General features: G+C 54.9%; 51 protein-coding genes (2 of these 51 cut by a window edge). 20 read left to right on the top strand and 31 right to left on the bottom strand.

Going from position 1 to position 57,671, the window contains the following annotated elements; genetic code table 11:
• The 6 genes from potH to nfsA all read right to left on the bottom strand — a co-directional run.
• On the bottom strand, nt 1–649 hold the 5' portion of the coding sequence (gene potH / locus SOM82_RS06955; RefSeq protein ID WP_320460000.1) for a putrescine ABC transporter permease PotH. It extends 305 nt beyond the left edge of the window; only the first 649 of its 954 coding nucleotides appear in the window; it begins with the start codon at nt 647–649; the stop codon falls past the left edge of the window.
• A 9-nt stretch (nt 650–658) separates the two neighbouring features.
• Nucleotides 659–1,792, bottom strand: a complete 1,134-nt coding sequence (gene potG, locus SOM82_RS06950; protein WP_320459999.1) for a putrescine ABC transporter ATP-binding subunit PotG — start codon at nt 1,790–1,792, stop codon at nt 659–661.
• 98 nt (nt 1,793–1,890) lie between these two features.
• On the bottom strand, nt 1,891–3,003 hold the full coding sequence (gene potF, locus SOM82_RS06945; protein WP_320459998.1) for a spermidine/putrescine ABC transporter substrate-binding protein PotF: 1,113 nt from the start codon (nt 3,001–3,003) through the stop codon (nt 1,891–1,893).
• Nucleotides 3,004–3,361: 358 nt separating this feature from the next.
• On the bottom strand, nt 3,362–3,838 hold the full coding sequence (locus SOM82_RS06940; RefSeq protein ID WP_154127779.1) for a YbjN domain-containing protein: 477 nt from the start codon (nt 3,836–3,838) through the stop codon (nt 3,362–3,364).
• Between the two features lie 55 nt (nt 3,839–3,893).
• Nucleotides 3,894–4,796, bottom strand: coding sequence for a 30S ribosomal protein S6--L-glutamate ligase (gene rimK / locus SOM82_RS06935; RefSeq protein WP_320459997.1), 903 nt, complete (start codon nt 4,794–4,796; stop codon nt 3,894–3,896).
• A 70-nt stretch (nt 4,797–4,866) separates the two neighbouring features.
• Nucleotides 4,867–5,589, bottom strand: a complete 723-nt coding sequence (gene nfsA, locus SOM82_RS06930) for an oxygen-insensitive NADPH nitroreductase (RefSeq protein ID WP_154127778.1) — start codon at nt 5,587–5,589, stop codon at nt 4,867–4,869.
• Between the two features lie 242 nt (nt 5,590–5,831).
• On the opposite strand from nfsA, the gene SOM82_RS06925 reads away from it, so the two are divergent.
• Nucleotides 5,832–6,101, top strand: a complete 270-nt coding sequence (locus tag SOM82_RS06925; protein ID WP_095281388.1) for a GrxA family glutaredoxin — start codon at nt 5,832–5,834, stop codon at nt 6,099–6,101.
• A 29-nt stretch (nt 6,102–6,130) separates the two neighbouring features.
• Here the strand turns inward: SOM82_RS06925 and SOM82_RS06920 are convergent, their stop codons facing one another.
• Nucleotides 6,131–6,502: an inner membrane protein YbjM gene (locus SOM82_RS06920; RefSeq protein ID WP_320459996.1), complete on the bottom strand. Its 372-nt coding sequence runs from the start codon at nt 6,500–6,502 to the stop codon at nt 6,131–6,133.
• Between the two features lie 277 nt (nt 6,503–6,779).
• Here SOM82_RS06920 and SOM82_RS06915 point away from each other — a divergent pair, with 277 nt between their 5' ends.
• Nucleotides 6,780–8,465 (top strand): aspartate:alanine antiporter, encoded by a 1,686-nt coding sequence (locus SOM82_RS06915; protein WP_320459995.1) that lies wholly within the window; start codon nt 6,780–6,782, stop codon nt 8,463–8,465.
• A gap of 231 nt (nt 8,466–8,696) precedes the next feature.
• On the opposite strand, the gene SOM82_RS06910 is transcribed toward SOM82_RS06915, so the two are convergent.
• Nucleotides 8,697–8,951 (bottom strand): hypothetical protein, encoded by a 255-nt coding sequence (locus SOM82_RS06910; protein WP_320459994.1) that lies wholly within the window; start codon nt 8,949–8,951, stop codon nt 8,697–8,699.
• Entirely contained in the window at nt 8,951–9,502 is a 552-nt protein-coding gene (locus tag SOM82_RS06905; RefSeq protein WP_320459993.1) for a TetR/AcrR family transcriptional regulator, read from the bottom strand. Before SOM82_RS06905 ends, SOM82_RS06910 begins: the two co-directional genes overlap by 1 nt.
• A gap of 81 nt (nt 9,503–9,583) precedes the next feature.
• Between SOM82_RS06905 and SOM82_RS06900 the strand changes: the two genes are divergently transcribed.
• Together SOM82_RS06900 and SOM82_RS06895 are read left to right on the top strand one after the other, a co-directional pair.
• Nucleotides 9,584–10,798 (top strand): MFS transporter, encoded by a 1,215-nt coding sequence (locus SOM82_RS06900; protein ID WP_320459992.1) that lies wholly within the window; start codon nt 9,584–9,586, stop codon nt 10,796–10,798.
• Complete coding sequence (locus SOM82_RS06895) at nt 10,788–11,600, top strand: Cof-type HAD-IIB family hydrolase (protein ID WP_320459991.1); 813 nt, start codon at nt 10,788–10,790, stop codon at nt 11,598–11,600. Before SOM82_RS06900 ends, SOM82_RS06895 begins: the two co-directional genes overlap by 11 nt.
• A gap of 42 nt (nt 11,601–11,642) precedes the next feature.
• On the opposite strand, the gene SOM82_RS06890 is transcribed toward SOM82_RS06895, so the two are convergent.
• The gene (locus SOM82_RS06890) at nt 11,643–12,875 is read right to left on the bottom strand and encodes an MFS transporter (protein ID WP_154127740.1); all 1,233 of its coding nucleotides are present in this window, start codon (nt 12,873–12,875) and stop codon (nt 11,643–11,645) included.
• A 167-nt stretch (nt 12,876–13,042) separates the two neighbouring features.
• Here SOM82_RS06890 and SOM82_RS06885 point away from each other — a divergent pair, with 167 nt between their 5' ends.
• From SOM82_RS06885 to deoR, 3 genes are all read left to right on the top strand, one after another.
• Entirely contained in the window at nt 13,043–13,771 is a 729-nt protein-coding gene (locus tag SOM82_RS06885; RefSeq protein WP_320459990.1) for a phosphatase PAP2 family protein, read from the top strand.
• A 7-nt stretch (nt 13,772–13,778) separates the two neighbouring features.
• Nucleotides 13,779–14,387, top strand: a complete 609-nt coding sequence (gene ybjG, locus SOM82_RS06880) for an undecaprenyl-diphosphate phosphatase (RefSeq protein WP_154127738.1) — start codon at nt 13,779–13,781, stop codon at nt 14,385–14,387.
• A gap of 67 nt (nt 14,388–14,454) precedes the next feature.
• Complete coding sequence (gene deoR, locus SOM82_RS06875; RefSeq protein WP_320459989.1) at nt 14,455–15,213, top strand: DNA-binding transcriptional repressor DeoR; 759 nt, start codon at nt 14,455–14,457, stop codon at nt 15,211–15,213.
• A 101-nt stretch (nt 15,214–15,314) separates the two neighbouring features.
• Here deoR and dacC read toward each other — a convergent pair whose 3' ends face one another.
• Nucleotides 15,315–16,517, bottom strand: coding sequence for a serine-type D-Ala-D-Ala carboxypeptidase (gene dacC, locus SOM82_RS06870; RefSeq protein ID WP_320459988.1), 1,203 nt, complete (start codon nt 16,515–16,517; stop codon nt 15,315–15,317).
• 256 nt (nt 16,518–16,773) lie between these two features.
• On the opposite strand from dacC, the gene SOM82_RS06865 reads away from it, so the two are divergent.
• On the top strand, nt 16,774–17,400 hold the full coding sequence (locus tag SOM82_RS06865; RefSeq protein WP_154127735.1) for a glutathione S-transferase family protein: 627 nt from the start codon (nt 16,774–16,776) through the stop codon (nt 17,398–17,400).
• Here SOM82_RS06865 and SOM82_RS06860 read toward each other — a convergent pair whose 3' ends face one another.
• Nucleotides 17,401–18,519, bottom strand: coding sequence for a PQQ-dependent sugar dehydrogenase (locus SOM82_RS06860; RefSeq protein ID WP_154127734.1), 1,119 nt, complete (start codon nt 18,517–18,519; stop codon nt 17,401–17,403).
• Nucleotides 18,520–18,627: 108 nt separating this feature from the next.
• Nucleotides 18,628–19,011 (bottom strand): biofilm formation regulator BssR, encoded by a 384-nt coding sequence (bssR, locus tag SOM82_RS06855; RefSeq protein ID WP_154127733.1) that lies wholly within the window; start codon nt 19,009–19,011, stop codon nt 18,628–18,630.
• Nucleotides 19,012–19,227: 216 nt separating this feature from the next.
• Here bssR and rimO point away from each other — a divergent pair, with 216 nt between their 5' ends.
• Nucleotides 19,228–20,553 carry a 30S ribosomal protein S12 methylthiotransferase RimO gene (rimO, locus tag SOM82_RS06850; protein WP_154127732.1) on the top strand — a complete coding sequence of 442 codons (1,326 nt, stop codon included), beginning with the start codon at nt 19,228–19,230 and terminating at the stop codon, nt 20,551–20,553.
• Between the two features lie 47 nt (nt 20,554–20,600).
• Here the strand turns inward: rimO and gsiD are convergent, their stop codons facing one another.
• From gsiD to iaaA, 5 genes are read right to left on the bottom strand one after another with little or no spacing between them, the layout of a single operon-like run.
• On the bottom strand, nt 20,601–21,512 hold the full coding sequence (gene gsiD, locus SOM82_RS06845) for a glutathione ABC transporter permease GsiD (RefSeq protein WP_154127731.1): 912 nt from the start codon (nt 21,510–21,512) through the stop codon (nt 20,601–20,603).
• Nucleotide 21,513: 1 nt separating this feature from the next.
• Complete coding sequence (gsiC, locus tag SOM82_RS06840) at nt 21,514–22,434, bottom strand: glutathione ABC transporter permease GsiC (protein WP_154127730.1); 921 nt, start codon at nt 22,432–22,434, stop codon at nt 21,514–21,516.
• A 48-nt stretch (nt 22,435–22,482) separates the two neighbouring features.
• Nucleotides 22,483–24,021, bottom strand: a complete 1,539-nt coding sequence (gene gsiB / locus SOM82_RS06835; protein ID WP_154127729.1) for a glutathione ABC transporter substrate-binding protein GsiB — start codon at nt 24,019–24,021, stop codon at nt 22,483–22,485.
• 33 nt (nt 24,022–24,054) lie between these two features.
• On the bottom strand, nt 24,055–25,926 hold the full coding sequence (gsiA, locus tag SOM82_RS06830; RefSeq protein WP_320459987.1) for a glutathione ABC transporter ATP-binding protein GsiA: 1,872 nt from the start codon (nt 25,924–25,926) through the stop codon (nt 24,055–24,057).
• 11 nt (nt 25,927–25,937) lie between these two features.
• A complete protein-coding gene (gene iaaA / locus SOM82_RS06825; RefSeq protein WP_320460073.1) occupies nt 25,938–26,876 on the bottom strand; it encodes a beta-aspartyl-peptidase in 939 nt (312 codons plus the stop codon).
• A gap of 229 nt (nt 26,877–27,105) precedes the next feature.
• Here iaaA and moeA point away from each other — a divergent pair, with 229 nt between their 5' ends.
• Nucleotides 27,106–28,338, top strand: a complete 1,233-nt coding sequence (gene moeA, locus SOM82_RS06820; protein WP_320459986.1) for a molybdopterin molybdotransferase MoeA — start codon at nt 27,106–27,108, stop codon at nt 28,336–28,338.
• 1 nt (nt 28,339) lies between these two features.
• Nucleotides 28,340–29,092 (top strand): molybdopterin-synthase adenylyltransferase MoeB, encoded by a 753-nt coding sequence (gene moeB / locus SOM82_RS06815; RefSeq protein WP_320459985.1) that lies wholly within the window; start codon nt 28,340–28,342, stop codon nt 29,090–29,092.
• 183 nt (nt 29,093–29,275) lie between these two features.
• Here moeB and fsa read toward each other — a convergent pair whose 3' ends face one another.
• Nucleotides 29,276–29,938, bottom strand: a complete 663-nt coding sequence (fsa, locus tag SOM82_RS06810; protein WP_320459984.1) for a fructose-6-phosphate aldolase — start codon at nt 29,936–29,938, stop codon at nt 29,276–29,278.
• A 126-nt stretch (nt 29,939–30,064) separates the two neighbouring features.
• Here fsa and SOM82_RS06805 point away from each other — a divergent pair, with 126 nt between their 5' ends.
• The 4 genes from SOM82_RS06805 to SOM82_RS06790 all read left to right on the top strand — a co-directional run bounded on the left by SOM82_RS06805 (nt 30,065) and on the right by SOM82_RS06790 (nt 35,790).
• Nucleotides 30,065–30,964 (top strand): glycyl-radical enzyme activating protein, encoded by a 900-nt coding sequence (locus SOM82_RS06805; protein ID WP_320459983.1) that lies wholly within the window; start codon nt 30,065–30,067, stop codon nt 30,962–30,964.
• Between the two features lie 4 nt (nt 30,965–30,968).
• Nucleotides 30,969–33,401 carry a formate C-acetyltransferase/glycerol dehydratase family glycyl radical enzyme gene (locus SOM82_RS06800; RefSeq protein ID WP_320459982.1) on the top strand — a complete coding sequence of 811 codons (2,433 nt, stop codon included), beginning with the start codon at nt 30,969–30,971 and terminating at the stop codon, nt 33,399–33,401.
• Between the two features lie 165 nt (nt 33,402–33,566).
• On the top strand, nt 33,567–34,382 hold the full coding sequence (locus SOM82_RS06795; RefSeq protein WP_320459981.1) for a Cof-type HAD-IIB family hydrolase: 816 nt from the start codon (nt 33,567–33,569) through the stop codon (nt 34,380–34,382).
• Between the two features lie 151 nt (nt 34,383–34,533).
• Entirely contained in the window at nt 34,534–35,790 is a 1,257-nt protein-coding gene (locus SOM82_RS06790; protein WP_320459980.1) for a DUF1479 domain-containing protein, read from the top strand.
• Here SOM82_RS06790 and SOM82_RS06785 read toward each other — a convergent pair.
• Nucleotides 35,787–36,860, bottom strand: coding sequence for a LacI family DNA-binding transcriptional regulator (locus SOM82_RS06785; RefSeq protein WP_320459979.1), 1,074 nt, complete (start codon nt 36,858–36,860; stop codon nt 35,787–35,789). The two genes, SOM82_RS06790 and SOM82_RS06785, sit on opposite strands and share 4 nt — an antisense overlap.
• 289 nt (nt 36,861–37,149) lie before the next feature.
• Between SOM82_RS06785 and SOM82_RS06780 the strand changes: the two genes are divergently transcribed.
• Together SOM82_RS06780 and SOM82_RS06775 are read left to right on the top strand one after the other, a co-directional pair.
• Nucleotides 37,150–38,451 carry an MFS transporter gene (locus SOM82_RS06780; RefSeq protein WP_320459978.1) on the top strand — a complete coding sequence of 434 codons (1,302 nt, stop codon included), beginning with the start codon at nt 37,150–37,152 and terminating at the stop codon, nt 38,449–38,451.
• Nucleotides 38,452–38,468: 17 nt separating this feature from the next.
• Nucleotides 38,469–40,832 (top strand): glycoside hydrolase family 31 protein, encoded by a 2,364-nt coding sequence (locus SOM82_RS06775; RefSeq protein ID WP_320459977.1) that lies wholly within the window; start codon nt 38,469–38,471, stop codon nt 40,830–40,832.
• 402 nt (nt 40,833–41,234) lie between these two features.
• Here SOM82_RS06775 and SOM82_RS06770 read toward each other — a convergent pair whose 3' ends face one another.
• A complete protein-coding gene (locus tag SOM82_RS06770) occupies nt 41,235–42,830 on the bottom strand; it encodes an ABC-F family ATPase (protein WP_320459976.1) in 1,596 nt (531 codons plus the stop codon).
• A gap of 223 nt (nt 42,831–43,053) precedes the next feature.
• On the opposite strand from SOM82_RS06770, the gene ldtB reads away from it, so the two are divergent.
• On the top strand, nt 43,054–43,974 hold the full coding sequence (gene ldtB / locus SOM82_RS06765; RefSeq protein ID WP_320459975.1) for a L,D-transpeptidase: 921 nt from the start codon (nt 43,054–43,056) through the stop codon (nt 43,972–43,974).
• Between the two features lie 47 nt (nt 43,975–44,021).
• Here the strand turns inward: ldtB and SOM82_RS06760 are convergent, their stop codons facing one another.
• From SOM82_RS06760 to mntR, 10 genes are all read right to left on the bottom strand, one after another.
• Nucleotides 44,022–44,738, bottom strand: coding sequence for a GntR family transcriptional regulator (locus SOM82_RS06760; RefSeq protein ID WP_154127716.1), 717 nt, complete (start codon nt 44,736–44,738; stop codon nt 44,022–44,024).
• A 16-nt stretch (nt 44,739–44,754) separates the two neighbouring features.
• Nucleotides 44,755–46,077: a PTS sugar transporter subunit IIC gene (locus tag SOM82_RS06755; RefSeq protein WP_154127715.1), complete on the bottom strand. Its 1,323-nt coding sequence runs from the start codon at nt 46,075–46,077 to the stop codon at nt 44,755–44,757.
• Nucleotides 46,078–46,128: 51 nt separating this feature from the next.
• The gene (locus tag SOM82_RS06750) at nt 46,129–47,505 is read right to left on the bottom strand and encodes a glycoside hydrolase family 1 protein (protein ID WP_320459974.1); all 1,377 of its coding nucleotides are present in this window, start codon (nt 47,503–47,505) and stop codon (nt 46,129–46,131) included.
• Between the two features lie 360 nt (nt 47,506–47,865).
• Nucleotides 47,866–48,528, bottom strand: a complete 663-nt coding sequence (locus tag SOM82_RS06745; protein ID WP_320459973.1) for a hypothetical protein — start codon at nt 48,526–48,528, stop codon at nt 47,866–47,868.
• A gap of 978 nt (nt 48,529–49,506) precedes the next feature.
• Complete coding sequence (locus SOM82_RS06740; protein ID WP_320459972.1) at nt 49,507–50,547, bottom strand: aldo/keto reductase; 1,041 nt, start codon at nt 50,545–50,547, stop codon at nt 49,507–49,509.
• A 108-nt stretch (nt 50,548–50,655) separates the two neighbouring features.
• The gene (locus SOM82_RS06735) at nt 50,656–52,179 is read right to left on the bottom strand and encodes an efflux transporter outer membrane subunit (RefSeq protein WP_320459971.1); all 1,524 of its coding nucleotides are present in this window, start codon (nt 52,177–52,179) and stop codon (nt 50,656–50,658) included.
• Nucleotides 52,179–53,750 (bottom strand): DHA2 family efflux MFS transporter permease subunit, encoded by a 1,572-nt coding sequence (locus SOM82_RS06730; RefSeq protein ID WP_154126779.1) that lies wholly within the window; start codon nt 53,748–53,750, stop codon nt 52,179–52,181. Before SOM82_RS06730 ends, SOM82_RS06735 begins: the two co-directional genes overlap by 1 nt.
• Complete coding sequence (locus SOM82_RS06725; RefSeq protein WP_320459970.1) at nt 53,747–54,850, bottom strand: HlyD family secretion protein; 1,104 nt, start codon at nt 54,848–54,850, stop codon at nt 53,747–53,749. The genes SOM82_RS06730 and SOM82_RS06725 overlap by 4 nt, the downstream gene beginning before the upstream one ends.
• 102 nt (nt 54,851–54,952) lie before the next feature.
• Nucleotides 54,953–56,062 (bottom strand): anion transporter, encoded by a 1,110-nt coding sequence (locus SOM82_RS06720; RefSeq protein ID WP_320459969.1) that lies wholly within the window; start codon nt 56,060–56,062, stop codon nt 54,953–54,955.
• Nucleotides 56,059–56,532 carry a manganese-binding transcriptional regulator MntR gene (gene mntR / locus SOM82_RS06715; RefSeq protein WP_154126776.1) on the bottom strand — a complete coding sequence of 158 codons (474 nt, stop codon included), beginning with the start codon at nt 56,530–56,532 and terminating at the stop codon, nt 56,059–56,061. The genes SOM82_RS06720 and mntR overlap by 4 nt, the downstream gene beginning before the upstream one ends.
• A gap of 183 nt (nt 56,533–56,715) precedes the next feature.
• Between mntR and mntS the strand changes: the two genes are divergently transcribed.
• Together mntS and SOM82_RS06705 are read left to right on the top strand one after the other, a co-directional pair.
• Nucleotides 56,716–56,844, top strand: a complete 129-nt coding sequence (gene mntS, locus SOM82_RS06710) for a manganase accumulation protein MntS (RefSeq protein ID WP_154126775.1) — start codon at nt 56,716–56,718, stop codon at nt 56,842–56,844.
• A 279-nt stretch (nt 56,845–57,123) separates the two neighbouring features.
• A protein-coding gene (locus SOM82_RS06705) for a phosphoethanolamine transferase (protein WP_320459967.1) crosses the window boundary here: on the top strand, nt 57,124–57,671 show its 5' portion. The gene runs 1,036 nt beyond the window's last position; the window shows 548 of its 1,584 coding nt (coding positions 1–548); its start codon is at nt 57,124–57,126; its stop codon lies off the right edge, out of view.

The following is a 57,671-nucleotide window of genomic DNA, read 5'->3' as shown; positions in this document are numbered from 1 at the left end:
CTTCCACCAGCGAGTAATCAATGCGCGTCAGCGCGGTATAAATGGGCAGAACCATAAACGGCAGATAGGCATACACAATCCCGATATACACCGCCAGATTGGTGTGCAGGATGGTCAGCGGCTGGTCGATAACCCCCAGCCACATCAAAAAGTTATTCAGCACCCCGTTGTTTTTCAGGATCCCCATCCACGCATAGACGCGGATCAGGAACGAGGTCCAGGACGGTAAAATCACCAGCAGCAGCAAAATATTGCGCGTGGACGGTTTACTATGCGCCACGGCCCATGCGAGCGGATACCCCATCGCCAGACAACAGAGAGTTGAGATAGCTGCTACCTGCAACGACTGCAAATAGGCTTCGAAATAGAGTGGATCGTCGGTTAACTGCAGATAATTGCCGAGATTCAGCACTATCGACAGTTGGCCATCTGCCCACTCCATCAGATTGGTATAAGGCGGAATGGCGCGCGCCATTTCGGCGAGGCTGATTTTGAAAACGATCAAAAACGGCAGCAGGAACAGCAGGATCAGCCACACATAAGGCAAGGCAATCACCAGCTTGCGACCATGCGCCAGCTGCATTCGCGCCAGCCACTGCGCAAATCCGCCCGTTTTGGGCTCTCGTACCGGTGGTTCAAGTGTACTCATGGCCCCTCCCTATACCGTCAGCACGACGCAGCTGTCCGCATCCCAGCACAGGCGCACTTCGTCGCCCCAGGTCGGCAGTCCTTTACGGTAGCGGTGTTCATTCTGCAACTGGGCGCTAATCATCTGCCCGCTTTTGAGTCGAACGTGATAAATGGAGAGATCGCCCAGGTAGGCAATATGCACCACTTCTCCGACAGCAAAGTTATAACCATCGGCTGGCGGCTCCTCACAGAGCATGATTTTTTCCGGACGCAGCGCCACATAGACGGGCACGTTATCCATCACCGACGCATCGGGATCGACCTTCAACGGATGCACCAGCCCCGGCGATTCAATCACCAGGCCATCCTCTTGACGATCTTTCAGCAGCCCTTCGAACACGTTAACGGAGCCGATAAACTCGGCGCTGTAACGCGTGGTCGGATGCTCGTAGATCTCCTCCGGCTCGCCGATTTGCACGAACTTTCCGCGGTTCATGATCGCAATACGGCCGGCCATCGTCATGGCTTCTTCCTGATCGTGCGTCACCATCACACAGGTGGCGCCCACGCGCTCCAGGATATCCACCACTTCAAGCTGCATGCGGTCGCGCAGTTTTTTATCCAGCGCCCCCATTGGCTCGTCGAGTAACAGCAGTTTCGGGCGTTTAGCGAGGCTTCGCGCCAGTGCCACACGCTGACGCTGACCGCCAGAGAGCTGATGCGGTTTGCGCTTCGCGAACTCCTGCATGTGCACCAGACTCAGCATTTCGGCCACGCGGGCGTTGATTTCCGCTTTCGGCAATTTGTCCTGTTTCAGGCCAAACGCAATGTTCTGCTCCACCGTCATATGCGGGAACAGGGCATAGGACTGAAACATCATATTGATCGGACGTTCATAGGGCGGAACGCGCGACAGGTCGACACCATCGAGCATAATTTGCCCGGAGGTCGGTTGTTCAAAACCCGCAAGCATGCGCAGCAGCGTGGATTTACCGCAGCCCGATGCGCCAAGCAGGGCAAAAATTTCGCCTTTATAAATCGTCAGGCTGACATCGTCCACGGCGTGCTGGCCGTCGAAAGATTTGGTCAGGTTACGGACTTCAAGAAGCGGGGTAAGCGCTTTACGGGTTTTCGCCTGCGGGCGGGGGATCGTTTCGTTCACGGGGTGCTCTCCGGCATAAATCAAAACTGGTGCAGGCGCACCGTAACAGTGCGCCTGTTCCCGGGCCGAGCGATGCCGCCCGGGACGACAAAATGCGATTATTTACCGCTTTTCACCTTCGTCCATGCGCGGGTACGCACGCGGTCGATTTTCGGATCCTGCACTTTCAGCGTGAACATTTTGGCGCGCACGTCTGCCGGTGGATAAATTCCCGGATTGTCGCGTACTTCCGCGCTCACCAGCGGCGTCGCTTCTTTGTTGGCGTTGGCGTAGAAGACGTGATCGGAGATATGAGCAATAACGTCCGGACGCAGCAGATAGTTCAGGAACTGATAGGCTTCATCCTTATTTTTGGCATCCGCAGGCATTGCAAAGACGTCGAAGAACGCCATCGCGCCCTCTTTCGGAATGGAGTAAGAGATATTCACCCCATTCTTCGCCTCTTTGGCGCGGTTCGCCGCTTGCCACACGTCACCCGCCCAGCCAATCGCCACGCAAATATCGCCGTTGGCCAGATCGTTGATGTACTGCGAGGAGTGGAAGTAACGAATGTTCGGACGCAGCTTCAGCAGCAGATCGGTCGCCGGGCCGGTGTAATCATCCGCTTTGGTGCTGTTCGGATCTTTACCCAAGTAGTTCAGCACGGTGGCGAAGATTTCCTCCGGGGCATCGAGGAAGGAGACGCCGCAGCTTTTCAGTTTTTCGAGGTTTTCGGGTTTCAGTACCAAATCCCAGCTGTTCACCGGCGCATCAGTGCCGAGCGCTTTCTTCACTTTATCGACGTTATAGCCAATACCCGTGGTCGCCCACATATACGGCATGGCGAATTTATTTTCCGGATCGTGTTTGGCGATCAGTTTCAGCAGTTCGGGATCGAGGTTTTTCCAGTTAGGGAGTTTGCTTTTATCCAGCGGCTGAAAAACGCCTGCGGTTAACTGGCGCTCAAGGAAACTGGCAGACGGAACCACCAGGTCAAAGCCGGTACTCCCCGCCATCAGCTTGCCTTCCAGCACTTCGTTAGAGTCAAAGACATCGTAAACCACTTTAATCCCGGTCTCTTTTTCAAAATTCGCGACCGTATCCGGCGCAATATAATCAGACCAGTTATAGATATGCAGCGTTTTTTGTTCCGCAGCGAGCGTGCCGGCAGAGACAGCCATCAGAGCACCCGCAACCAGACCCGATAACCATTTTTTATTTAAGGCGATCATATCGTTATTCCTTATGAAAGCTCGTTAACTGTTGTTAACAAACGAACTAAAACCATGCAATTGGTGGTATGCAAGAATCATGCATATTTTGTCGCTCTGCCTGCCGCAAAAGAAAAAATCTTCTGGCAGTTTTTGCTCGCTTTTTTAAGCTCCGCAAGAATAACTGTAGCCCGTGCCCCAGGCTATAGCCCAGATTAAAAAACGCCTTTTATCAATTTTTTATGCAGGATCTGTCTATGTGATAAGCCGAAACGGCGCGAGAGGAGGTGAATAATTCTTTAAAGAAAGGTTAATGACAGCAGAAAAAGTGGTGTAATGCAGCCGCCATGGCAGCGACTGCGTTAAGGGCGGGGGAGTCTTAGTGGAGAAACGTATCGCGTGAATCGTTATTCTCCATCTCCTCGTCGGTGGTAAAGAGCAGATGATGTGAGCTGGCTTCCAGCATCACCATGGAGATCTGCTCTTCGCTCATGCGCATAAACCAGGAAAACTGTTTAAATGACAGCCCGGCTCCGGCGAATAAAGACTGGCAAACCACCAGTTTTGGCAGATTATCATCCTGTATGTCGAGAAATGCTTTCACCGTCAAAGAACTGGCATTGATCGCCGACAAATCGGAGGCCAGCGCCAGCAACGCCGAGGGTTTCACCTCCGCCAGCGCGGAGAAGAGGATAACGTCGTTGATCAGATCGATTTTGGCATCGAACACGCCGTCGAAGTTTTGCATGTGTGGCAGGTGCAACGCCTGGCAAGAATCACACTCAAAATAGGTGATACCTGCATCGTCGAGCCAATGACGTAACGTATCCAGCGTGGGAACGACCTGTAAATCCATAGCAGTGCAGCCTCTTAAGAAAAAACTTCATCTAGGGTACGCAAAAAATATGCCGCTAACCACCCGTTTTAAGGCAGAAGCCTGGCGTGGCATGGCGTTCAATCCACGAAATCATTTTACCTGCGATATCCACACCCGTGGTTTTCTCAATGCCTTCGAGACCGGGTGACGAATTCACTTCCATCACCAGCGGCCCGCGCCTGGCGCGCAGAATATCGACGCCCGCAATATCCAGCCCAAGCGTCTGCGCGGCTTTAATGGCAATTTCCCGTTCACGCTCGGTGATATTCGCCACCCGTGCCACGCCGCCGCGATGCAAATTAGAACGGAAATCCCCCTCTTTGGCCTGGCGTTCAATGGCCGCAACCACTTCGTCACCCACCACCAGACAGCGAATATCCCGCCCTTTTGCCTCTTCGATATATTCCTGCACCAGAATATGCGCATTCAAACCGCGAAAGGCGTCGATGACACTCTCCGCGGCCTGGCGGGTTTCGGCCAGCACCACACCAATCCCTTGCGTACCCTCAACCAGTTTCACCACCAGTGGCGCGCCGCCCACCATGTCGATGAGATCGCTGGTGTCATCAGGAGAGTGTGCAATGCCCGTAATGGGCAGATCGATCCCCTGACGGGCCAGCAATTGCAGAGAGCGCAACTTATCGCGGGCGCGCGTAATCGCAACGGATTCATTCAGGGGGTAACTGCCGAGCATTTCAAACTGACGTAAGGCGGCAGTGCCGTAGAAGGTAATTTGCGAACCAATGCGGGGGATCACTGCGTCAAAATGCGGCAGATGGCGGCCTTTATAATGAATAGAGGACGCCGCCGGGCTGATGTTCATATAGCAGGACAGCGGATCGAGGATCTCAACCAGATGGCCACGCTTGTTGGCGGCTTCAAGCAGACGTTTACACGAATAGAGCGTTCCATCCCGGGACAAAATGGCAATTTTCACCCTGCACCTCTCTAAAGACTCGATAAAAGCCTGCGTATCATACACGCAGGCTGGCGCAGGATGAATGGGCTTATCGCACAGCCCAGCCCTGTTTATGCAAATAGTCGAGAATAAACGGGCGATTTTCTTTGATGATGGTGCGGCGGATATGATCGCTCCAGGTATCGCGACGATTATTGCTGGCGCGCGACAGATAGTAGTTCGCCATCTCTTCGTCGTATTGCGCCAGAATCTCTTTATCCATCGGTTGATAGCGATTTTCGTGCATCACTAACGCGGCTGGCAGACGCGGTTTGCTGTCCGGGTTGTCCGCCGGCCAGCCGAGGCACAGGCCAAACAGCGGGAGAACATGTTTTGGTAACTGCAGAAGCTCGGTCACTGCGTCAATACTGTTGCGAATACCGCCGATATAGACACCGCCTAACCCTAATGACTCTGCTGCTGTCAGCGCGTTTTGTGCCATCAGCGCGGTATCAACCACGCCCAACAGCAGTTGCTCCGCCAGACCAAGCTGCGCATCCGGGCAAATCTGCAGGTGACGGTTGAAATCAGCACAAAACACCCAAAACTCAGCCGCCTGAGCCACATGCTTTTGGCCGCCCGTCAGCGTGACCAGTTGCTCACGCAGTGCCGGATCGGTGATACGAATGATCGAACTGCATTGCAAAAAGCTGGAGCTGGAGGTTGCCTGGGCACTCGCCACAATGGCCTCCCGCTCTGCATCCGTAATCGGCCGATCGGTAAACTGGCGAACAGAACGGTGGGAACGTATTACATCAATCGTCGGCGTCATCTCGTCTCTCTTCATTTCTCTTTTTACGGTCAGGCAGCCAGTATAGGCAAAGATACGCGGCCTGTAATTGGCGAAACATAGCCTGATATTATGAATGCTTCGTCCAGCGAGTGAGAAGTGAGCGATGTACCGTATGATGGGTAAAGTTATTAAAGCGACAGGTAAAACCTGCTTTTCATGAGGACAGGTTATCGTGCACTATAGCCGTATTCGCCGACAGGCTTAGGTTTAAGGAGAGAGAAATGTTTGCAGTAATTTTTGGACGCCCGGGTTGCCCATACTGCGTACGCGCTAAAGAACTGGCAGAAAAACTGACTGCCGAGCGTGACGACTTTAACTTCCGCTATGTGGATATTCACGCCGAAGGCATCAGCAAAGCGGACCTGGAAAAAACCGTGGGTAAACCGGTTGAAACCGTACCGCAGATTTTCCTCGATCAGACGCACATCGGCGGCTTTACCGATTTTGAAGCCTATGCGAAAGAAAACCTGGGTCTGTTTGCTGCCCAGTGATGCTTTAGCGCCCTCTTCGGAGGGCGTTTTTATTTGTGACGTCGCCGGTGAATCAGACTGCGCACGAACATAAAGCATAACGCGCCCAGCGCGCACCAGAAGATCCCGCTCAGTAGCCATGCCAGCTCTTGCCAGAACGAACGCGACGGCACAAAGACCAACCGCATGACCAGCAAACATAACGGTGCTGCCAGCATCGCGCCAATCAACGGTTTGATCACTTCTCCCCCGCGCGAGATAAAACTCGCCACAATGCCGGGTAAGATAAAAAAGAGCAGCCCCAGTTCAGGATGACCAGATGCGCGAAATGCGCCTTTTACCTTGAAAGCCAGCACAAGGCAGACCACCGTAAATAATAAGAAACAGCAGATCATGCCTGCCCAGTTTCGTTTGATGTTCAAAAAATCCTCCTGACTTCATCTCTATCGAATACACAATCGCCAAAGGGCGCCCAGTCAGATAAAGCAATGTGGCATTCCATGCCAAAGCACATACGTTGTGACGCGATCTTTACTGGCTCTCGATATCCAATGCGATTAGACTATCGGCCAGTTATTGTTCCGTGGGATATATTTTGCGTGTGTAGAAGGGGCAATCGCCTTTCGCACACAGGATAAAACAGTAGCCTAAATACCCCATCCTTTCAACAGCTTAACGGTAAACAAGAAGTTAGCCTCCGTGAATATAAACGTCGCAGATTTGTTAAACGGGAATTACATCCTGTTATTATTTGTTGTACTGGCACTGGGTCTGTGTCTGGGTAAATTACGCCTGGGTTCAGTTCAACTTGGTAATTCCATTGGCGTTTTAGTCGTCTCATTATTATTAGGTCAACAACATTTCAGCATTAACACGGATGCGCTCAACTTAGGTTTTATGCTGTTTATTTTTTGTGTTGGCGTGGAAGCAGGTCCAAACTTTTTTTCAATTTTCTTTCGCGACGGCAAAAATTATCTGATGCTGGCGCTGGTGATGGTCGGTAGCGCGCTGGTGATTGCTCTCGGCTTGGGCAAACTCTTTGGCTGGGATATCGGCTTAACGGCGGGGATGCTTGCGGGCTCGATGACCTCAACCCCTGTTCTGGTGGGTGCAGGCGATACCTTGCGACACTCGGGGATGGCCGGGAACCAGCTTTCTCTGGCACTCGATCACCTCAGCCTGGGCTACGCCCTCACCTATTTAATTGGGCTGGTCAGTCTGATCGTTGCCGCCCGATACTTGCCAAAATTGCAGCACCAGGATTTACAGACCAGCGCGCAGCAAATTGCCCGCGAGCGCGGTCTGGATACGGACATTAAACGCAAAGTCTATTTACCCGTGATCCGCGCCTATCGCGTCGGCCCTGAGCTGGTGGCCTGGGCCGACGGTAAAAACCTGCGCGAGTTAGGTATCTATCGTCAGACCGGTTGCTATATCGAACGTATCCGTCGTAACGGGATTCTGGCAAACCCGGACGGCGATGCGGTGCTGCAGATGGGTGACGATATTGCTCTGGTTGGCTACCCGGACGCCCATGCCCGCCTCGACCCCAGCTTCCGTAACGGTAAAGAAGTTTTCGACCGTGATTTGCTCGACATGCGTATCGTCACCGAAGAGATCGTGGTGAAAAACCACAATGCCGTCGGTCGTCGTCTGGCGCAGCTTAAACTCACCGATCATGGCTGTTTCCTGAACCGCGTGATCCGCAGCCAGATTGAAATGCCTATTGATGACAATGTGGTATTAAACAAAGGCGATGTGCTCCAGGTGAGCGGCGATGCGCGACGCGTAAAAACAGTGGCAGACCGCATTGGATTTATCTCCATCCACAGCCAGGTGACGGACCTGCTGGCTTTCTGCGCCTTTTTCATTGTCGGCCTGATGATTGGGATGATCACGTTCCAGTTCAGTAACTTTAGTTTCGGAGTCGGAAACGCCGCCGGACTGCTGTTCGCCGGTATCATGCTCGGCTTCCTGCGGGCGAACCACCCGACGTTTGGCTACATCCCGCAGGGGGCGTTGAATATGGTCAAAGAGTTCGGCCTGATGGTATTTATGGCGGGCGTGGGGTTAAGCGCGGGCAGCGGCATTGGACACAGTCTTGGCGCGGTTGGCTGGCAGATGCTGGTTGCCGGTTTAATTGTCAGCCTGTTACCTGTGGTGATCTGCTTCCTGTTTGGCGCGTACGTGCTGCGGATGAACCGCGCGATGCTTTTCGGTGCGATGATGGGCGCGCGCACCTGCGCACCTGCAATGGAAATCATCAGCGATACCGCACGCAGTAATATTCCGGCATTAGGCTACGCGGGGACTTACGCTATCGCTAACGTTCTGCTCACCCTGGCCGGTACGCTTATCATCATCATTTGGCCGGCGCTCGGATAACTCTGAAGATTGCGCATCCCTGAAATATTTTTCCGATGCGCAGAACTTTTCTTAGATGAGGCAGTCATAACTATTGCCACTGCTTTTCTTTGATGTCCCCCATTTTGTGGAGCCCATCAACCCCGCCATTTTGGTTCAAGGTTGATGGGTTTTTTGTTGCCTGAAATTTTGTCACCTTCATCATCAATCACTTAAACCATCCGTTTCGATGCGTGACGACAGAGTCGCGCCCTATGCCGTTTCAATCGCGTACAACAGTTCCACCAAAGCCACTGCGCCGACATCATCCCATCGCAAATAACTCGTCAAAGAACTTGTTCCTGAATCTCTTCCTAAAACCCGCAGGCAAATAGCCTGATGATCAACAGATGCGGAAACCCAAACACTCCCACCCTGCTGGCAAAAGTAGGTCGAGCCTTTCAGGCCATCCCGCTGAATACGTTTCTTCCAGGTATCTACCTGCTGTGTGGTTATTCTTAAACTCATCACTCCTCCTCCAGACCCGCGATGCGTTTTACCATTGCGCCAATTTCTTCCCGCGACAGGGGTGACCTGTCGGTCACAAAATGCAGCGTCATCCCCTCTATAAAGGCGTCCAGCGCGCGGGCGGTCACTGGATTAAACCACTGTTCAAGCGTTTTTTGACTGGTTTGCATCCAGTCCTGCATGACGATTCTCAGCGACGGTTTACGGTTCATCAGGGCGTACAGCTGATACATCAGCTCCATATTATGCGGCGTCGTGACTTCTGAGCTATGAATAAGCGTAGCGATCGCTTCGCAGGCCATTTCAGGGCCGTTGACCTTCGCAAAATAATCGCGATATTGCCGGGACATCTCCCGCGTAAATCCGGCAAAGGCCTCTTCGAGTAACGAGTCCATACCGTCAAAATAATAGGTCATCGATCCCAGGGGAACCCCCGCACAGTGGGCTATTTTACGGTGCGTGACCGCATGGATCCCGTGCTCGGCAATCGTGTCCAGCGTGGCCTGTAATATCCTTTCCCGACGCTGCGGATCGTTCGGTCGTCTGCTCATCAATACCTCTTCCGGTTTGTGTACAAATGTACACAAACTTGCTAGTGTTGTCGCTATTGTTGTACTTCTGGTGCTGCCTTAATGACGCAAATTTCTCCCCGTAAGGCCCTGCAACGACGCTTGTGGGCGTTGTTTATGTTCTTTTTTATCCCCGGACTGCTTATGGCCTCCTGGGCCACCCGCACGCCCGCTATTCGCGATATTTTGTCGGTTTCTACCGCCGAAATGGGCATTGTCCTGTTTGGTCTGTCGATTGGCTCGATGAGCGGTATTCTGTGTTCGGCGTGGCTGGTTAAGCGCTTTGGCACACGAAAAGTGATCCGCACCACCATGTGCTGCGCTATTTTCGGCATGATGATCCTGAGCGCGGCGCTATGGTTTGCCTCTCCGATTATCTTCGCACTGGGGCTGATGGTATTTGGCGGTAGCTTTGGCTCGGCAGAAGTGGCCATCAACGTGGAAGGCGCAGCCGTTGAGCGCGAAATGAACAAAACCGTGCTGCCGATGATGCATGGCTTTTATAGCCTCGGTACGCTGGCGGGCGCGGGCGTCGGCATGGCGCTGACGGCGTTGGGCACCGCCGCCAATCTGCATATTTTACTGGCGGCGCTAATCTGCATAATCCCGGTTTTGACCGGGATCACCGCCATCCCGGATGGGACCGGCAAGAACAGCGCGGACGAACAAAAATCGACAGAAAAAGGTTTGCCGTTCTATCGTGACATGCAGCTGATGCTGATTGGGGTGGTGGTGCTGGCGATGGCGTTTGCCGAAGGTTCCGCTAACGACTGGCTGCCGCTGCTGATGGTAGACGGTCACGGTTTTAGCCCCACTTCCGGGTCGCTGATCTACGCCGGATTTACTCTTGGCATGACCGTCGGGCGCTTTACGGGCGGCTGGTTTATCGATCGATACAGTCGCGTGGCGGTTGTGCGTGCCAGCGCGCTAATGGGCGCTCTCGGTATCGCATTGATCATTTTTGTCGATGTCGACTGGATAGCCGGTGTGTCGGTTATTCTGTGGGGAGCGGGCGCATCGCTCGGTTTTCCGCTCACCATTTCGGCTGCCAGCGACACCGGCCCGGATGCGCCGACTCGCGTAAGCGTTGTCGCCACCACCGGCTACCTCGCCTTCCTGGTCGGCCCGCCGCTGCTCGGTTTCCTCGGTGAGCATTACGGGTTGCGTAGCGCTATGCTGGTCGTGCTGGGGTTAGTCATCATCGCCGCGCTGGTGGCGAAAGCCGTCGCCAAACCTAATACGCAAGATTCAGCAATGGAGAAGGGATATGAGCGTTAAGTTAATTGCAGTCGACATGGATGGCACTTTCCTGAGCGATACCAAAACCTACAACCGTGAACGTTTTCTGGCCCTGTATTCCCGCATGAAGCAACAAGGGATCCGCTTCGTGGTCGCCAGCGGCAACCAGTATTATCAGCTGATCTCCTTTTTCCCGGATATCGCCGATGAAATTGCCTTTGTTGCCGAAAACGGTGGCTGGGTGGTTAACGCCCGCGAAGATGTGTTTAACGGCGAACTGAGCCGGAGCGATTTCGATAAAGTGGCGCGCTTTCTCTGTTCCCTGCCGGAAGTAGAGGTCATCGCCTGCGGGAAAAACAGCGCGTACACCCTCAAATCCTATGACGACAGTTTAAAAGAGATGGCCGCTAAATATTATCACCGTCTGGAAATGGTGGATAACTTCGATAATCTCAACGACATCTTCTTTAAATTTGGGCTGAATTTGCCGGATAGCGAGATCCCGCGTATTCATGCGATGATCCACGCGGAACTGAGCGACATTATGGTTCCCGTCACCACCGGTCATGGCAATATTGATCTGATTATTCCGGGCGTTCACAAAGCCAACGGTCTGCGGATCCTGCAGCGGCACTGGGGTATTGAAGATAGCGAAGTGGTTGCGTTTGGTGATAGCGGCAATGACATTGAGATGCTGCGCCAGGCGGGCTTTAGTTTTGCGATGGCGAACGCCAAAGCGCACATTAAAGAAGCGGCGCGTTTTGAAGCGCCGCACAATAATGAAGAAGGTGTGCTGGATGTGATCGAGAAAGTGCTCAACGGAGAGGCCCCCTTTAACTAACGCGCCCGTCTGCCCTCTCCCGTCGGGAGAGGGACTTACGTCTCAGGGCTGTAAAGCGCTGCCGACGCGCTTATCCTTCAGGAACACCACCATCAACGCCAGCCAAAACACCCCGTTAATGAGGTTGAACAGGCTGAACAGTCCGTTCCCGCCCAGGCTGTAGGCGTGTTTACTGATTTCAATCCCGACGGTGAAAATCAGCATTTGCAGCATCCCCATCGCCGCAGAAACTGTGCCTTTACTCATCTCGCTGGCAAACAGCGTCAGGCGTACCAGCCCGGCGTTTGCCAGCCCGATTCCGAAGGCGTAAATACTTAGCCCGGCGGTCATCCACAGATACGCATGGGAAGAGGCAACAGTCGCCACCGCAGCAACAATCAATCCGGCGACGATCGGCCATCCGCCCATAATAATCAGCGAACGAACGGTGCGCCGCGACGTGAGGCGAGCCAGCACGAGGTTACCGATAATCAGCGCGCCAAAAATCGGCACCTGCAGCAGGCCATATTCATAGCTACTGAGCTTTTCGCCGCTGATGATAATCACCGGTGACTGGGCAATCCACGCCAGCAACGGCAGGCAGACAAACCCGATTGCCAGCGCCCCGGCCACAAAGCGGCCATTTTTCAGCACTTCTTTGTAATCGCGTCCCAGCTCTTTGAGCGACAGTTTTTCACCCAGTCGGGTGGCCGTTTCTGGCATCGCCCGATGCAGGCCGAAGAACGAGATAGCCGCCAGCGCGGCAAATAGCACGAACATCCCTTCCCACGGCGCGACGTGTACCCAAGCCGCACCCACCAGTGGACCGAGAAGCGGGGCTATCAGCGCGACATTCGCCATGAGCGCGGTGATTTTGATACACACCGCCTCTTCAAACGACTCCTGAATGGCGGCGTAACCGACCGCGCCAATAAAGCACAGACTCACCCCTTGCAGGAAGCGCAGCAGCGTGAACTGTTCGATGGTTTGCGCGAACAGGATCGCAAGGCAGGTCACGATAAACCACACCACCCCGGTCAACATAACCGGACGGCGGCCAATACGATCCGACAGCGGCCCTAACAGCCACTGCAAAAACATGCCGCCGGCCAGATAGGCGGTCATGGAGGTCGGTACCCACTCGATTCCGGCGTTGAATTGCTCAACCACCGTCAGCATACCGGGTTGGATCATATCGTTGCCGATATAGGTTGAGAATTCGTAAAGCACCAGACACAGCGGGAACAGTAACGCCTGACGACCCAGGCGATGACCGGAAGAAGAACGGTTTGACATGCGGTCTCTTTAAAGTGAAATAATCGCGCTGAGTTTAATGAAATGACACCTGCCGAGATAGCGAATTATTGAAGATAAACAGAAATAAAGCACTTATCGTCGTTGTTTAAGGTTTCCTTAAGTTGCCACTTATATGATAGGCCCATTTCCCGTCATTGATCTGAATTATGGCCGAGACAAGCGTCGCATCAGAATTATCTAAGTCACCGACAACTAAGACAAAACTGCTTTACCGTTTACCTGCCCGCTTTTATGGTTATCAGCTTTGTATGCTGATTATTCTGGCGATGCTGTTCACCTGGCTTTCTCGTGACGAGACGCTGGACAGGCTGATCACCGGATACTGGTATGACGCTGCAGCACATCGGTTCCCGCTCCAGCAGAATGCCCTGCTCGATCTGCTGAATCACCGGCTGGCGAAATACGTCACCATTGCGCTGGCGGCCAGTGCGCTGATTTACGGCATATTTCGCCGTAACCCGCGCCTGTTAACGGCCGGTCTACTGATGGGCCTGGGGGCATTAGCGGTGGGGCTGATGAAAAGTATCAGCCATCACAGCTGCCCGTGGGATCTGGTGGAGTATGGCGGTAAAGCGCTCTCCTGGCCGCTGTTTGGGACAATGCCCGCAAACAGTGGTCCCGGGCGCTGTTTTCCCGGGGGTCACTCATCGAGCGGCTTTATGGTGATGGGGCTGTTCTTCGCCTTCTGGCGCGAGCGTCCCCGGCTGGCCTGGTTTTTCGTTGCGCTGGGCGTGATGGCCGGACTGACGATGGGCTACGGTCAGGTGATGCGCGGCGCACATTTTTTCTCGCACAACCTGTGGGCAGGTTGGTGGGTGTGGTTTTCTCAGGTTGTGGCCTACGGCCTCGTTTCCACCTGGTTTGCTAAAGAGTGATGATGGAATGTTAGAGAATCTCAATTACGGACTTTTTTATCTGATTAATGCCACCCCGGCATCACCGGAGTGGATGATCGCCCTGGCGACATTGGTGGCTAAAGATCTGATTAATATCGTCCCGGTGCTGGTGGTTATCCTCTGGCTGTGGGGACCACGTAAACAGGTTGGCGCCCAGCGTCAGCTGGTGATCAAAGTTGCGATGGCGCTGGCTGTGAGTCTCACGGCCTCGTGGACGTTGGGGCATCTGTTCCCGCACGACCGTCCGTTTGTCGATCACATTGGGTCGAACTTCCTGCACCACGCCGCAGATGACTCCTTCCCGAGCGATCACGGCACGGTGATATTTACCTTCGCGCTGGCCTTTTTATTCTGGCACCGCGTCTGGTCTGGCATCGTGCTGATGGCTATTGCGCTCGGCATTGCCTGGTCGCGCGTTTATCTGGGCGTTCACTGGCCGCTGGATATGTTGGGCGGTCTGCTGGTGGGAATGATTGGCTGCCTGAGCGCACAAATTCTGTGGAATCTGTTCGGACAGCAGCTCTATCGCGCGCTACAGCAGGCTTATCGCGTCTGCTTTGCCCTCCCGATCCGCAAAGGCTGGATACGTGACTAACCCCGGTCCGACAGGTTACACTTGAGCCCCCGCCTTGCGGGGGTTCACTTTTTCGCCCCGAGGATCTATGGAAACACGACGCGACGACCGCATTGCCCAGCTACTGCAAGCGCTGAAGCGCAGCGATAAGCTGCATCTCAAAGAAGCCGCCACCCTGCTTGGCGTCTCCGAGATGACCATCCGTCGTGACCTGAACAGTGAAAGTGCCCCGGTGGTACTGCTGGGCGGGTATATCGTTCTGGAGCCACGTAGCGGCAGCCACTATCTGATTAGCGATCAAAAAACCCGCCTGGTTGAAGAGAAACGCAAAGCCGCGCGACTGGCTGCCTCTCTCGTGAAGCCGCATCAAACCCTGTTTTTTGACTGTGGAACCACCACACCGTGGATTATTGAGGCCATTGACAGCAGCCTGCCGTTCACCGGTGTGTGCTACTCGCTGAATACTTTTCTGGCGCTACAGGAAAAGCCCGAATGCCGGGTCATTCTTTGCGGGGGCGAGTTCCACGCCAGCAACGCCATTTTCAAACCGCTGAATCCGCAGGATACGCTCAGTCATCTCTGCCCTGATATCGCTTTTTACTCCGCGGCGGGTGTGAGCGTGCGTCAGGGGGCAACCTGCTTTAATCTGGAAGAATTGACGGTAAAAAACTGGGCGATGAACGCGGCGCAATACCATGTGCTGGTTGTCGATCACAGCAAGTTTGGCAAAGTACGTCCGGCCAGAATGGGTGAGCTGGCACGCTTTGACACGATTATCAGCGACTGCCGTCCGGATGACGAACTCATCGCCCACGCCAAAGCGCAGCAAATTAAGCTCATGTATTAATTGCGTTGTTGCGGGTGGCCCCTGTGCCGCCGGCCCCCTCTCCCACAGGAAGAGGGCGAAACACGAAAACGATAACCGGCAGGTTATCGTTTTGCTTTTACCTAGAACCAGCTCCCAAACCATGAGTGGAATTTCATCAGCACGAAGTCCCACATACGGCTGAAGAAGCCCCCTTCCTCCACCGCTTCCATCACGATCAACGGACGCTGCTCAATGGATTTACCGTTCAGCTGGAAATCAATCGTGCCGACCACCTGGCCCTTTTTCAGCGGCGCAGTCAGCTGCGAGTCGGTCAGGGTATAGCTGGCCTTCAGATTTTTAAGCTGTCCACGCGGAATGGTCACGGAACCGGCTTCACCCGCTCCGAGATTCACCTCGCTCTTGTCACCAAACCAGACGCGCTGGCTGATAAAGGTCGCATCCGGTTTAATCGGCGTGACGGTTTCAAAGAAGCGGAAGCCCCACGTCAGCAGTTTTTCGGATTCGTTAAAGCGGATACGGTCGGTTTTGGTGCCCAGCACCACCGAAATCAGACGCATGTCGCCCTGGGTTGCAGAGGCCACCAGATTATACCCCGCCCCGGCAGTGGTCCCGGTTTTCATGCCGTCCACATTCACATTGCTGCTCCAGAGCAGACGGTTACGGTTCGGCTGGCGAATCTTGTTAAAGGTGAACTCTTTCTCTTTGTGGATCGCGTACTCTTCCGGCACATCATGGATCAGGGCTTTGCCCAGCAGCGCCATATCACGCGCGGTGCTGAACTGTCCCGGCGCATCCAGGCCATGCACGGTTTTAAACGTGGTTTTGGTTAGCCCCAGTTTTTGCGCATAACCATTCATCAAACCGATAAATGAGTCCTGACTTCCGGCGACATAATCTGCCAGCGCAATACAGGCGTCGTTACCCGACTGGATGATCACCCCTTTGTTGAGGTCGGAAACCGACACCTGATCGCCCGGCTTCAGGAACATCACCGAAGAGCCGCGCAGCGCAGGATTGCCGGTCGCCCAGGCATCTTTGCCAATGGTCACCATGTCGTCGAGTTTGATTTTTCCGGCCTTGAGCGCCTGGCCCACGACATAGCTGGTCATAATTTTTGTCAGACTCGCCGGATCGAGTTGTTCGTCGGCATTCCCTTCCGCCAGCACTTTTCCGCTGGCGTAGTCCATCAAAATCCACGCGCGCGCATCGACCGGAGGCGCTTCTGGCGCCACCTGCTCGGCAGCATAGAGTGTGGGGGAGAAAAGAAAAAGCAGCGCGGAACCTACCGCAAGGCCGCGCAGAGAGGAGATTTTTTGCGTCATAAATGCCACCCGAGTGTCCATTCTAAAAATCACGTCACATCACCGTGTCGCAAGAAGCGATGAGTAATAGCGTACAAATGCCTTCAAGGAAACCGAAACGAGGTAAAGTTTTTAAAGTTTACGCAATAACATTCAGATACGCTTTGTCGCAGACGATTTTTTTGTCATCTGTTGCGTAATTGTTAGGTTTATCTCACCATGGAAACCGCAGGCATTTATTCACCAGTCGGATTGTTTAATTATCTCAGGAGTCATTATGATTACGCTGTGGGGCAGGAATAATTCAACCAATGTTAAGAAAGTCCTCTTAACGCTGGAAGAGCTGGATTTACCGTTTAACCAGGTCATGGCGGGTTTGCAGTTTGGGGTGAATAACGACGCCGACTACCTGGCGATGAATCCAAACGGGCTGGTGCCGCTGTTACGCGACGATGAAACCGACCTGACGTTGTGGGAATCCAACGCCATCGTGCGCTACCTGGCCGCTCAGTATGGCCAAAACCGCCTGTGGGTCGATGAACCCGCCAGACGCGCCGAAGGCGAAAAATGGATGGACTGGGCAAACCAGACGCTCTCCCCGGCACACCGCGTGATCCTGATGGGACTGGTCAGAACGCCAGAAGCGGATCGCGATTACGCGGCTATCCACGCGGCACAAGACACCTGCGAAACGCTGCTGGCGCTGCTCGATAACGCGCTGGCCGACAGGCCGTGGCTCTCGGGTAACGCGTTTGGCGTGGGTGATATCGCCGTTGCGCCGTTTATCTGGAACCTGATGAATGTCGGCCTGAGCTGGACACCGCGCCCGCATCTCGAGCGCTGGATCAAACAGTTAAGCGAGCGCCCGGCCTACCAGAAAGTGGTGATGATCCCGGTTAGCTAATCACGCACCGGACGGGCTAACTTTCAGGAGTTGTCCGTCCGATTCATCCGTTAAGACATACAGATAGCCATCAGGCCCCACCCGTACATCGCGGATACGGCTTCCTTTATCCCCCAGAATTCTTCCGTCCTCGCTCACCTTGTTGCCATTCACGCTCAGGACGATTACCTCTTTCTCTTTCAGCGCGCCGATAAACAGTTTGTTTTTCCACTGCGGGAATACATCACTGTTATAAAACGCCATCCCGCTCACCGCCGGCGAGACTTTCCAGACAAACAGCGGTGGCTCAGTGCCTTCGTGATGCTCGCCGGTGGCTTCCGGGATCTTCAACCCGCTGTAGTTGATCCCATGAGTCGCCAGCGGCCAGCCGTAGTTTTTGCCCTTCTGGGGAATATTAATTTCATCTCCGCCGCGTGGGCCATGTTCGTTCAGCCACAGCGCCTGGCTCCAGGGATTGATCGCCATCCCCTGCGGATTACGGATACCGTAAGACCAAATTTCCGGACGGGCGCCCGCTTTGTCGACAAACGGATTATCGGCAGGCACTTTGCCCTCATCGGTCAGACGCACCACTTTCCCCTGCAGCTTATCCAGGTCCTGTGCGGTGGGTCGCTGGTTGTTTTCGCCCAGTCCAATAAACAGATGGCCCTGTCCATCAAATACCAGGCGGCCACCAAAGTGGTTACCGGTTGAGAGTTTTGGCATCTGGCGGAAGACCACCTGGAAGGCTTCGATACGCGACAGATCGTCGCTAAGACGGCCATACCCCACCGCTGTCCCCGCTTTACCATCGCTGCCTGCCTCGGCGTAGCTTAGCCAGACGCGACGCGACGTTTCAAAGTCAGGCGCCAGCACCACATCAAACAGCCCTCCTTGCCCGCTGTCCCAGACTTTCGGGATGCCAACGATCGGATCTGACAGCCCCTTTCCCGCCTGCCAGCGCTTCAGTTGCCCGCCTCTCAGGGTAATCAACATCCCCTGATTATCGGGCAGAAATGCCATTGACCAGGGGTGATCGAGTTTGGTTTGCAGGACATCGACCTTGACCGCCGCAGGGGCAGCGATGACGGAAGCGGAGAGAAATAAAGCAGGCAGAGAAATAAGCGAAGATCGACGCATAACGCACTCCTTTTTTCGACGTTTGGCATAAAGAGTAGCTAGCGAGTCAGGATGCGTTATCACTTTTACAAAAGCTTAATCAGAAGGGGGAGTTTCCTCCCCCGGAGCTTAGTGCTGTTCGAGCGTGGCGTGCTCTTTCAGACACATAATGCACAGCGTTAATGTCGTCAGGCAGTGTTCCAGTTTCTCCGCGCTTACGGCAATAAACGTTGGACAATCCTGGTGGCCGGTCATCAGGCAAACGGCGGCTTTAGACAATGATTCAGCCGCACGGCGCAAGACAAGTTGCTCATCAGCATCGTAGTGATCCCGCAGGATCGGCGCTTGTTGCCGCATGTAATCACTCAGTTCAAAACAATTATCACGCAGATGGTCGCTTTCGCTGACTGACATGTACCCTTTCGCCATCCTTAATTGCAGGTATGCCGCAAGGTCAATTTGGGCATTGATCAGCTTGTTCAGCAGATCGCGTTTCAGTCTGTCAACGGACATACTCTTTCCTCCCTTGTCAGCCATTGTGCAAGATTAGAATAAGTATATTTTTTGTACAATTTAATGCGTCAGGTCAATAAACAATAACGCCTTAACATTATTTACAATGTTACAACGCTCACCCTTCTTTTTCTTGTACCTGCGGCTTGTTTTATTCCGCGATTTAACGCTGTAAAATCTCGCCTGATAATTCCATAAACGATGAATTTTTGACCTATGAGCAATGTGACGCAGCAGCCTAAAATCGGCTTCGTTTCCCTGGGCTGCCCAAAAAATTTAGTGGATTCAGAACGCATCCTGACTGAACTTCGTACCGAGGGTTATGACGTGGTGCCAAGCTATGACAACGCCGACATGGTGATTGTCAACACCTGCGGTTTTATCGACAGCGCGGTACAGGAATCCCTGGAAGCCATCGGTGAAGCCCTGAACGAAAACGGCAAAGTCATTGTGACCGGCTGTCTGGGCGCAAAAGTCGATCAAATCCGCGAAGTTCACCCGAAGGTACTGGAGATCACCGGCCCACACAGCTATGAGCAGGTGCTGGAACATGTGCATCATTATGTGCCAAAACCGAAGCACAACCCGTTCCTCAGCCTGGTGCCGGAACAGGGCGTAAAGCTCACTCCGCGTCACTATGCCTATCTGAAAATTTCTGAAGGCTGCAACCACCGCTGCACGTTCTGCATTATCCCGTCGATGCGCGGCGACCTCGTCAGCCGCCCGATTGGCGAAGTGCTGGCTGAAGCCAAACGCCTGGCTGATGCGGGTGTGAAAGAGCTGCTGGTGATCTCCCAGGATACGTCGGCCTACGGCGTTGATGTGAAGCATCGCTCAGGCTTCCACAATGGCGAGCCGGTCAAAACCAGCATGGTCGGGCTGTGCGAGCAGCTGTCGAAACTGGGCATCTGGACGCGTCTGCACTATGTCTACCCGTATCCGCACGTCGATGACGTCATCCCGCTGATGGCAGAAGGCAAAATCCTGCCGTACCTGGATATTCCGCTGCAACATGCCAGCCCGCGCATTCTTAAGCTGATGAAACGTCCAGGCTCCGTTGACCGCCAGCTGGCGCGCATCAAACAGTGGCGTGAAATCTGCCCGGAATTGACCCTGCGCTCCACCTTTATCGTCGGTTTCCCGGGTGAGACTGAAGAAGATTTCCAGATGCTGCTCGACTTCCTGAAAGAGGCGCGTCTGGATCGGGTTGGCTGCTTCAAGTACAGCCCGGTAGAGGGTGCAACGGCGAACGAGCTGGCCGATCAGGTCCCTGAAGAGGTGAAAGAAGAGCGCTGGAACCGCTTTATGCAATTGCAGCAGCAGATCTCCGCTGAACGTTTGCAGGAAAAAGTCGGGCGCGAAATTCTGGTCATTATCGACGAAGTGGACGAAGAAGGCGCGATTGGCCGCAGCATGGCGGATGCCCCGGAAATCGACGGCGCAGTCTATCTGAACGGTGAAACGAAAGTGAAACCGGGCGATATCATTCGCGTGAAAGTTGAAAACGCCGATGAGTACGATCTGTGGGGTAGCCGGGTTTAACCCCCTCTCTCACGCCCCCTCTCCCCGGCGGGGAGAGGGAAACTCACTTAGCCTTTAATTCTCGGATCCAGCGCGTCGCGCAACCCATCGCCTAACAGGTTAAACGCCAGCACGGTGAAGAAGATCGCCAGGCTCGGGAAGATCGCCACATGTGGCGCGATCACCATATCCGCTCTCGCCTCGTTCAGCATCGCTCCCCATTCCGGCGTCGGTGGCTGGGCGCCTAAACCCAAAAATGAGAGACTCGCAGCCGAGATAATCGACACCCCGATACGCATAGTGAAATAGACCACAATGGATGACACCGTTCCGGGCAGGATATGGTTAAACAGAATGGTGGCGTCACTGGCCCCGATACTGCGCGCTGATTCAATAAAGGTTTGCTGCTTCAGCACCAGCGTGTTGCCGCGCACCAGACGGGCAAACGCCGGAATGGAAAAGACCGCCACCGCGATGATCACATTCGCCATCCCGTTGCCCATAATGGCGACAACCGCAATCGCCAGCAGGATCCCCGGAAACGCGAACAGCACATCGCAGATGCGCATGATAATGCGATCCCACCAGCCTTCGTAATAGCCTGCCAGCAGCCCCAGAACGGTACCCATTGCCGCGCCGATCAGAACGGCGAAAACGCCCGCCGCCAGCGATATTTGCGCCCCCACCAGCACGCGACTAAAGATATCGCGCCCCAGGGAATCCACGCCAAACCAGTGCATCATCGACGGTCCATCGTTCAGCCGATCGTAATCAAAATAATTCTCCGCATCGAAAGGGCTGATCCACGGCGCCAGAATGGCAACCACAATCAGCAGCAGCACAAACAACCCAGCGGTCATCGCCACCGGCTGACGGCGGAATCGCCGCCAGAACTCCAGCCACGGGGTGCGGATATGGTCCGGTTTTAGCCCCGGCATAGCGTTTAAAATGGCCTGACGGCGCCAGTTAAACAGTCGCATTTTACTTGTACCTGATTGCCGGGTTAATGGCGGCATACAGCACATCCACCACTAAGTTGATAAGAATAAACTCCAGTGAAAACAGCAGGACTTCAGCCTGAATCACCGGATAGTCGCGCATGTCCACCGAATCGACAAGCAAGCGACCGAGCCCCGGCCAGTTGAACACTTTTTCGACCACTATCGAACCGCCCAGCAAAAAGCCAAACTGCAGACCCATCATGGTCACCACCGGAATCATGGCGTTACGCAGACCATGTTTCAGGATGACCCACTTTTCGCTGACACCTTTGGCCCGCGCGGTGCGCATGTAGTCTTCGCTCAGCACATCCACGAACGAAGCGCGGGTAAAACGCGCCATCACCGCCGCGACCGCTGCCCCTAAAGTCAGAGACGGTAAAATGTAGTGCTTCCAGGTATCTGCGCCGACCGTTGGCAACCAGCCCAGCTCGACCGAGAAAATCTGCATCAGCAGCATGCCCAGCGCGAACGCCGGAAAGGAGATCCCGGTGACGGCAAGCGCCATTCCCAGCTTATCCGGCCAGCGATTACGCCAGACCGCGGCGATAATCCCGGCCGCCAGGCCAAACAGCATCGCCCAAATCATGCTGGCAAGCGTCAGCCAAAATGTGGGCATAAACCGGCTGGCAATCTCCTCCGAGACCGGACGACGAGACACCATCGATGTGCCGAAATCGCCCTGTACAACGTGAGTGATGTAGTGCCAGAACTGCACATACAGCGGCTGATCGAGCCCGAGTTGCTTGCGCACCATCTCGATGACCGTGGCATCCGCTTCAGGCCCGGCAATCAATCGCGCCGGATCGCCCGGCAGCATATGGACAAACAAAAACACCAGCACCGCCACAATGAGCAGCGTCGGGATCAACCCCAGCAGGCGCTTAAAAACATAGTTCAACATGCCTTTTCCTCTCATCCCGCAAGCCGTCGCCTGCGGGAGTGAGTTCTGTTATTTCAAGTCCGCGTCGTCAAAACTGAAGCCCGTATCCGGCATGATGTAGAAACCCGTCAGCGCCTTGTTATGGGCGGAAACCAGTTTCTCTACCACCAGCGGAATCCATGGCGACTCTTGCCAGATCGTATCCTGCGCCTCTTTATACAGGCGTTTTTTCTCTTCTGGTTTGGTGGTTTTCAGGGCTTCAGCCAGATCGTTATCCACCTGCGGATTGCTGTAAAAAGCCGTATTGAACAGCGTTGGCGGCCAGTTCTGGGAAGCAAACAGTGGCGACAAGGCCCAGTCGGCTTCGCCCGTCGAGGCGGACCAGCCGGTGTAGAACATTCTCACCCCGCTCTCTTTTTGCCCTTTACCTTCCACTTCGGCGGCGCGCTGTCCGGCGTCCATCGCCGTCAGTTGCGCTTTAATGCCTACCTGAGCCAGCTGCTGCTGGGTAAATTGCAGCACTTTCTGCGCGGTGCTGTGATTGTGCGATGACCACAGCGTGGTGCTAAATCCGTTCGGGAAACCCGCCTCTTTCAACAGCTCGCGCGCTTTTGCCGGGTCGTAAGGCCACGGTTTATAGCTCTCGGCGTAGGCAATGGAGGGCGGCACAACGCCCGTTGCAGGAGTGGCATAGCCAGCGAAGGCCACTTTCACCAACGCCTGGCGATTTATCGCATAGTTGATGGCCTCGCGGACTTTGGGATTATCAAACGGCTTTTGCGTGACGTTCATGCTGATGTAGCGCTGCATGATCGACGGGCTGGCGACCAGCTCAAGTTTGCTGTTTTTCTCGAGAATCGCAGCCTGCTCGTAAGGGATCGGGAAGGCAAACTGCGCCTCGCCGGTTTGCAGCATCGCCGCACGGGTGTTGTTGTCCACTACCGGACGCCAGGTAATGGTATCGAGCTTCGGCAGCCCCTTTTGCCAGTAACCGGCAAATTTCTTCACCTTCACAAAATCGGTCTGATTCCAGGTCACCAGCTCATACGGCCCGGTACCAACCGGGTGGAAGCCGATCTCTTTGCCGTATTTTTTCAGCGCCTCTGGCGAAATCATCGCTGTCGCCGGATGGGCAAGAATATTGATAAAGGCCGAGAACGGTTCTTTGAGGGTGATTTTCACCGTCGTCGGATCGACGGCTTCCGTGCTGGCGATATTTTTGTACAGGTTGTAGCGCTTGAGGCTGTTTTCTTTATTGCTGGCGCGATCGAGGTTCACCTTCACGGCTTCAGCATTGAAATCAGTCCCATCCTGGAACTTCACGCCGCTGCGCAGCTTGATGGTGTAGACCAGCCCGTCATCGGAGACGGTATAGCTTTCTGCCAGCACATTTTTCAGCTTCATCTCTTTATCAAGGCCAAACAGCCCCTGATAGAACGACTTCGCCACCGCCTGCGATAAGGTGTCGTTGGCGTCATACGGATCAAGCGTGGTGAAGTTGGATGCCACGGCAACCACCACATCTTTGGCGGCAAACGCGGGCGCTGTCGCCAGCGCTGCCGTCACGCTCGCGGCTAACAGCCATGAACGAGCAACATATTTTGTCATTGTATTCTCCTGTTGTTCCCTGTCTGTCAAACGTTATAACCGCGAAAATGCATTATCCTGACGCGGAAGGGCGACGAAATGGCCGGGACCGACTTCGCGCAGAACGACGCGCTGCGGCGGCTCCCCGCGTTTACGAATATTCCCCGGCATCTCATCCTGCAATAGCACGCGCTGGCCATGCCGGTGCGTCGGATCGGCGACCGGAACAGCCGCCATCAGTTTACGGGTGTAAGGGTGCTGAGGATTTTCAAACACTGCCCGGCGCGGACCAATCTCGACGATTTGCCCCATATACATCACCGCCACGCGATGGCTGATGCGCTCCACCACCGCCATATCGTGCGAGATAAACAAAAAGGCAATGCCCATCTCGCGCTGTAAATCGAGCAATAAATTAATAATCTGCGCGCGAATAGAGACATCCAGCGCCGAGACGGATTCATCCGCAATCACCACTTTGGGATTCAACGCCAGCGCGCGGGCAATGCAGATCCGCTGACGCTGCCCGCCGGAAAACTCGTGCGGATAACGCCACGCATGTTCCGGCTTTAAACCCACGCGCTCCAGAAGCCAGGCCACGCGCTGTTGCGCCGCTTCGCCCTGCAACAAACCATGCACCCGCAGCGGCTCCATTATCGAATAGCCGACCGTCTGTCGCGGATCGAGCGAAGCGTAGGGGTCCTGGAAGATAAACTGAATATCCCGACGCAGCGACTGCAATTTGCCAGTCGGCAGCGTGTCGATGCGCTTGCCGTTGAAGGTGATCTCTCCCTCCTGCGACTCCACCAGCCTGAGCAATGCCCGCCCGGTGGTCGATTTACCACAGCCCGACTCACCCACCAGCGCCAGCGTCTCGCCCGGCCATAAATCAAAACTCACGTTTTCAACCGCATGTACTTCGCGCTTGATGCGGTTGAAGATCCCGCTGCGCACCGGGAATCGTGCGACCAGATCGCGGACCTGTAAAATAGGTTCGCCCGGTACGACCGTATCCTGTTCGGTTTCCGCTGCCTGATGTGACGGTTCGCCCTGCGCAATCAGCGGGAACCGGCGCGGTAAGTCGCTGCCGTTCATCGCCCCCAGACGCGGCACCGCCGCCAAAAGCGCTTTGGTGTACGGATGATTCGGCGCGTGGAATATCTGTTCCACGCTACCGGTTTCCACCGCTTCGCCCTGGTACATCACCAGCACCCGGTCAGCGATATCCGCCACTACGCCCATATCGTGAGTGATAAAAATCACCCCCATTTCCATCTCTTGTTGCAGCACTTTGATGAGCTGCAGGATCTGCGCCTGAATGGTGACGTCGAGAGCCGTTGTCGGCTCATCAGCAATCAGTACCGCCGGACGACAGGAGAGTGCCATCGCAATCATGACGCGCTGGCGCATTCCGCCCGAAAGCTGATGCGGGTAACGCGACAGAATCGCTTCTGCTTCAGGAATGCGAACCTGCTCCAGCATTCGCCTGGCCTCCGCCAGCGCCGCCTCGCGGTGTAAACCCTGATGCAGTCGAATCGACTCGGCAATCTGCTCCCCCACCGGAAAGACCGGATTGAGAGACGTCATCGGTTCCTGGAAGATCATCGCCATGTCTGCGCCGCGCACGCTCTGCATTTGCGACTGGCTCATTTGCGTCAGGTTGATCACCCGCTGGTTACGCCTGCGCAGCAGCAGGCTGTCACAGTTGATCATCCCACCGGCCTGCTCCAGCAAACGCATCAGCGACAGGGCCGTGACGGATTTACCGGAACCGGATTCACCGACAATCGCCAGCGTCTCTCCACGTTTGAGAGAAAATGAAAGATGCTTTACCGCCGGTACGGGCCGCCGCTCTTCCTGAAACGCGATATTCAGGTTATGAACCGCCAGCACTTCCTGGCTGTCCAGATCTCTATTGTGCGGCACCCATCGCCCCCTTATTCACGATAAATTCCTGTCGTGGGTGCATCGCCTGCATAACCCCAGGCGCGATACATCCCTTCACTGTTAAATGGCAATGCCACGTTGCCTTCCCGATCGACAGCGATCAGCCCGCCGCTGCCGCCGAGCGCCGGGAGTTTTTCCATCACCACGCGCTCGCAGGCTTCGGCCAGGCTGAGATTACCGTAATCCATCAAGGCCGCAATATCGTATGCGGCGAGCGTGCGGATAAACACTTCGCCCGTACCGGTGCAGGACACGGCCACATTGGCGTTGTTGGCATAACACCCGGCTCCCGGCAGAGGGCTGTCGCCTACCCGTCCAGGCAGTTTGTTGGTCATCCCGCCGGTTGACGTCGCGGCGGCCAGATTGCCCGCTTTATCCAGCGCGACAGCCCCGACGGTGCCCATTTTGGTGCTCTCATCCAGCGGCGCAGCGTGATCGAGCTGTGTTGTTCCCGCCGCACGAGCCTCCAGTAATTGCTGGTAGCGCTCCGGCGTCGAGAAGGTTTCCGGCGGCACGGACGCCATTCCGTGTTCGATAGCAAACTGCTCCGCTCCTTTTCCCGTCAACAGCACGTGCGGACTTTGCTCCATCACCAGCCGCGCGGCCAGAATCGGATTACGTAAATGGCTGACGCCCGCCACCGCACCAGCTTTAAGGGTGTTGCCGTCCATCACGCAGGCGTCGAGCTCATGCGTTTCGTCGCGGGTAAAAACGGCCCCTAGTCCCGCGTTAAATAGCGGACACTCTTCCAGTAAACGCACCGCTTCGGTGACCACATCCAGCGCGCTTTCGCCCGCTTCGAGCATCCGCTGGCCGGCTTCCACAATCGCGGACAGCGCATCAACATAACGTTTTTCTTGCTCAGGCGTCAGGCGCGAGCGGGTTATGGCCCCTGCTCCGCCGTGAATTGCGATGACCGCATTAACCATTTCCATCACCCGTCACGATTAAAGGAGCTGCTTTTTCTATAAATATCATTATCGTTGCCGAAACCTCAGATGATTTTTGAATATAGAAAGACGCAACGGTGATGTAAAGGGAGAGTCTGACCCGTTGGCTGTGATAAAAGCCAGCGACTCTACGCCGATGGAGTCATACAGCCGGGGCTGTTTTTCTGCCATAATGGGCGCTTTCGTTGTTTTCCCGCAGGAGTGACCCATGGATTTTACCGCCGGACTGATGCCGCTTGAAACGGCACTCGCTCAGATGCTCGACCCGATTTCCCCGCTTAAAGAGCACGAAACGCTGCCTTTACTGCGCAGCTTTGGTCGCGTGACCGCGAGTGACATTGTCTCTCCGATCAACGTGCCGGGGTTCGATAACTCAGCGATGGACGGCTACGCGGTGCGCCTGGCGGATATTCAGGCGGGAAATGCCTTGCCGGTCGCCGGTAAAGCTTTTGCCGGTCAGCCCTTCGCGGGCGAGTGGCCGCAGGGGAGCTGCATTCGCATCATGACCGGCGCGCCCATCCCGGCGGGTTGCGATGCGGTGGTGATGCAGGAAGAGACGGAACAAACGGATGCCGGCGTGCGTTTTACCGCCAGCGTTAAAACCCATCAAAATATTCGCCGCGCCGGGGAAGATATCGCCCGGGGCGCGACCGTGTTTGCAGCCGGAACCCGGCTGACGGTGGCTGAATTACCGGTTCTGGCTTCGCTGGGCATTGCAGAGATCGACGTGGTGCGCAAAGTGCGCGTTGCCGTGTTTTCTACCGGCGATGAGCTACAGCTGCCGGGTCAGCCACTAAAAGAGGGGCAAATCTACGATACCAACCGTCTGGCGGTGCATCTGATGCTGGAGCAGCTCGGTTGCGAGGTGATTAACCTCGGCATTATTCCCGACGATCCGCAGCAACTTCGCGCCGCCTTTATCGAAGCCGACAAAACGGCGGACGTGGTAATAAGCTCCGGCGGCGTTTCCGTGGGTGAAGCGGACTACACCAAAACCATACTTGAGGAGCTGGGCGAAATCAGCTTCTGGAAGCTGGCGATCAAACCCGGCAAACCGTTCGCGTTTGGCAAACTGGCGCACAGCTGGTTCTGCGGCCTGCCGGGCAATCCTGTCTCCGCTGCGCTGACGTTCTATCAGCTGGTACAGCCGCTGCTGACGAAACTGTCTGGCAACACTGCCCACGCCATGCCGCCTCGTCAGCGCGTGCGCGCTGCCACGCGCCTGAAAAAATCGCCGGGTCGTCTTGATTTCCAGCGCGGTCTGCTGGCGCGAAACGCCGACGGAGAGCTGGAAGTGAGCACCACCGGGCATCAGGGCTCGCATATCTTTAGCTCATTCAGCCAGGGGAACTGCTTCATCGTGCTGGAACGCGAACGTGGCAACGTTGAAGCCGGTGAATGGGTTGAGGTCGAAGCCTTTAATCATCTGTTCGGAGGCTAAGATGGCGGTGGAGCTGAACGATCAGGAGATGCTGCGCTATAACCGTCAGATCGTGCTGCGCGGGTTTGATTTCGACGGGCAGGAAGCGCTCAAGGCAGCGAACGTGCTGGTCATAGGCCTTGGCGGGCTGGGCTGTGCCGCCGCGCAGTATCTGGCGGCAGCGGGCGTTGGCCGCATGACGCTGCTGGATTTTGATACGGTGTCGGTGTCGAACTTACAGCGCCAGACGCTGCACAGCGACGCGACCGTTGGCGAGCCGAAGGTGATCTCGGCGCGCGACGCCCTGGCGCGAATCAACCCCAACGTTCAGTTCACCCCTGTTAATGCTCTGCTGGATGAAACCGCGCTGTTTGCGCAAATAGCCCAACACGATCTGGTGCTGGATTGTACCGATAACGTCAGCATCCGTAATCAGCTCAACGCCGGATGTCATGCCCATAAAACGCCGCTGGTTTCCGGGGCCGCTATTCGCATGGAGGGGCAGATCAGCGTCTTTACCTATGCGGATGGCGAGCCGTGTTATCGCTGCTTAAGCCGTCTGTTCGGCGAGAACGCCCTGACCTGCGTGGAAGCCGGTGTGATGGCACCGCTGGTGGGGGTGATCGGTTCCTTGCAGGCGATGGAAGCCATCAAAGTGCTGACCCGTTATGGTACGCCTGCCGCAGGGAAAATCGTCATGTACGATGCGATGACCTGTCAGTTCCGCGAGATGAAGCTGATGCGCAATCCGGGATGTGAGGTGTGCGGCGGTTAACGCAAACGGCAGCCTTCTGGTTGCCGTTTTCGGGTTTGCCCCCTCTCCTTGTGGGAGAGGGTTGGGGTGAGGGCAGCAGGCTGCACAAGGCAAAAGCAAACGGCAGCCTTCTGGATGCCGTTTTTGTGTTTGCTCCCTCTCCTTGTGGGAGAGGGTTGGGGTGAGAGCATCAGGCTGCCCCCGTCAGATAGTCGTCCGTCCGAACGCGCTCTGCCAGTCCTGTTCAAATTTCACTACCGCCGCATCCACCGCCGGAGAGTTAATAAACTGTTGCGCCACATCCAGCGGCAGGGTGATGGATTCACAGCCCGCCAGCAGGCAGTCCAGCGCCTGACGCGGCGTTTTAAAGCTGGCGGCCAGCACTTTTGCCTGCGGAGCATGCAGCGTCAGCAGTTGCTGGAGTTCCACCACGGTTTGAATTCCGTCGCCGCCCTGAGCATCCAGGCGATTCACATACGGTGCAACGTAGTCTGCCCCGGCCAGCGCAGACAGCATCCCTTGCGCCGCGCCGTACACGGCGGTCCCAAGCGTAGGGATCCCTTCCGCTTTCAGCATTTTGATTGCCGCCAGCCCTTCTGCCGTGACCGGGACTTTCACCACCAGATCGTTAATGATGGCGCGCAGTTTACGCGCATCCTCGACCATGCCTTCTGCCGTGGTCGCCATCACCTGCGCGAACAGTCGGCCTTTGCCACCCAGCGCGTCATGCAGCTCAGGCAGCAGAACATCCAGCGGTTTTTTCCCTGCCGCCACAATGCTTGGGTTAGTGGTCACGCCAGCCAGCGGGAAAATCCGTGCCAGCTTCTTCACTGCCGCCACGTCTGATGTGTCGAGATAAAGTTCCATGATGTCGCCCTCAAAATTAGCCTGCAATTACCCTACCACGTAAAAACCCACCTCAGAGTTGACGCACATCAAAATAACTTTCATTCGAAAGTTATTTAATCTTCATACGCAACAAGAGGCGAAACTATGATCTTCAATATTCAGCGTTACTCTACTCATGATGGCCCAGGTATTCGTACCGTGGTTTTTCTGAAGGGCTGCTCGCTGGGCTGCCGCTGGTGTCAGAACCCGGAGAGTCGCTCCCGTTCACGGGATGTGCTGTTTGATGCGCGTCTGTGCCTCGCGGGCTGCGACCTGTGTCAGCAGGCAGCACCCGGGATCATCGACCGGGCGCTGAACGGAGTGATCATTCACCGCGAAAAGATCAATGAGGCGCATCTTGACGCCCTCACCGACTGCTGCCCGACCCAGGCGCTGACGGTCTGTGGCGAAGAGCAACAGATTACAGAGATCATGGCAACCGTTCTGCGCGATAAGCCTTTTTACGATCGCAGCGGCGGCGGTATCACGCTTTCCGGCGGCGAACCCTTTATGAACCCGGACCTGGCGCATTCTCTGTTTAAAGCCAGCCACGACCAGGGCGTTCACACAGCGGTTGAAACCTGTCTGCACGTGCCCTGGCACTACATTGAACCCTCTTTGCCCTATATCGATCTGTTCCTAGCCGACCTTAAACATGTCGATGCCAAAGTCTTTAAACAGTGGACCGACGGCTCGGCAAAACGGGTGCTGGCTAACCTTAAACGCCTGGCCGGCGCCGGTAAACAGCTGACCATCCGCGTCCCACTGATACCCGGTTTTAACGCTGACGAAGAGTCGATCAAAGCCATCACCCTTTTCGCCGCTGATGAACTGAACGTCCGCGATATCCATTTTTTGCCGTACCACACCCTTGGCATGAACAAATACACCCTGCTCGGCCAACCCTATTCTGCTCCTGACAAACCGCTCGATAACCCTGAGTTACTGGAGTTTGCCCAACAGTTTGCGGCCCAGAATGGGTTAACTGCGACCCTACGAGGATAACGTTATGACACAGCTGAATCTGAACACCCTGACAGACCGCATTAAGGCGCACAAAACCGCTCTCGTGCATATCGTGAAACCGCCAGTCTGTACCGAGCGCGCACAGCATTACACCGAAATGTACCAGCAGCATCTGGATAAACCGATGCCGGTTCGCCGCGCGCTGGCGCTGGCCCATCATCTGGCAAAACGCACCATCTGGATCAAGCACGACGAGCTGATTATCGGCAACCAGGCAAGCGAAGTGCGCGCTGCGCCCATCTTCCCGGAATACACCGTTTCCTGGATTGAAAAAGAGATCGACGATCTGGCCGACCGCCCCGGCGCTGGCTTTGCCGTCAGTGAAGAGAACAAGCGCGTGCTGCATGATATCTGCCCGTGGTGGCGCGGCCAGACGGTTCAGGATCGCTGCTACGGGATGTTTACCGACGAGCAAAAGGGCCTGCTGGAAACCGGCATCATCAAAGCAGAAGGCAATATGACGTCGGGTGATGCGCACCTGGCGGTGAACTTCCCGCTGCTGCTGGAGAAAGGCCTCGATGGCCTGCGCGCCAAAGTGGCAGAGCGCCGCACTCGCATCAACCTGACCGTGCTGGACGATCTGCACGGCGATCAGTTCCTGAAAGCAATGGATATTGTGCTGGAGGCGGTGAGTCTGCACATCACCCGCTTTGCCGACCTGGCGCGTAAGATGGCAAGCAATGAGATCCGCGAAAGCCGTCGTAACGAACTGCTGGCGATGGCGGAAAACTGCGATGTCATCGCCCACCAGCCGCCAAAAACCTTCTGGCAGGCGCTACAGCTGTGCTATTTCATCCAGCTGATCCTGCAAATCGAGTCTAACGGTCACTCGGTGTCATTTGCCCGTATGGACCAGTATCTCTATCCGTTCTATCGCCGCGATGTTGAACTGAATCAGTCGCTTGCCCGCGAGCAGGCGATTGAATTACTGCACAGCTGCTGGCTGAAGCTGCTGGAAGTGAACAAGATCCGCTCCGGGTCACACTCCAAAGCCTCTGCGGGCAGCCCGCTGTATCAGAACGTGACCATTGGCGGACAAACGCTGGTCAACGGCGAGCCGATGGACGCCGTGAACCCTCTCTCCTACGCGATTCTCGAATCCTGCGGTCGCCTGCGCTCCACCCAGCCAAACCTCAGCGTGCGTTATCACGCCGGGATGAGCAACGACTTCCTCGACGCCTGTGTGCAGGTGATTCGCTGCGGTTTTGGCATGCCTGCGTTTAATAACGACGAAATCGTCATTCCGGAATTCATTAAGCTGGGCGTAGAAAAAGAAGACGCCTGGGACTACGCGGCCATTGGCTGCATTGAAACCGCCGTCGGCGGCAAGTGGGGCTATCGCTGCACCGGCATGAGTTTTATCAACTTTGCGCGCGTGATGCTGGCGGCGATGGAAGGTGGCCGCGACGCCACCAGCGGTAACGTGTTCCTGCCGCAGGAAAAAGCGCTGTCGGCGGGGAACTTCAGCCACTTCGATGAGATGCTGGCCGCCTGGGATAACCAGATTCGCTATTACACCCGCAAATCGATCGAAATTGAGTACGTAGTCGACACCATGCTCGAAGAGAACGTCCACGATATTCTCTGCTCGGCGCTGGTGGACGACTGCATCGAACGGGCAAAAAGCATCAAGCAAGGCGGCGCGAAATATGACTGGGTATCGGGTTTGCAGGTGGGTATCGCCAACCTCGGCAACAGCCTGGCAGCCGTGAAAAAACTGGTCTTTGATCAGGGTGTGATTGGACAGCAGCAGCTGGCCGCCGCGCTGGCCGACGATTACGAAGGATTAACGCACGAACAGCTGCGCCAGCGTTTGATCAACGGCGCGCCAAAATATGGCAACGACGATGACAGTGTTGATTTACTGCTGGCCCGCGCCTATGAAACCTATATCGGAGAACTGAAGCAGTATCACAACCCGCGCTACGGACGTGGTCCGATTGGCGGCAACTACTACGCCGGTACGTCGTCCATCTCCGCGAACGTGCCGTTTGGCGCGGCGACCATGGCGACGCCGGATGGTCGTAAAGCGCACACCCCGCTGGCGGAAGGGGCCAGCCCGGCATCAGGCACCGATCATCTCGGCCCGACTGCGGTGATTGGCTCGGTGGGGAAACTCCCAACCGAAGCGATCCTTGGCGGGGTGCTGCTCAACCAGAAACTCAACCCGGCGACGCTGGAAAATGATTCCGACCGTCAGAAGCTGATGATCCTGCTGCGCACCTTCTTCGAGGTCCACAAAGGCTGGCATATTCAGTACAACATTGTGTCCCGCGAAACGCTGCTGGAAGCCAAGAAACATCCGGACCAGTATCGCGATCTGGTGGTGCGCGTCGCGGGTTACTCGGCGTTCTTCACCGCTCTGTCGCCGGACGCGCAGGACGATATTATCGCGCGTACTGAACATACGCTTTAACGCGGTATCCCCTCTCTCAAAGGGAGAGGGGGCCAACACGTACAACAGCAACCTTTGGGTTGCTGTTTCACTTTCGTTTTTGCTTTCGAATGAAATAGATTTGTGGTTTCGGTCACATTGTTATTAGAATGTTTCTGGTCGCAGTAATATTCTGGAGAGCAATGTATGACCGTAAAAGTTATCGTCACCGACATGGACGGAACTTTCCTTGATGATGCCAAGCAGTACGATCGTGACCGCTTTCTGGCGCAATTCCGACAGCTTCAGGCCCGTGACATTGAGTTTGTCGTGGCCAGTGGTAACCAGTATTACCAGCTGATCTCTTTTTTTCCTGAGCTAAAAGAACAGATTTCCTTCGTGGCGGAAAATGGCGCACTGGTCTTCGATCACGGCGAGCAGATTTTCCACGGCGAACTGACGCGTCACGAATCACAAATCGTGATTGGCGAATTACTGAAAGACAAACAGCTGAATTTTGTCGCCTGCGGGCTGGAGAGCGCTTACGTCAGCAAAAATGCGCCCGATGAGTTCGTCGCGCTGATGTCAAAACACTACCACCGTTTAAAGCGCATCAACGATTATCACGAGATTGACGACGTGCTGTTCAAGTTCTCTCTGAACCTGCCCGACAGCGATATTCCGGATCTGATCGACAAACTGCACGTCTCGCTGGACGGCATTATGAAACCGGTCACCAGCGGTTTTGGCTTTGTCGATTTGATTATCCCCGGTTTACACAAAGCGAACGGAATCAGCCGCCTGCTGAAACGCTGGTCGATCTCTCCGCAGGAGTGTGTGGCCATTGGCGATAGCGGCAACGATGCGGAAATGCTGAAGCTGGTGAAATACTCTTTCGCCATGGGCAATGCGGCCCAGAGCATCAAGGCCATCAGCCAGTTCAACACCGATGATAATAACCACCAGGGCGCGCTGAATATTATTCAGGCCGTGCTCGATAACACCGCGCCCTTCAACGCCTAACGCCTCTCTGCCGGGGCGACGCGCTCCGGCACACCTCTCTTTTTTCATCCTGTGGCTCACGTCATATTTTTAAACTTGCATTAACTTATTTTTAACTTAAAGTATCACTTGTAGATACTTTTACTTTCGAATGAAAGATAGCGAGGCAGTTATGACCTTCTCCAGTGAAATTTTGCCTGCGGACCACAAAGCCGCCATTCGCCAGTTAAAACGCGAATTACGTGCCCAGATCGGCGACGTGCAGGCTGTTTTCGACACGCTGAGTGACACCATCGCAGCACGGGTGGCAGAAATTAACGCCCTGAAAAAGCAGGGTGACACCGTCTGGCCAGTGATTCCGTTTGAAGACGTGAAGCACGGTAAGATCACCGCGGCACAGCGTGAAGCGGTAAAACGTCGCGGCTGCGCGGTGATCAAGGGTCATTTCCCGCGTGAGCAAGCGCTGGCGTGGGATCGCTCGATGCTCGACTATCTTGATCTCAACCAGTTTGACGATGTTTACAAAGGGCCGGGCGACAACTTCTTTGGTACCTTAACCGCATCGCGCCCGGAGATATTCCCGATCTACTGGTCGCAGGCGCAGATGCAGGCCCGGCAGAGTGAAGAGATGGCGCAGGTACAATCGTTCCTGAACCGTTTATGGACTTTCGAGAGCAACGGCAAACAGTGGTTCAATCCTGATGTCAGCGTGATCTACCCGGATCGCATTCGCCGCCGCCCGCCGGGAACCACCTCCAAAGGTTTGGGCGCGCACACTGATTCTGGCGCGCTGGAGCGCTGGCTGCTCCCGGCTTACCAGCAGGTTTTTGCCCGCGTATTTGACGGCAATATTGATCGGTACGATCCGTGGAATGCGGCGCATCGCACCGAAGTGGAAGAGTACACGGTGGATAACACCACCAAATGTTCCGTGTTCCGTACTTTCCAGGGCTGGACGGCGCTGTCGGATATGATCCCGGATCAGGGCCTGCTCCACGTCGTCCCCATTCCCGAGGCAATGGCGTATATCCTGCTGCGTCCGCTGCTGGACGATGTGCCGGAAGATGAACTCTGCGGCGTGGCGCCGGGGCGCGTTCTGCCGATTTCCGAGAAGTGGCATCCGCTGTTAATCGAAGCGCTGACCAGCATTCCGGCACTGGAAGCGGGTGATTCCGTGTGGTGGCATTGCGACGTGATTCACTCGGTTGCACCGGTGGACAACCAGCAGGGCTGGGGTAACGTGATGTATATTCCGGCCGCCCCGATGTGCGAGAAAAACCTCGCCTACGCCAATAAAGTGAAAGCCGCGCTGGAAACCGGGGCATCGCCGGGCGATTTCCCGCGTGAAGATTACGAAAAAACCTGGCAGGACCGCTTTACCGTGAACGATCTCAACATCCACGGTAAACGCGCCCTCGGCATGGCCTAAGCGTCGTACAGCCCTTCCCGCTCCACGGCGGTGCGTCGTTTTCCCTGACGTATCCGCCGTACCGACTCCCGCACCGCCAGCGTGCCATTAAGCAGCAGCGTGCCAACCGGCGCATCCGGGCGCATCAGCCTTTGCTGGAGCATATGCACCGCTTCGGTTCCCAGCTCGTCGCGCGGAACATGCACAGCGGTTAACGGCACATCCTGAATGGCAGCGAGATTAAAGCCGTCGATACTCATGACCGACACATCCTGCGGAACACGCAGCCCCTGTTTTTGCAGCGCGCGAATGGTGCCCTCCGCCATAAAATCTCCGCCGACCAAAAAAGCGGTGGGCAGCGATTTTTCCGGCATTTGACTCAGCCATTCGCTCACCTGTTGCTCGGTCTCTTTGGCGCTGAAGCTGGGCACCACCAGCAGATCGCGTTTATCGTTGAACGCCAGATTATGCCCCTGCCACGCATCGCGAATCCCTGTCAGACGCAGCTCCATGGTATAGCGGCGCAGGCAAAGCACATTCATCACCTCTCTGTGCCCCATCTCAAACAGATATTCCGCCGCTCTTTCGCCAATGGCGCGGTGATCCGGGGCCACGGCGGGCAGACGCATCCGCCGATCCCGACAGTTAATCAGCATGCAAGGTTTACCGATGTCGACGGCCAGATCGTGAATGTGCGGATCGTCAATCCCCAGCAAGATCGCCGCCTGGGTATCGGCTTCGTTCATTCGCGCCAGAAAAAGCTGCGCGTCACTGTCGTTCTCCTCCAGCGCACAATAACGCAGCCTGACCTCATGCGAAGCCAGTCCTTTGCTCACGCTTTGAATCACGCGGTAGTAAAAGATGTCGGATCGCTCATCAAACGCGCGCTGCGGGGCAAAGACCACCAGGCTGTTCAGCAGCAATCTGCCGGCCGCCATGCCGTCCATCACCCCCAGCTCCCGCGCGCACTCCAGCACTTTTTGACGCGCTTTTTCGCTGGTATTGGCCTTCCCTGCCAGCACCCGCGAAACGGTGCTAATGGAGAGCTGTGTACGGGCGGCGATTTCGGCGATTTTTAGCCTTTTATCCATTTTGTGATCTCGCTCCATTTGCTAAATGAAAAAATTTTCACAGTATCAAATTCCGTGAATAGCTGGCTTAAAGCGCATGATGACAAAATATGAAAGCCTCTTATGAGAAATCTTGCACAAAATCCACTATTGCCCATTCATTTTCTCGCATAAGGTGAACTTGTCACACACCTTCCATACTAGTTGTATAGCAACTTTAAATATAAAACAGATAATTATCAAAGGCATAAAAAATCTGTGTGACATCCGATACGTTCATCCCTTACCGTCCGTCTTGTGGAGACCGAAAATGAGTCAGGACATTAATACCCCCGTTGCGGCAAGCAAAACTCGTCGGGTCATCAAGAATCTGCGCTGGTATGTGCTGGTGCTGTTTTTACTGGGTGTCACCGTTAACTACATTACCCGAAACTCGTTAGGCATCCTGGCACCGGAGCTGAAAGAGAGCCTCGGGATCACCACCGAACAGTACTCATGGATTGTTGGTGCTTTCCAGATTGCCTACACCATTTTCCAGCCTCTGTGCGGCTGGCTGATCGATGTGATTGGTCTGAAGATTGGCTTTATGGTGTGCGCCGGACTGTGGGCGCTGATGTGTATTTTCCATGCCGGGGCCAGCAGCTGGCTGCATCTGGCGGTACTGCGCTTCTTTATGGGGGCATCCGAGGCCGCAGCAACGCCTGCGAACGCCAAAACCATCGGTGAATGGTTCCCGAAATCAGAGCGCCCGGTGGCTGCCGGTTGGGCAGGCGTCGGCTTCTCTATCGGTGCGATGCTGGCCCCGCCGATTATCTACTTTGCCCATGCCTCCTTTGGCTGGCAGGGTGCATTTATGTTTACCGGGGTACTGGCCCTGCTGTGGGTGATTCTGTGGTGGGCGTTCTACCATAACCCTGAGCAGCACCCGAATCTGGGCAAAGACGAGCTGGCGTTCATCAAGCAGGATAACGAGCCACCGGCGGTCAAACTGCCCTTCCTGACCGCCCTGAAAAACGTCTCCAAAAACAAACGCTTCTACGGAATCGCGATCCCGGCCTTTATGGCGGAACCGGCCTGGGCGGTGCTGAGTTTCTGGGTGCCGCTGTATCTGGCCAAAGAGCACGGCATGGACCTGAAGCAGATCGCCATGTTCGCCTGGCTGCCGTTCCTGGCCGCCGATCTCGGCAGCGTGGTGAGCGGCTACCTTACCCGCCTTTATACCCGCTGGTTCGGCTGCACTCGCGTTAACTCCGTCGTGGCAAGCTCGGTCACCGGTGCATTTCTGATGATCTCGCTGGCCGCCGTGGCGATCACTCGCGACCCGTATATCACCATCGTGCTGATCTCCATTGGCGGCTTTGGTCATCAAATCATCTCCTGCATGCTGAGCGCGCTGGTGGTGGAGTCCTTCGATAAAGGCCAGATGGCCACCGTCAACGGCATGCGCGGTTCCGCCGCGTGGATCGCCAGTTTCCTGTTCTCGCTGTTAATTGGGGTGACTGCCGACAAAATTGGCTTTAACCCACTCTTCATTGCCATGGGTTTCTTTGACCTGATTGGCGCCTTTTTCCTGGTGGCATTTATTGCTGAACGTCGCGCCAAGTGCGCCTGATAGTGGATGTATTGCATATGAAAACCCTGAAAAGCTGGACCGTAGATCAACAGTCAGCACATCATCTGGAACTGCTGGTCGATAATCAGCACCGCCTGTGTCTGTATGTGCTGGAAGAGAATCTGTTTCGCGTACTGATCAAACGCAAAGGCGAGCTGGCGCTGGAGAAAACCTGGAGCATCGCCCCTGAAAAAGACGTGCCGTGGGAGGGCCGCCACCGCGAAGATCTCAGCGGTTTTACCTGCCCGTCGTGGACGCTGACGCAGCAGGACGACACGCTGGTGGTGGCCACCGAACAGTTGCGCGTGACCGTGCATCAGCCGCTGTGGCTGGAGTGGCATTACCGCAACGAAGCCGGAGACTGGCAAGCGCTGGTGAACGACCGTCCGACCAGCGCCTATCTGCTGAATGCCCACGGTGACGGCGCGGCTCACTATCTGAGCCGTCGCAAAGATGAGCGTTTTTACGGTCTGGGCGAGAAAGCGGGTGATTTGCAGCGTAACGGTAAACGCTATGAAATGCGCAACCTGGACGCAATGGGCTATAACGCCACCAGCACCGATCCGCTGTATAAGCATATTCCGTTCACTATCGCCCGCCGCGATGACGTGAGTTACGGTCTGTTTTACGACAACCTGAGCAGCTGCTGGCTGGATCTGGGGAACGAAATCGACAACTACCACACGGCGTATCGCCGCTGGCAGGCGGAAGCGGGCGATATCGACTACTACATTTTCACCGGCAAACGGGTGCTGGACGTGACCAAAGCCTTTGTCCGTCTGACCGGAAAAACGCTGTTCGGGCCGAAATGGAGCCTGGGTTACAGCGGTTCGACCATGCACTACACCGATGCGCCTGACGCGCAGAATCAGCTGATGAACTTTATCCGCCTCTGCGAAGAGCACGCCATTCCGTGCGACTCTTTCCAGCTCTCGTCCGGGTACACCTCGATCAACGGTAAGCGCTATGTCTTCAACTGGAACAACGATAAAGTGCCGCAGCCAAAGGTGATGACCCAGGCGTTCCACGATGCGGGCCTCAAGCTCGCGGCCAACATCAAACCGTGTTTGTTGCAGGATCACCCACGCTATAACGAAGTGGCAGAACGCGGATTATTTATTCGCGATTCTGAAACTGATGCACCTGAACGTTCCAGCTTCTGGGATGACGAAGGCTCTCACCTCGATTTTACTCACCCGCAAACCATTCAGTGGTGGCAGGAGGGAGTGACCACACAACTGCTGGAGATGGGCATCGACTCCACCTGGAACGACAACAACGAATTCGAAGTCTGGGACGGCGAAGCCCGTTGCCACGGATTTGGCCAGGAAATTGCCATCAAACATATTCGCCCGGTGATGCCACTGCTGATGATGCGCGCCTCGATGGAAGCCCAGCAGCGCTTTTCGCCGGAAAAACGTCCTTATCTGATCTCCCGCTCGGGCTGTGCCGGGATGCAGCGCTACGTTCAGACCTGGAGCGGCGATAACCGTACCAACTGGGACACCCTGCGCTATAACACCCGCATGGGGCTGGGGATGAGTCTTTCCGGGCTGTTTAACGTGGGTCACGACGTCGGCGGCTTCTCCGGCGACAAGCCAGATGCAGAGCTGTTTGTGCGCTGGGTCCAGAACGGCGTGATGCACCCGCGCTTTACCATTCACTCGTGGAATGATGACCAGACGGTGAACGAGCCGTGGATGTATCCGGGCGTCACGCCTGCGATCCGTGGGGCGATTGAACTACGCTATCGCCTGCTGCCGTATCTCTATACCCTGCTCTGGCAGGCGCATGCGGATGACGAGCCGATGCTGCGTCCGACTTTCCTCGATCACGAGCACGACGCGCAGACATTCGAAGAGTGCGATGATTTCCTGCTCGGGCGCGATCTGTTAGTGGCAAGCGTGGTTGAGGCGGGTCAGCGCGAGCGCCGCATCTGGCTGCCGGATAATGAAACCGGCTGGTACGATTATTACACCCATGAATGGTTCGCCGGTGGACAGTGGGTTGTCCGCGACGCGCCGCTGGAAAAACTGCCGCTGATGGTGCGCGCGGGCGCAGGTTTGCCGCTCAGCGAGCGCATTACCCACGTCAACAGCACAAAAGATGATTCGCGTGAGCTGAAACTGTTCCCGGTGAAAGGCGTTGGCACGACGTCAGGCCTGCTGTTTGAAGATGACGGCGAGAGCTGGGGTTACCAGAAAGGCAATGCGCTATGGCTGGAATGGGAGATGTCGTGCAGCGGCTCAACCATTAATCTGGAGGTTAACGCACGCGGTGATTATCGTCCGGCATGGAAAGCGCTGAAAGTGTCGTTACCGGCGGGCGAAAAACGTAAGCTGCTGGTGAATGGTGTTGAAGGGAGTGAATGGGTTGTGTAACGCCTCCCCTCACCCCGGCCCTCTCCCCATAGGGGCGAGGGGGAAAACCGTATCGGGCAGTCCTCTCTCCCTATAGTGGCAAGAGGAAAAACCGTATCGGGCAGTCCCTTCTCACCATAGTGGCAAGAAGAAAAACCGTACCGGGCGGTCCCTTCTCTCCATAGGGGCGAGGGGGAAAAAACGCACCGGGCGGTCCCTTCTCCCCATAGGGGCCGGGGGAAAACCGCACCGGGCGGTCCCTTCTCTCCATCGGGTGAGGCAACAAAAGCACGACGCCTTTCCCTAAATATTTCGCGTTGCAGGAAGGCGGCAAACCTGTGAATCCCCGGGAGCTTACATAAGTAAGTGACCGGGGTGAACAGGTGAAGCCAACGCATCTGCAGCGTGAAAGACGACGGGAAATTAACCGTCGATGCCTTTACTGCGCAGGTAATCTTCGTAGTTACCGGTGAAGTCCACGATGCGCTCCGGCGTAATCTCAATCACGCGGGTTGCCAGCGAGCTCACAAACTCACGGTCGTGGGAAACGAAGATCAGCGTGCCCTGATACATCTCCAGCGCCATGTTCAGCGATTCGATAGATTCCATATCCAGGTGGTTAGTCGGTTCATCCATCACCAGGATATTGGGTTTTTCCATCATCAGCTTACCGAACAGCATGCGCCCTTTTTCACCACCGGACAGGACTTTGGCGGGCTTCTTGATATCATCCTGGCTGAACAGCAGACGGCCAAGGATACCGCGAACAGCCTGCTCGTCGTCGCCTTCCTGCTTCCACTGGCTCATCCAGTCAAAGACCGTCAAATCGTTTTCGAATTCGTATTCGTGATCCTGCGCATAGTAGCCCAGCTGCGCATTCTCGGACCACTTCACGGTACCGCTATCCGGCGTCAGTTCACCGACCAGCGTTTTCAGCAGGGTAGATTTACCCACGCCGTTCGCACCCAGAACCGCGATTTTCTCGCCCACTTCCAGCAGCAGGTTGAATTTTTTGAACAGCGGACCGTTATCAAAACCTTTCGCCAGCGCTTCAACTTCCAGCGCGTTACGGAACAATTTCTTGTCCTGCTCAAAGCGGATGAACGGGTTCTGACGGCTGGACGCTTTCACTTCGTCCAGCTTGATCTTATCAATCTGACGCGCGCGAGAAGTGGCCTGGCGCGATTTAGAGGCGTTGGCGCTGAAGCGGCTCACAAACGATTGCAAGTCGGCGATCTGCGCTTTTTTCTTGGCGTTATCCGCCAGCAGACGTTCGCGCGCCTGCGTTGCCGCCGTCATGTATTCGTCGTAGTTGCCCGGATAAACGCGCAGCTCGCCGTAGTCCAGATCGGCCATGTGGGTGCAGACCATGTTCAGGAAGTGACGGTCGTGCGAAATGATGATCATGGTGCTGTCACGGTCGTTCAGCGTCTGTTCCAGCCAGCGAATGGTATCGATGTCCAGGTTGTTCGTTGGTTCGTCGAGCAGCAGAATGTCCGGGTTAGAGAACAGCGCCTGCGCCAACAGCACACGCAGCTTCCAGCCTGGCGCCACTTCGCTCATCAGACCGTAGTGTTGCTCAACCGGAATACCGACCCCAAGCAGCAGTTCACCGGCACGGGATTCGGCGGAATAGCCGTCCATTTCGCCGTAGAGTACTTCGAGATCGGCCACTTTATAGCCGTCTTCTTCGCTCATTTCTGCCAGACCATAAATGCGGTCGCGCTCCTGCTTCACTTCCCACAGTTCCCCGTGTCCCATGATCACGGTATCGAGCACTGAAAACTCTTCAAAGGCGAACTGATCCTGACGCAGCTTACCGAGGCGCTCGTTTGGATCGAGCGACACGTTGCCCAGCGTCGGCTCTAAATCGCCGCCGAGAATCTTCATAAAGGTGGATTTTCCGCTACCGTTGGCACCAATCAGGCCGTAACGGTTGCCGCCGCCAAATTTGACGGAAATGTTTTCGAACAGCGGCTTACTGCCAAACTGCATAGTGACGTTGCTGGTAACTAACACGGGGAGATTCCTGCGAAAAAGTGTGATAAACACGGCATTATGCCACAATTCCGAAATGAGATCCCGTGTTGCAACAACCCACTAAACTTTAACAAAATCGAAAAAAATGTGATTTCGTACACATCTGAATTCCATGCGCGAGGGAATGCACATATAATGCGCTCCAATCAATGATTCAGACTCATCAACTAATCGCCAGAGTGGCAAAGATACCTCGCATAACATGAATATGAAATTATCAACGCTTTTTGCGGCGGCGTTAGCCGTAGTAGGTTTTTGCAATACCGCTTCTGCGGTGACTTATCCGCTGCCGACAGACGGTAGCCGTCTGGTGGGTCAAAACCAGGTGGTGATCGTTCCGGAAGGGAACACCCAGCCGCTGGAATATTACGCCGCCGAGTACCAGTTGGGCCTGTCCAACATACTGGAGGCTAACCCGGGCGTAGACCCGTATCTGCCAAAAGCCGGTACCGTGCTGAATATTCCTCAGCAGCTGATCCTGCCGGACACCGTCCAGGAAGGTATTGTGATCAACAGCGCCGAAATGCGCCTGTATTACTACCCTAAAGGCACCAACACGGTGATCGTTCTGCCAATCGGTATTGGTCAGTTGGGCAAAGACACCCCGCTGAACTGGACCACCAAAGTAGAACGTAAGAAAGCCGGCCCAACCTGGACGCCAACCGCCAAGATGCACGCCGAGTACATCGCTGCGGGCGAGCCGTTGCCAGCCGTTGTTCCTGCGGGCCCGGACAACCCTATGGGTCTGTACGCGCTGTACATTGGCCGTCTGTATGCGATTCACGGCACCAACGCCAACTTTGGTATCGGCCTGCGCGTGAGCCACGGCTGTGTGCGTCTGCGTAACGACGATATCAAGTTCCTGTTCGAGAATGTGCCGGTCGGGACTCGCGTCCAGTTTATCAACGAGCCGGTGAAAGCGACCTCCGAGCCTGATGGCAGCCGCTATATCGAAGTCCACAATCCGCTGTCCACCAGCGAAGATCAGATTAACAATAACGAGATCGTACCGATTACGCTGAAGAGCAACGTGCAGGCTGTCACCAGCCAGGCTGACGTTGAAACCACCATTGTGGATCAGGCGGTACAGAATCGTTCCGGTATGCCGGTACGTTTGAACTGATAGCGATTGCAGCATCAAAAAAGCGGGCTAATGAGCCCGCTTTTTTATTAGCCGTTATTCACGATGACGATCCCGCCGTGATCGTAACGATAATGGCAGTGGGCGTATTCCAGCGGCGTGCCATCCTCCAGATAGATCACCTGCTCGACCTCCAGCACCGGGTCGGTCTGCTCACACACCAGATGCTGCATATCCAGCGCGTTGGGTTTTAACGCCCGCACCACACGATACGATCCCATGATCTTCAGCCCCAGCGTGTCCTGAACATACTGGAATACCGAGCTTTCAAGATGGGTCTTATTCAGCCCCGGCACCAGATTGAGCGGCATGACGGTGGAATCGAGCGACATCGGCTCGCCGTTCAGCAAACGCAGGCGGATAAAATCATAGATCGGCGTATCGGCGTTTATCATCAGGGACGACTGCTCTTTCTCGTTCGGAAAGCGCAGTTCGAAATGCACGACCTGGCTGCTCACCGTACCGAGATGTTCCCAGGTTTTGGTCGCGCCAAAGTAGTCGCTGCCGGAGAGATCCCATTGCGAGAGCTGCAGGAAGTTTTTGCGAATAAAAGTCCCCTGCCCCTGTCGGGTATAGACCAGCCCCTCAACAATCAGCTGGCGCATCGCCTGCTGAATGGTCATCCGACTGGTGCTAAACTCCGCCGCCAGCGCAAACTGATCCGGCAGCGGTTCATTGGCGGCATACTGCTGGCTGATGATGCGTTTCTTGATTTCCCGCGCTATGGTGATGTACTTCGCCGCCATCGCCTTTTCCTTTTGATTAATCCGCTATCGCACTGTTTTTTAACGCCACCCTCTCGGCAATCTTGAGGAAAGGCAGGTAGAAGAATACACCAAAAATGATGATTGCCAACTGCACCACCACCGCCCGCCAGTCCCCCGCCGTCGCCAGCCAGGCGCTTAAGATCGGCGGCGTGGTCCACGGGATCATCACCACGCAGCGTGACATCAGTCCGAGCGTGGTACAAAGCCAGGCAAAGTAGATGCCAATCGCGGGTAACAGCACAAACGGGATCATCAGCGGTAAGTTAAAGACAATCGGCAGGCCAAAGATCACCGGCTCGTTGATATTGAACAGACCCGGCGCCAGTGACAAACGCGCCACCTGTTTAGCAGACTGTTGCCGCGAGAAGATGAAAATCGCAATCAGCAGGGAGATCGTGCTCCCGGTCCCGCCCACCATCCCAAACGTCGGCACAAAGATATTATTGATGATATGCGGTATCGGCTGCCCGCTGGCGAAAGCCAGCATGTTCTCATTAGTGTTGATTAACAGGAACGGTTCCAGAATCACGCTGTTCACCACCGATTGATGAATCCCAAGGGTAAACAGGAAATTACCAAAACTGTAGATAAAAATAGTCCCTGGCAGACTGGTGTTGATTAAGCGCAACGGCTGCTGGATGAAGGTCGTTATCAGGTGAATAAGATCCGTATGCAGGACATTGGCCAGCAGTGCGGCAATGACGGCAAACAGGGAGAGCGTGATGATAGTCGGGATCAGCGCCGTAAACGATTTACTGACCGCAGGCGGGACATTCTCACCCAGCGAAATATGCAACGCCTTCAAACGTGAAATGGCGATAAACACTTCAGTGGAGATCAGGCCGATCAGCACGCCAGCGAAAATCCCTGTCGAACCAATATTGGCAAACGTCAGCACCTGCGTGACATTCACCGTGGTCTGACTGCCGACAGGCACCAGTTGCAACTGCATCGGCATCATAATGATGAAACTGCTCACCGCGATAACCACTGCCGAGACCGGATTGTCGAAATCTTTGTTGCGCGCCAGCGACCAGGCAATCATCGGGGCTAGCAACAGCGCCGCAATATTGAGCGTGCCATTGATTATCGCCTCGCCCCACACCTTGAACTGGGCGAGCGTTTCACCTTCAAACACCCACGGAAACACCACGTTATTCACCAGTACCGCCAGGCCCGCGAGAATAAAGATGGGCATCACGGTGGCAAAGGCGTCGCGCAAGGAACGTAAGTGAACCTGGTTTGCCAGGCGCGCTGAGAACTCAACAAATTTATCAACAAAGGACTGCATATTTGGCGTTATTTTTGTTTCAGACATAGCGGATATTCCCATTAATCAGTCACAAAAACCGGTCCGGCAGCGTACGGCTTACAGCTCGCGCCCGTTACTATGAATGGCCTGTTTAAGCCATGCGTAGCTCTTTTTCGGCACCCGTTTCAGATCTTTGAGATCGTGGTTTTCACGATTGACATACACCACGCCGTAGCGCTTACGCATGTCGCCCTGCGAGCTGAGAATGTCGATCAAACCCCAGCCGAGATAGCCGATCACCTGCGCGCCGTCTTCAAAAATGGCCGCTTTCATCGCCTCAAAATGCTGGCGGTGGTAATCAATACGGTAGTCATCCTCAATCGGGTTAACCCCATCCCAGGATTCAATCACCCCGATGCCGTTTTCAATCGGGAACACCGGCAGACGCCAGTCGTTGTAGTAGCGGGTGATGATGGTGCGGAAACCGAGCGGATCGATTTGCCAGTTCCATTCGGTGGCTTTCAGGAACGGATTGTTCTTCTCGCCGTGGGCCAGATAGTCGTTAACCGGCGTCCCTTCCGGAATAGGGTCGCTGTCGAGGGTTTTACTCGCGTAGTAGCTAAACGCCATGAAGTCATTTTTGGTTCGCGCCAGCAGGGCTAAATCTTCCGCGCGATAGAGATCGCTAAAGCCCTGCTGCTCAACCACCGCCATCACCGCCGGGCTGTAGCCCTGACCGGCAAAGACGCGCAGCAGGTTTTGGTTGAGGAACTCGTCGTACTGCTGGGCGCAGAAGATATCGCGCGGTTTGCAGGTAGCCGGATAGATCAGCTGGTGCGCCAGCATGCCGCCCATCAACTGCCCTGGTTTCGCCTGGTGCAGATACTCGGTCAATGCCATGTGCGCCACCATCGTATGATGCTGGATTTCGTAGAGTTCGCGCAGGGTTTGCTCGCCTTTCATGTAGCCTGAGACTCTGAACGCTTCCGGCATATGGAAAATGTTCTGCTCGTTAAATGTCAGCCAATACTTCACGCGATCGCCATAGCAATCGATCATCTTTTTGCCGTAACGGACGAAGGCATCCATCACCCGACGATCGGTAAAACCGTTGTACTCTTGCGCCAGCGCTAACGGCATATCGAAGTGATACAGGCAGACCATCGGCTCAATACCGCGCGCGATCAGATCGTTGATAAAGCGATCGTAAAAGGCGATGCCCTCTTCGTTGAATTCGCCGTCGCCCTGCGGACAGACGCGACTCCAGGAGATCTGAAAGCGATAACAGTTCATCCCCAAATCCTGCATCAAATCAAAATCTTCTTTGTAACGATGGTATGAGTCGGTCGCGACTTTCCAGTCGGAGGCATTTTCACCGGCTTCACGAATGTCATACACCGACATCCCTTTTCCGCCCTCGTTCCACGCCCCTTCGGTCTGCATGCTGGAAACCGAATTTCCCCATAAAAAGTTGGCTGGCAGTGATTGATTCATGGTTCCTCCTGATATGACTAGTCATTTAAATTTCATGACTAGTCATATAGACAAAGATGAAAAATCAAGCAAAGAGAGGGATCATTTTTTGTGAGCGGGATAGAAATAAAAACGTGCTTTCATAGCAGGTGGCGGTGGTTTCATCCCGAAAAGCAGTAGCAAAATCTTAAAAAAGAAGAGCCTCCCCATTCTGTGAGATCGCAACCGAAAGACAGTAAGCCAGAGCCAATATCGGTTACTGACCAATCCCAAAGGACGTGATTTTTCGGTTAGCCATACAATAAGGCCGCAATGCGGCCTTATTGGGGACAACGGTCAGTTGTTAATAACTAATACAGAATATTTGGTTTAGATAGGGTGTTATTGAGAATACCCATCAATTTGTACAGTTTTAACGGCAACACTACGGTCATCAATATCACCACTAGTACCAGAAATACGGAAACTACCGTGATTTCCTGCTACCGCAGAATTAAATGACGTGTTATGCGCAACCTTAAATTCTGGGCCAGTAAAGAATTTAATGGAGAACGTCCAGTCATTATCATTATCCATGCATGACTTTTCACGAACATCGCCAACGTCAACAAGTGGAGCATAGCTTTCGTCAGGTGGTAAGTACCCGGCCAGATCCAGGCAATTTTGGTTCTGTATTTTCACGCCATAATACAGACCCTCCAGTGAAGTGCGATACATTAAATATTGTTTACCATCTTCAGTATAATATTTTCCTAAGTCCTCGCCCGGTGATTGATCTCGTCCTTGAAGAGTCTGCCCATCATTACCATTATTGCAACTCGAGCGGACGTGACCAGAAGAGATGGCCAGAATGTCACCAGTAACGGGGGCAAAGCCAGTCGATGGCACGTTCCATGTAGACATATTAAAAGAAAGCGTTTTATCAAATTTCAAATCAACTGACATAGATTCCTGGAACATACATTCCGTTGCAGCGAATGCTGATGAACTAAGAGATGCCAATGCAAGCGCAGATAAAAGAAAGACTTTTTTACGTAAATTCATTTTCCATTCCTTCGTTAAAAAAATTACGGTTTATTTTCTGCCAGGTAGCTGGCAGACGGACTGTATATTTAATTAGGGAGTAATCTCAAGTTCATTCTCAATATAATTAAAATTCAGTTATTATATTTGTTAGATATTATCAATAGTTTATACAGTACATATTAATTCGATGGCGGACTGTGGGTTGTATCTTCATTTGTGGATGAAAAGAATAATTTTAATATATGTATTGCTTCTTTTCGCTTGGAACGACAGTTGTTTCTGGCCGACTGACTTATCAATTCATTTAGCTCTGCTGAAATTTCAAGATTGAGATAGTTTATATCAGTGGCTATTTTCGACTTCATAATCCATTTCCTTGTTAAAAATGTAGTCCAGCACTGTAATGTTTTACCTTTTGTAACGTATCGTTTTGCCTAATTGTGCTATTTGTATAATATTGATAATGTTTTAATTTATTAATTACCGTGGAATTATTAAATCGGAGTGATTGATTATTTCTCAAAAAATGAAGGGTAGTTCAAATAACAGGCAGCATTACCAACCCAGTAACAAAAAAATAACCACTAATTTTCCTGCTTGTACTCTTAGCGCCTAACTTTGTCACTATTATCAGATAGATAGTAATCGTGACAAACTATATCCAGCGCCAGAAAGATTTAGCTGGAATGAAAAATCATGACACTAGAATATAATCGACTATAAGGATTATAAATTTCTTTAATAAAAAACATTACCCTGGAAATGATAACAACAGGAAAAATACCCTGGGTGATCATTTTCAATGGAACTAACGCAGGGTAATGAACAATCAATTTATATCAGCTGGCATTGACCGATACCGTGATCCCCGGACATCTTTTCATCTTACGAGGAAATACCCGCAGTCGGATTAAATGCGTAACGTAACGTTCACCGCAGCATAGACATAAAAAAGCCGGATACGCGATGCGGATCCGGCCCGGGGTTCGGGAAAGTTTACTGCTGAGCTAACTGATTCAGACGATATTCGCCCTGACGTTCCAGCATCCAGCCCGGATATTCGCGCGGTAACGCGCTGACGGTATCCAGCTGTTTTAGCTCCTCTTCGCTCAGACGAATGGCCGTCGCGGCGAGGTTATCGTCAAGCTGATCCACGCGCTTAGCGCCGATAATGACGCTGCTCACCACTTTTTGATGCAGCAGCCACGCCAGCGCAATTTGCGCCACCGAAACGCCTTTGCTTTCGGCAATGGTCCGCATCACGTCCACACAATCGAACGCCCGATCCTTTTCCACCGGTGGGAAGTCAAATTCCAGACGACGTCCCCCCGTTTCGCTCTGCCCGTCGCGACCGTATTTTCCGCTCAGTAGACCGCCAGCCAGCGGGCTCCAGACCATCAGCCCGACGCCTTCGCTTTGCATCATCGGCACCAGCTCGCGCTCAAGGTCACGCCCGGCGATGGTGTAATACGCCTGCAAAGAGGCAAAACGCGCCAGCCCGAGACGCTCGGAAATTCCCAGAGCTTTAGCGATCTGCCACGCCGCCCAGTTCGACACGCCGATGTAGCGCACGTGACCATGCTGGACCAGATTATCCAGGGCATACAGCGTCTCTTCGATCGGCGTGGCCGGGTCGAAACCGTGCAGTTGATAGAGATCGATATGATCGAGCTGCATACGACGCAAGCTCTCTTTCACGCTGCTGATAATGTGATAACGCGAATTACCGCGCGAATTGACCCCCGCCGTGCCGGTTTCGCCAAACACTTTGGTGGCCACCACCACATTTTCACGCGGGATTTTCAGGTTCTTCAGCGCCTGCCCGGTGATCGCTTCCGAGCGACCTTCCGAATAGACATTCGCGGTGTCGATAAAGTTAATCCCGGCATCCAGCGCACGGCCAATCAGTTTTTCCGCATCGCTCTGCTGAAGCTGGCCGATTTTTCCCCACATGCCACCTTCGCCGCCGAAGGTCATGGTGCCAAGGCACAGCTCCGAAACAAACAGACCGGTATTGCCCAACTTTTGATAACGCATACAACGTTCCTCGCAGTGTTCGTTTGATGGGTGCCAGACAGTTATACTCGCCGCCTGCAAAATGCGAATGTGTGGTTCCTGTCTGTTTCTTGCCCAATCCTCTGAATATCAGCCGCGAGGTGCATCGCCAAACACCGCATAATCCGGCAGTTGGACCTGTTGATACGGCTCCCAACCCCCGCCCAGCGCCTTATAGAGCGCCACCAAATCGAGCGCGCTTTGCACCTGAGACTGGGCTCGCTGCTGCTGCGCCTGAGCCAGCTGACGCTGGGCATCCAGTACATCAATAAAGCTGGCAATTCCCTGACGATAGCTGTCGCTCGCGAGATCGAAAGCGTTTTGCAGCGCATCAATGGTTTTGCCCAGACCTGCCTCACGCTGCTGGTCGGTGCGATAACTCACCAGCGCATTCTCCACGTCGCCCAGCGCAGTCAGTACCGTCTGCCGATAGTCGAGCACCGCAGCGCCCTGCTGCGCGCGCGCCACTTTGACGCTTGAGACCAGCCGTCCGCCCTGGAAAATCGGCACCGAAATCTGCGGGCCAACGCTGTAAAAATGGCTGCTCCAGTCGGTGAGCCAGTTGGTTTCGCTGTTGCGCAGACCAAACTGACCGGAGAGCGACACGCTGGGGAACAGTTCGGCAACGGAGACGCCAATTTGCGCCGTGGCGGCATGGAGATTCGCCTCCGCCTCGCGCACGTCCGGACGGCGGCGGGCCAGCGTTGAGGGGATCCCGGTAGGCACAATCTCGGGCAACGCGGGCAGCGGTTGAACAGCACGCAGTTCGCTGTCCAGTGCGCCCGGTGGTTTACCCAGCAGAATCGCCAGCCCGTTCATCGCCTGACGTTCCTGAGCCTGATACTGCGGCAATTGCGCTTCAAGATTGCCCAGCTGGGCGCGGGCATTTTCCACATCCATCTGCGGCGATAACCCACCGCGCTGACGGCTTTCGGTCAGCTCCAGGGTTTGCTGCGCGCTCTCAATTTGGGTATTGAGTGTCGCGATAACGCTCTGCGCCCCGCGCAGTTGCAGCCAGGCCCGCGCGACTTCCGCCTCCAGCGAGACCAGCGCATCGTTACGCTGCTCAATAGCGGCCCTCTGCTGCGCCTCGGCGCCTTCCACCTGACGGCGTACTTTGCCCCACAGGTCGAGTTCCCACTGCGCGTCAAAGCTGCCCTGGTAAAGATTAATCGGTTGGGTCAGCGGTCCCAGCGCCCCTTTCAGCTCGGGGTCCACGCTATCCAGCTGATCGTATACCCCGTGGGATTTTAGCTCCCCCTCAAGGCCGAGCTGCTGGCGGGTCGCCTGCAGATTGCCGTTCACCGCGGGGAAAAAGGCTGCGCCGGCCTGATTAATCTGTTCGCGGGCACCGGCGATGCGCAGGACGGTCTGCTGTAAAGAGAGGTTACCGGCAATCGCCCGTTCGATCAGGCTGTCGAGCTGCGGGGAGCCAAAAGTCTTCCACCAGCGCGGATTCACCGCCGTGGTCTCCACCTTCGACTTCACGCTCTCATCGCCCGGATCGTTCCATGTCGTAGGCGTCTGCGGTGCGGGCGGTTGGTAATCAGGCCCCACGGCGCACCCCGCTAACAGCAGCATTAAAAACAGGGGGGATAAACGTCTGTAGATCATCAATGTGCTCCTGCACTGCCTTCGCTCTTCACCGGCGAGAGCAACAAACAAAACGGTATAAGCAATAAGGCAACCGCGCTCAGGATCGTGAAGACATCCACATAAGCCAGGAAGCGCGACTGTTCAATCATGGTCTGGTACATCCGCCCGGTGGCGATACCCATTGGATCGCCCACCTGGGTGGTGAAATTCTGGATCGCCTGCGCCGATTCCCGCAGCGCCAGCTGAAACTGTTCGTTAAACGGCGAAGCGTGATACGCCAGATGCGCACTGTGCGTCTGCGCGCGTTCGGTAATCGCAGCGGTAGACAGAGAAATGCCTATCGATCCCGCCACGTTGCGGAACATGGTGAAAAGCGCGGCGGCATCAGCGTTGAGCCGCCTCGGTATCGAAATAAACGCGATGGTCGTGAGCGGAACAAACAGGAATCCCAGCCCGAACGACTGGGCGCTACGAAACAGCACCAGTGTTTCGAAATCAATATCCGGCGTTAGCGTGCGTGACCAGAAAAACGATACCGCAAGACAGGCAAAACCAAAGGCGATGATCCAGCGCGTCTGCACAAGAGGCATCAGTTTCAGTACCAGCGGGATCGTCAGTACGATCAGCACCGCGCCGGGGGATAAGACCATCCCGGACCAGGTGGCTGTATAGCCCAAATCCTGCTGAGCAAGCTGGGGGATCACTACCGAACTGCCATAAAGAATCATCGCCATTCCGGCCATCAGCAGGCTCGCAATGGCAAAGTTTTTGTCCTTCATACAGTGCAGATCCACCACCGGCTTTTTGGCATATAAAAGCCAGTAAATAGCCCCAATGATGCCGATAAGCGTCAGCACGGCGAACGTGCGGATAAAGTTGGAATAAAACCAGTCGTCGTCCTCGCCGCGATCGAGCATCACCTGTAAACAGCCTAAACCCAGCGCGATAAGGCCAATCCCGGTCCAGTCAATGGCGAGTTTTTCTTCGGATTTACGCTCCCACGGCGGATCTTCCAGCAGCTGATAAATCGCCAGCACCGTGACAATACCGACCGGGATATTGATAAAAAACACCCAGCGCCAGGAGTAGTTGTCGGTGATCCAGCCGCCCAGCGTCGGCCCCAGCACCGGGGCGACGATAATGGCAATCGACGACAGGCCAAAGGCTTTGCCGCGATCCTCGGGTTTGAAGTAATCCAGCAGCACCGACTGCTGGGTAGGCTGCAGCCCGCCGCCAAAAAAGCCCTGCATGATGCGAAACAGAATGATTTGCCATAGCTCCGTCGCGATGCCGCAGAGAAAAGAGCAGATGGTGAACATCACGATACAGATCAGGAAGAACTGCTTGCGCCCAAACACCCGGCTCAAAAACGCAGAGATGGGCAGCACAATTCCGTTGGCGACCAGATAGCTGGTGAGCACCCAGGTCGACTCGTCGTAGCTTGCCGAGAGCGAGCCCGCCACGTGCGGCAGCGCCACGTTCACAATGGTGGTATCGAGGATCTCCATAAACACGGCGAGCGTTACAACGATCGCTACCGCCCACGGATTACCGGCTGGCCGCCAGTTTTCATGGCTGTGGTCCGTCATTCCAGCGTGACCTTCGGTTCAACGGAGAGGCCCAGCGGCAGGGGCATTTTCGGATCCAGCCCTTTATCAATAACGATTTTGACCGGCACGCGCTGTACGATTTTCACAAAGTTGCCGGTGGCGTTTTCCGCCGGGAAGGCTGAAAAACGCGCTCCGCTACCCTGCTGAATACTGTCGATATGCCCTTCGAGCTGCATATCGGGCCAGGCATCCACGGTGATCGCCACTTTATTGCCGGGACGCATCCGCTCAAGCTGTGACTCTTTGAAATTGGCCACCACCCAGATATCGGGCGATACCAGTGAAAAGAGCGCCGTACCCGCCTGCACCAGCGTGCCCGGCTGCACGTTGCGCTTGGTGACAAATCCATCAAACGGGGCGCGCACTTCGGTGTACGAAAGGTTGAGGTCAGCGGTCTCAAGCTGGGCTTTAGCCTGATCCACCTGACGTTCACGCGCTTCGACGTTCGTCTCTTGCTGACGTATTTGTAGCTGGACCTGCTCCGCGACTTCAAGCTGAGCCTGCGCGCTTGCCAGACCGGCCTGGGCGCTGCGCAGCTGCGCGTTGGCTGAGTCAATGCTCTGTTGCGTCGTCGCACGCGGATCCACCCCGCGCTGGCGGCGATATTCCGCCTGCGCATTTGCCATGTCAGCCTGCGCTTTCAGCACCTGCGCTTTTGCTTCGTCGCGCTGGGCCGGATATTGCACTTTCGACAGCGCCAGCTGCGCCTGCGCCTGATGCAGTTGCGCGATAGCCAGCCCTAATTGTGCCTGCGCCTGATCGCGCTGGGCGCTCGAATCACGCGGATCGATGACCACCAGCAGATCGCCTTTTTTCACCCGCTGATTATCGCGAACCCGCAGTTCGGTGACATAACCCGCCGCTTTTGGGGCAATCGTGACCACATCCGCATCGGTAAATGCATCGTCGGTGGTCTCTTCATTTCGGGTCAGAAGCCACCACACCAGCGCGACGATCACCATAATAACCACCACTATCCCAAGGATAATTAACGGTTTTTTACCGGGGCGTTTGCGCTCGCTTTTTTCATTTTGATCTGCGCTTTCGTTTTGTTCAGCGTTTTCGTTTGTCTCTGCCATATGCCAACAACGTTCCTGTCAGTGAACGGCATCACAATTATGCCGTTCACTAAAGTTAGGACGTTGCTATACATTTGCCAGGAAAAGCTGACAATTAGCGCACTATATGAGAAGGAATAATCCGAAACCGACGGTGGCCGCCCACGCCAGCATCGGCAGCGACCAGAGGTGGAAACGCCACCATATGCGGCGATCGTTTGCCATTCGTAAGGCGATGAGATTGGCAAGCGACCCCGGAAGCAGGCCGAATCCGCCGATGTTAACGGCCCACGCCAGCAGCGCCGTAGGCGGCACATAGTTCAGAAGCAGAATGGTGGACGGGACATTGCTGATAAATTGCGACAGCCCGATAGCCGTCAGCCACAGACCGGCGGAGGATAAGCCGTTGACGCTATGAAGTGCGCCCTGCAGCACCGGCAGCTGAATAAGCAGATGGACATCAATAAACATCGCCATAAAGACCAGCAGTAACGTCCAGTCGACGCTCACCAGTACACGCCGGGCAACCAGTAAAAAACCGCCTGCCACCAGCAGCGCTCCCCACAGCGCGTATTTCAGTTCCAGCGCGGTCAGAAAGACGATATACAACGCCAGGCAGGCCCATACCAGACGGGGTTTCCAGTGGGGAGCCTGCGTGCCACTGTGATAGGTCAGCGATTTATCAGGAAACGCGAACCAGCACACCACCAGCAGCGAAAGCATCATCACCAGCGCCAGCGGCGCCATCTGCCAGGTAAACGCGGCAAACGACAGCCCAGAACGGCCCCACAGCAGAATATTTTGCGGGTTGCCAATCGGGGTGAGCAGCGATCCGGCGTTGACAGCCAGCGCTTCAAAAATAATCAGCCGGGTGACCGGAATTTCACACAGTTTACGCAGCGTCAGGGTCAGCGGCACGACGATAAACAGCGCCACGTCGTTGGTGAGAAAAGTAGAAAGCAGCGCGGCAGCCAGCACCATAAAGATCGCCAGCCTGCGTTCGGTGGCAAAACGGCGCACCATCTTGCGCCCCAGCACGTCAAAATAGCCGCTTAATTCGACGCCTTTGGTCAACATCATCAGCCCGCTAAGGGTAATAATGGTGTGCCAGTCAATGGCGTTCGGCCAGGTTTTGGGGGCGAACGGGACGAAGAAGCTGAGGACAACGCCAGTGAATAAGAGAAGATGGAAGAAACGATCGCGGGCGAGCGCCCGCAGTCCCGGGATGTTCATTCAGCCTGCGATCCAAATTTAAGCGTAAATTCGCGGAATCTCTCCAGCGTCTCTTCGCTGACATGGTGTTCAATCCCTTCGGAATCCCGGCGGGCGGTATCCTGGCTCACGCCCAGAACCAGTAAAAAGTTTTCGACGATCTGATGGCGTTCGCGGCTTTCCTGGGCCAGCTTTTCACCCTCTGGCGTCAGAAATACGCCGCGCCACGGGATCATTTCGATCAATCCGACCGAGGCCAGACGCTTCAACATTTTAGCGACCGTCGGCTGGGAGACGCCAAGCCGGGCCGCCATATCAACCTGCCGCGCTTCGCCCACTTCGCGAAACAGATCGGAAATCAGCTCCACATAGTCATCAATCAACTCACGCCGATGCGCCTCGCGTACCTGACGAAACCCTTCAACATGCTCTTCAACATTCACCAGTTGCGTCTTTTTTTTTGTAGTTGGCTTACCTGCGCGACGGTTCATTGCACTTCCTCAGTGTGGCGACGCACGTGGCGTCAAATAGCGAGAGCGAACATTGTAAACCATAGCTCTACAAGCACAAAAAATTAACGAATTAGCCATAGCTATACAATATAGCCTGTGCTATATCTGTATGTAATGCAGTCACCCTTCACGGATCGAAGGGATCAAAAATCAGGAGGTCATATGAATGAATTCAAGAGGTGTTTAAACGTGTTTAGCCATTCCCCCTTTAAAGTGCGCTTAATGCTGTTGAACATGCTGTGCGATATGATTAACGGCAAACCGCAGCAGAACGACAAATCTTCCCACTAAGCGGCGTAGCGGTACGCCGCTTCATTTTTCTGTCATTTTCACCGCATAAACTGGCCCGTTGACTCCCAATTCCCGCCTTTTTTTACGGATTTGTAATCCCTCTCGCAAAACATCTGAATAGCAACTGTTGACCTGATAGCCGACTGGCTCTATCTTCTTGCAGCCCTGCACCATTTGCGGCTCGCTGAAGCGGACCCTTATTCCCTCTCCACGCACTGTCAGGCAGGCTTTGACCCTCGACGCCAGGGTGAGCACATGGCGTTTTCATGATAGTGACCTATGAACGTAACCCTGAAAGAAACATTTATTACCCGCAGTCGGGCCTTAAGCCCGTGGACGGGATTCTACTTTCTGCAATCGCTGCTCATTAACTTTGCGCTTGGCTATCCTTTTAGCCTGCTTTACGCCATTGCATTCACCTGCCTGCTCCATCTGATGTGGCGCAGCGCTCCGCGCGCGCAAAAAGTTATCGTCGGGATCTGTTCAGTGGTCGCAGCCATGTATTACCCGTTTGGTCAGGCCTATGGCGCACCAAACTTTAATACCCTGTTGGCGCTGCACTCCACCAATATGGAAGAGTCCACGGAGATCCTGACCATCTTCCCGTGGTACAGCTACGTCATTGGCCTGTTTATCTTCGCGCTGGGCGTGATTGCGGTGCGTCGTAAACCGCAGCAGAAAAAGCCGTGGAGCATGATTGAAAACCTGTGCCTGGTTATCGGCGTGGCGACCTTTTTTGTCGCCCCGGTGCAAAACCTGGCGTGGGGCGGCGTATTCAAACTGAAAGATACGGGTTATCCGGTTTTCCGCTTCGTTAAAGATATTGT

Origin of the sequence: Lelliottia sp. CFBP8978 (assembly GCF_034046055.2) — a bacterium.
Taxonomy (GTDB): Bacteria; Pseudomonadota; Gammaproteobacteria; order Enterobacterales; family Enterobacteriaceae; genus Enterobacter.
The sequence above is the reverse complement of the archived record's forward strand: the minus strand, read 5'-3'. Positions and strand labels throughout refer to the sequence as shown.

Excerpts from the sequence above, each read along its gene's own strand:
- potF (WP_320459998.1), bottom strand. The coding sequence starts at position 3,003 with ATGATCGCCTTAAATAAAAAATGGTTATCGGGTCTGGTTGCGGGTGCT.
- SOM82_RS06940 (WP_154127779.1), bottom strand. The coding sequence starts at position 3,838 with ATGGATTTACAGGTCGTTCCCACGCTGGATACGTTACGTCATTGGCTC.
- nfsA (WP_154127778.1), bottom strand. The coding sequence starts at position 5,589 with ATGACGCCGACGATTGATGTAATACGTTCCCACCGTTCTGTTCGCCAG.
- SOM82_RS06925 (WP_095281388.1), top strand. The coding sequence starts at position 5,832 with ATGTTTGCAGTAATTTTTGGACGCCCGGGTTGCCCATACTGCGTACGC.
- SOM82_RS06910 (WP_320459994.1), bottom strand. The coding sequence starts at position 8,951 with ATGAGTTTAAGAATAACCACACAGCAGGTAGATACCTGGAAGAAACGT.
- SOM82_RS06905 (WP_320459993.1), bottom strand. The coding sequence starts at position 9,502 with ATGAGCAGACGACCGAACGATCCGCAGCGTCGGGAAAGGATATTACAG.
- SOM82_RS06900 (WP_320459992.1), top strand. The coding sequence starts at position 9,584 with ATGACGCAAATTTCTCCCCGTAAGGCCCTGCAACGACGCTTGTGGGCG.
- SOM82_RS06895 (WP_320459991.1), top strand. The coding sequence starts at position 10,788 with ATGAGCGTTAAGTTAATTGCAGTCGACATGGATGGCACTTTCCTGAGC.
- SOM82_RS06890 (WP_154127740.1), bottom strand. The coding sequence starts at position 12,875 with ATGTCAAACCGTTCTTCTTCCGGTCATCGCCTGGGTCGTCAGGCGTTA.
- SOM82_RS06885 (WP_320459990.1), top strand. The coding sequence starts at position 13,043 with ATGGCCGAGACAAGCGTCGCATCAGAATTATCTAAGTCACCGACAACT.
- ybjG (WP_154127738.1), top strand. The coding sequence starts at position 13,779 with ATGTTAGAGAATCTCAATTACGGACTTTTTTATCTGATTAATGCCACC.
- deoR (WP_320459989.1), top strand. The coding sequence starts at position 14,455 with ATGGAAACACGACGCGACGACCGCATTGCCCAGCTACTGCAAGCGCTG.
- dacC (WP_320459988.1), bottom strand. The coding sequence starts at position 16,517 with ATGACGCAAAAAATCTCCTCTCTGCGCGGCCTTGCGGTAGGTTCCGCG.
- SOM82_RS06865 (WP_154127735.1), top strand. The coding sequence starts at position 16,774 with ATGATTACGCTGTGGGGCAGGAATAATTCAACCAATGTTAAGAAAGTC.
- SOM82_RS06860 (WP_154127734.1), bottom strand. The coding sequence starts at position 18,519 with ATGCGTCGATCTTCGCTTATTTCTCTGCCTGCTTTATTTCTCTCCGCT.
- bssR (WP_154127733.1), bottom strand. The coding sequence starts at position 19,011 with ATGTCCGTTGACAGACTGAAACGCGATCTGCTGAACAAGCTGATCAAT.
- rimO (WP_154127732.1), top strand. The coding sequence starts at position 19,228 with ATGAGCAATGTGACGCAGCAGCCTAAAATCGGCTTCGTTTCCCTGGGC.
- gsiD (WP_154127731.1), bottom strand. The coding sequence starts at position 21,512 with ATGCGACTGTTTAACTGGCGCCGTCAGGCCATTTTAAACGCTATGCCG.
- gsiC (WP_154127730.1), bottom strand. The coding sequence starts at position 22,434 with ATGTTGAACTATGTTTTTAAGCGCCTGCTGGGGTTGATCCCGACGCTG.
- gsiB (WP_154127729.1), bottom strand. The coding sequence starts at position 24,021 with ATGACAAAATATGTTGCTCGTTCATGGCTGTTAGCCGCGAGCGTGACG.
- iaaA (WP_320460073.1), bottom strand. The coding sequence starts at position 26,876 with ATGGTTAATGCGGTCATCGCAATTCACGGCGGAGCAGGGGCCATAACC.
- moeA (WP_320459986.1), top strand. The coding sequence starts at position 27,106 with ATGGATTTTACCGCCGGACTGATGCCGCTTGAAACGGCACTCGCTCAG.
- moeB (WP_320459985.1), top strand. The coding sequence starts at position 28,340 with ATGGCGGTGGAGCTGAACGATCAGGAGATGCTGCGCTATAACCGTCAG.
- fsa (WP_320459984.1), bottom strand. The coding sequence starts at position 29,938 with ATGGAACTTTATCTCGACACATCAGACGTGGCGGCAGTGAAGAAGCTG.
- SOM82_RS06805 (WP_320459983.1), top strand. The coding sequence starts at position 30,065 with ATGATCTTCAATATTCAGCGTTACTCTACTCATGATGGCCCAGGTATT.
- SOM82_RS06800 (WP_320459982.1), top strand. The coding sequence starts at position 30,969 with ATGACACAGCTGAATCTGAACACCCTGACAGACCGCATTAAGGCGCAC.
- SOM82_RS06795 (WP_320459981.1), top strand. The coding sequence starts at position 33,567 with ATGACCGTAAAAGTTATCGTCACCGACATGGACGGAACTTTCCTTGAT.
- SOM82_RS06790 (WP_320459980.1), top strand. The coding sequence starts at position 34,534 with ATGACCTTCTCCAGTGAAATTTTGCCTGCGGACCACAAAGCCGCCATT.
- SOM82_RS06785 (WP_320459979.1), bottom strand. The coding sequence starts at position 36,860 with ATGGATAAAAGGCTAAAAATCGCCGAAATCGCCGCCCGTACACAGCTC.
- SOM82_RS06780 (WP_320459978.1), top strand. The coding sequence starts at position 37,150 with ATGAGTCAGGACATTAATACCCCCGTTGCGGCAAGCAAAACTCGTCGG.
- SOM82_RS06775 (WP_320459977.1), top strand. The coding sequence starts at position 38,469 with ATGAAAACCCTGAAAAGCTGGACCGTAGATCAACAGTCAGCACATCAT.
- ldtB (WP_320459975.1), top strand. The coding sequence starts at position 43,054 with ATGAATATGAAATTATCAACGCTTTTTGCGGCGGCGTTAGCCGTAGTA.
- SOM82_RS06760 (WP_154127716.1), bottom strand. The coding sequence starts at position 44,738 with ATGGCGGCGAAGTACATCACCATAGCGCGGGAAATCAAGAAACGCATC.
- SOM82_RS06755 (WP_154127715.1), bottom strand. The coding sequence starts at position 46,077 with ATGTCTGAAACAAAAATAACGCCAAATATGCAGTCCTTTGTTGATAAA.
- SOM82_RS06750 (WP_320459974.1), bottom strand. The coding sequence starts at position 47,505 with ATGAATCAATCACTGCCAGCCAACTTTTTATGGGGAAATTCGGTTTCC.
- SOM82_RS06745 (WP_320459973.1), bottom strand. The coding sequence starts at position 48,528 with ATGAATTTACGTAAAAAAGTCTTTCTTTTATCTGCGCTTGCATTGGCA.
- SOM82_RS06740 (WP_320459972.1), bottom strand. The coding sequence starts at position 50,547 with ATGCGTTATCAAAAGTTGGGCAATACCGGTCTGTTTGTTTCGGAGCTG.
- SOM82_RS06735 (WP_320459971.1), bottom strand. The coding sequence starts at position 52,179 with ATGATCTACAGACGTTTATCCCCCCTGTTTTTAATGCTGCTGTTAGCG.
- SOM82_RS06730 (WP_154126779.1), bottom strand. The coding sequence starts at position 53,750 with ATGACGGACCACAGCCATGAAAACTGGCGGCCAGCCGGTAATCCGTGG.
- SOM82_RS06725 (WP_320459970.1), bottom strand. The coding sequence starts at position 54,850 with ATGGCAGAGACAAACGAAAACGCTGAACAAAACGAAAGCGCAGATCAA.
- SOM82_RS06720 (WP_320459969.1), bottom strand. The coding sequence starts at position 56,062 with ATGAACATCCCGGGACTGCGGGCGCTCGCCCGCGATCGTTTCTTCCAT.
- mntR (WP_154126776.1), bottom strand. The coding sequence starts at position 56,532 with ATGAACCGTCGCGCAGGTAAGCCAACTACAAAAAAAAAGACGCAACTG.
- mntS (WP_154126775.1), top strand. The coding sequence starts at position 56,716 with ATGAATGAATTCAAGAGGTGTTTAAACGTGTTTAGCCATTCCCCCTTT.